The organism is Geminocystis sp. (assembly GCF_041753295.1).
Taxonomy (GTDB): domain Bacteria; phylum Cyanobacteriota; class Cyanobacteriia; order Cyanobacteriales; family Cyanobacteriaceae; genus Geminocystis.
Window position 1 is genome coordinate 1 of the sequence record NZ_JBGSUU010000125.1, and the last position, 52,202, is coordinate 52,202.

47 protein-coding genes and 1 pseudogene are annotated in these 52,202 nt (G+C 32.3%); 29 read left to right on the plus strand and 19 right to left on the minus strand.

From position 1 onward, the window contains the following. Positions 1-145 precede the first annotated feature (145 nt). A pseudogene (locus ACEW8E_RS15550) lies at positions 146-445 on the minus strand (Uma2 family endonuclease); the annotation flags it as partial. Positions 446-519: 74 nt separating this feature from the next. Here ACEW8E_RS15550 and ACEW8E_RS15555 point away from each other — a divergent pair. Then, entirely contained in the window at positions 520-1,080 is a 561-nt protein-coding gene (locus tag ACEW8E_RS15555) for a DUF697 domain-containing protein (RefSeq protein WP_373481269.1), read from the plus strand. Between the two features lie 195 nt (positions 1,081-1,275). On the opposite strand, the gene gnd is transcribed toward ACEW8E_RS15555, so the two are convergent. Continuing rightward, positions 1,276-2,694 (minus strand): decarboxylating NADP(+)-dependent phosphogluconate dehydrogenase, encoded by a 1,419-nt coding sequence (gene gnd / locus ACEW8E_RS15560; RefSeq protein ID WP_373481270.1) that lies wholly within the window; start codon positions 2,692-2,694, stop codon positions 1,276-1,278. Positions 2,695-2,988: 294 nt separating this feature from the next. Here gnd and proS point away from each other — a divergent pair, with 294 nt between their 5' ends. The 7 genes from proS to ACEW8E_RS15595 all read left to right on the plus strand — a co-directional run bounded on the left by proS (position 2,989) and on the right by ACEW8E_RS15595 (position 8,510). Continuing rightward, positions 2,989-4,791, plus strand: a complete 1,803-nt coding sequence (gene proS, locus ACEW8E_RS15565) for a proline--tRNA ligase (RefSeq protein WP_373481271.1) — start codon at positions 2,989-2,991, stop codon at positions 4,789-4,791. 87 nt (positions 4,792-4,878) lie between these two features. Further along, entirely contained in the window at positions 4,879-5,415 is a 537-nt protein-coding gene (locus ACEW8E_RS15570) for a late competence development ComFB family protein (protein ID WP_373481272.1), read from the plus strand. Between the two features lie 121 nt (positions 5,416-5,536). Then, positions 5,537-6,178, plus strand: a complete 642-nt coding sequence (locus ACEW8E_RS15575; RefSeq protein ID WP_373481273.1) for a MotA/TolQ/ExbB proton channel family protein — start codon at positions 5,537-5,539, stop codon at positions 6,176-6,178. A 116-nt stretch (positions 6,179-6,294) separates the two neighbouring features. Further along, positions 6,295-6,945, plus strand: a complete 651-nt coding sequence (locus ACEW8E_RS15580; RefSeq protein WP_373481274.1) for an ExbD/TolR family protein — start codon at positions 6,295-6,297, stop codon at positions 6,943-6,945. A gap of 167 nt (positions 6,946-7,112) precedes the next feature. Beyond that, positions 7,113-7,259 (plus strand): hypothetical protein, encoded by a 147-nt coding sequence (locus ACEW8E_RS15585; RefSeq protein WP_373481275.1) that lies wholly within the window; start codon positions 7,113-7,115, stop codon positions 7,257-7,259. A 67-nt stretch (positions 7,260-7,326) separates the two neighbouring features. Then, positions 7,327-7,452 (plus strand): hypothetical protein, encoded by a 126-nt coding sequence (locus ACEW8E_RS15590; protein WP_373481276.1) that lies wholly within the window; start codon positions 7,327-7,329, stop codon positions 7,450-7,452. 89 nt (positions 7,453-7,541) lie between these two features. Further along, on the plus strand, positions 7,542-8,510 hold the full coding sequence (locus tag ACEW8E_RS15595) for a hypothetical protein (RefSeq protein ID WP_373481277.1): 969 nt from the start codon (positions 7,542-7,544) through the stop codon (positions 8,508-8,510). Positions 8,511-8,590: 80 nt separating this feature from the next. Here the strand turns inward: ACEW8E_RS15595 and gltB are convergent, their stop codons facing one another. The 3 genes from gltB to ACEW8E_RS15610 all read right to left on the minus strand — a co-directional run bounded on the left by gltB (position 8,591) and on the right by ACEW8E_RS15610 (position 15,194). After that, positions 8,591-13,285, minus strand: a complete 4,695-nt coding sequence (gltB, locus tag ACEW8E_RS15600) for a glutamate synthase large subunit (RefSeq protein ID WP_373481278.1) — start codon at positions 13,283-13,285, stop codon at positions 8,591-8,593. 141 nt (positions 13,286-13,426) lie between these two features. Continuing rightward, entirely contained in the window at positions 13,427-14,098 is a 672-nt protein-coding gene (locus tag ACEW8E_RS15605; RefSeq protein WP_373481279.1) for a HEAT repeat domain-containing protein, read from the minus strand. Positions 14,099-14,285: 187 nt separating this feature from the next. After that, positions 14,286-15,194 carry a histone deacetylase gene (locus ACEW8E_RS15610; RefSeq protein WP_373481280.1) on the minus strand — a complete coding sequence of 303 codons (909 nt, stop codon included), beginning with the start codon at positions 15,192-15,194 and terminating at the stop codon, positions 14,286-14,288. A gap of 60 nt (positions 15,195-15,254) precedes the next feature. Between ACEW8E_RS15610 and larB the strand changes: the two genes are divergently transcribed. Beyond that, positions 15,255-16,025 carry a nickel pincer cofactor biosynthesis protein LarB gene (larB, locus tag ACEW8E_RS15615; protein ID WP_373481281.1) on the plus strand — a complete coding sequence of 257 codons (771 nt, stop codon included), beginning with the start codon at positions 15,255-15,257 and terminating at the stop codon, positions 16,023-16,025. Position 16,026: 1 nt separating this feature from the next. Here larB and ACEW8E_RS15620 read toward each other — a convergent pair whose 3' ends face one another. The 5 genes from ACEW8E_RS15620 to ACEW8E_RS15640 form a co-directional block, all read right to left on the minus strand. Continuing rightward, complete coding sequence (locus ACEW8E_RS15620; protein WP_373481282.1) at positions 16,027-16,314, minus strand: hypothetical protein; 288 nt, start codon at positions 16,312-16,314, stop codon at positions 16,027-16,029. A gap of 261 nt (positions 16,315-16,575) precedes the next feature. Next, the gene (locus tag ACEW8E_RS15625) at positions 16,576-16,983 is read right to left on the minus strand and encodes an ArsR/SmtB family transcription factor (protein ID WP_373481283.1); all 408 of its coding nucleotides are present in this window, start codon (positions 16,981-16,983) and stop codon (positions 16,576-16,578) included. A gap of 188 nt (positions 16,984-17,171) precedes the next feature. After that, complete coding sequence (locus ACEW8E_RS15630; RefSeq protein ID WP_373481284.1) at positions 17,172-17,834, minus strand: Mo-dependent nitrogenase C-terminal domain-containing protein; 663 nt, start codon at positions 17,832-17,834, stop codon at positions 17,172-17,174. A 300-nt stretch (positions 17,835-18,134) separates the two neighbouring features. Continuing rightward, on the minus strand, positions 18,135-18,509 hold the full coding sequence (locus tag ACEW8E_RS15635) for a group 1 truncated hemoglobin (protein WP_373481285.1): 375 nt from the start codon (positions 18,507-18,509) through the stop codon (positions 18,135-18,137). A gap of 114 nt (positions 18,510-18,623) precedes the next feature. Beyond that, entirely contained in the window at positions 18,624-19,271 is a 648-nt protein-coding gene (locus ACEW8E_RS15640; RefSeq protein ID WP_373481286.1) for a lysophospholipid acyltransferase family protein, read from the minus strand. Positions 19,272-19,343: 72 nt separating this feature from the next. Between ACEW8E_RS15640 and dacB the strand changes: the two genes are divergently transcribed. The 11 genes from dacB to ACEW8E_RS15695 all read left to right on the plus strand — a co-directional run bounded on the left by dacB (position 19,344) and on the right by ACEW8E_RS15695 (position 34,526). Beyond that, positions 19,344-20,243, plus strand: coding sequence for a D-alanyl-D-alanine carboxypeptidase/D-alanyl-D-alanine-endopeptidase (dacB, locus tag ACEW8E_RS15645; RefSeq protein ID WP_373481287.1), 900 nt, complete (start codon positions 19,344-19,346; stop codon positions 20,241-20,243). Positions 20,244-20,304: 61 nt separating this feature from the next. Next, positions 20,305-20,688 (plus strand): DUF3110 domain-containing protein, encoded by a 384-nt coding sequence (locus tag ACEW8E_RS15650; protein WP_373481288.1) that lies wholly within the window; start codon positions 20,305-20,307, stop codon positions 20,686-20,688. 54 nt (positions 20,689-20,742) lie between these two features. After that, complete coding sequence (gene murQ, locus ACEW8E_RS15655; RefSeq protein ID WP_373481289.1) at positions 20,743-21,636, plus strand: N-acetylmuramic acid 6-phosphate etherase; 894 nt, start codon at positions 20,743-20,745, stop codon at positions 21,634-21,636. Between the two features lie 34 nt (positions 21,637-21,670). Beyond that, the gene (locus ACEW8E_RS15660; protein ID WP_373481290.1) at positions 21,671-23,233 is read left to right on the plus strand and encodes a site-2 protease family protein; all 1,563 of its coding nucleotides are present in this window, start codon (positions 21,671-21,673) and stop codon (positions 23,231-23,233) included. A 62-nt stretch (positions 23,234-23,295) separates the two neighbouring features. Continuing rightward, a complete protein-coding gene (locus ACEW8E_RS15665) occupies positions 23,296-23,979 on the plus strand; it encodes a DUF2834 domain-containing protein (RefSeq protein ID WP_373481291.1) in 684 nt (227 codons plus the stop codon). A 30-nt stretch (positions 23,980-24,009) separates the two neighbouring features. Continuing rightward, positions 24,010-25,602, plus strand: coding sequence for a radical SAM protein (locus ACEW8E_RS15670; protein WP_373481292.1), 1,593 nt, complete (start codon positions 24,010-24,012; stop codon positions 25,600-25,602). A 264-nt stretch (positions 25,603-25,866) separates the two neighbouring features. After that, on the plus strand, positions 25,867-27,129 hold the full coding sequence (locus tag ACEW8E_RS15675; protein ID WP_373481293.1) for a glycosyltransferase family 4 protein: 1,263 nt from the start codon (positions 25,867-25,869) through the stop codon (positions 27,127-27,129). A 19-nt stretch (positions 27,130-27,148) separates the two neighbouring features. Further along, a complete protein-coding gene (locus ACEW8E_RS15680) occupies positions 27,149-28,684 on the plus strand; it encodes a polysaccharide biosynthesis/export family protein (RefSeq protein WP_373481294.1) in 1,536 nt (511 codons plus the stop codon). Positions 28,685-28,776: 92 nt separating this feature from the next. Next, on the plus strand, positions 28,777-30,897 hold the full coding sequence (locus tag ACEW8E_RS15685; RefSeq protein WP_373481295.1) for a GumC family protein: 2,121 nt from the start codon (positions 28,777-28,779) through the stop codon (positions 30,895-30,897). 324 nt (positions 30,898-31,221) lie between these two features. Further along, complete coding sequence (locus ACEW8E_RS15690; RefSeq protein WP_373481296.1) at positions 31,222-31,971, plus strand: type II secretion system protein J; 750 nt, start codon at positions 31,222-31,224, stop codon at positions 31,969-31,971. A gap of 41 nt (positions 31,972-32,012) precedes the next feature. Continuing rightward, the gene (locus ACEW8E_RS15695; protein ID WP_373481297.1) at positions 32,013-34,526 is read left to right on the plus strand and encodes a sigma 54-interacting transcriptional regulator; all 2,514 of its coding nucleotides are present in this window, start codon (positions 32,013-32,015) and stop codon (positions 34,524-34,526) included. 26 nt (positions 34,527-34,552) lie between these two features. Here the strand turns inward: ACEW8E_RS15695 and ACEW8E_RS15700 are convergent, their stop codons facing one another. Together ACEW8E_RS15700 and ACEW8E_RS15705 are read right to left on the minus strand one after the other, a co-directional pair. Beyond that, positions 34,553-36,547 (minus strand): DUF262 domain-containing protein, encoded by a 1,995-nt coding sequence (locus ACEW8E_RS15700; protein WP_373481298.1) that lies wholly within the window; start codon positions 36,545-36,547, stop codon positions 34,553-34,555. 186 nt (positions 36,548-36,733) lie between these two features. Then, positions 36,734-36,913, minus strand: coding sequence for an NblA/ycf18 family protein (locus ACEW8E_RS15705; RefSeq protein WP_373481299.1), 180 nt, complete (start codon positions 36,911-36,913; stop codon positions 36,734-36,736). A 503-nt stretch (positions 36,914-37,416) separates the two neighbouring features. Between ACEW8E_RS15705 and ACEW8E_RS15710 the strand changes: the two genes are divergently transcribed. Then, positions 37,417-37,989, plus strand: coding sequence for an RNA-binding protein (locus tag ACEW8E_RS15710; protein WP_373481300.1), 573 nt, complete (start codon positions 37,417-37,419; stop codon positions 37,987-37,989). 241 nt (positions 37,990-38,230) lie between these two features. Beyond that, positions 38,231-39,145 (plus strand): histone deacetylase, encoded by a 915-nt coding sequence (locus ACEW8E_RS15715; protein ID WP_373481301.1) that lies wholly within the window; start codon positions 38,231-38,233, stop codon positions 39,143-39,145. Positions 39,146-39,231: 86 nt separating this feature from the next. On the opposite strand, the gene ACEW8E_RS15720 is transcribed toward ACEW8E_RS15715, so the two are convergent. After that, positions 39,232-40,596: an LCP family protein gene (locus ACEW8E_RS15720; RefSeq protein WP_373481302.1), complete on the minus strand. Its 1,365-nt coding sequence runs from the start codon at positions 40,594-40,596 to the stop codon at positions 39,232-39,234. 87 nt (positions 40,597-40,683) lie between these two features. Here ACEW8E_RS15720 and ACEW8E_RS15725 point away from each other — a divergent pair, with 87 nt between their 5' ends. Together ACEW8E_RS15725 and ACEW8E_RS15730 are read left to right on the plus strand one after the other, a co-directional pair. Next, positions 40,684-41,745: a mannose-1-phosphate guanylyltransferase gene (locus ACEW8E_RS15725; RefSeq protein WP_373481303.1), complete on the plus strand. Its 1,062-nt coding sequence runs from the start codon at positions 40,684-40,686 to the stop codon at positions 41,743-41,745. A 250-nt stretch (positions 41,746-41,995) separates the two neighbouring features. After that, complete coding sequence (locus ACEW8E_RS15730) at positions 41,996-43,795, plus strand: SLC13 family permease (protein ID WP_373481304.1); 1,800 nt, start codon at positions 41,996-41,998, stop codon at positions 43,793-43,795. Between the two features lie 81 nt (positions 43,796-43,876). Here ACEW8E_RS15730 and ACEW8E_RS15735 read toward each other — a convergent pair whose 3' ends face one another. The 3 genes from ACEW8E_RS15735 to psb28 all read right to left on the minus strand — a co-directional run bounded on the left by ACEW8E_RS15735 (position 43,877) and on the right by psb28 (position 45,491). After that, positions 43,877-44,413 (minus strand): hypothetical protein, encoded by a 537-nt coding sequence (locus ACEW8E_RS15735; RefSeq protein WP_373481305.1) that lies wholly within the window; start codon positions 44,411-44,413, stop codon positions 43,877-43,879. A gap of 90 nt (positions 44,414-44,503) precedes the next feature. Then, the gene (locus tag ACEW8E_RS15740; protein ID WP_373481306.1) at positions 44,504-45,007 is read right to left on the minus strand and encodes a molybdenum cofactor biosynthesis protein B; all 504 of its coding nucleotides are present in this window, start codon (positions 45,005-45,007) and stop codon (positions 44,504-44,506) included. A 145-nt stretch (positions 45,008-45,152) separates the two neighbouring features. Next, positions 45,153-45,491, minus strand: a complete 339-nt coding sequence (gene psb28, locus ACEW8E_RS15745; protein WP_373481307.1) for a photosystem II reaction center protein Psb28 — start codon at positions 45,489-45,491, stop codon at positions 45,153-45,155. Positions 45,492-45,621: 130 nt separating this feature from the next. Here psb28 and ACEW8E_RS15750 point away from each other — a divergent pair, with 130 nt between their 5' ends. The 5 genes from ACEW8E_RS15750 to ACEW8E_RS15770 all read left to right on the plus strand — a co-directional run bounded on the left by ACEW8E_RS15750 (position 45,622) and on the right by ACEW8E_RS15770 (position 50,450). Further along, positions 45,622-47,136, plus strand: a complete 1,515-nt coding sequence (locus ACEW8E_RS15750) for a helicase C-terminal domain-containing protein (RefSeq protein WP_373481308.1) — start codon at positions 45,622-45,624, stop codon at positions 47,134-47,136. Between the two features lie 44 nt (positions 47,137-47,180). Beyond that, on the plus strand, positions 47,181-48,437 hold the full coding sequence (gene cbiE, locus ACEW8E_RS15755) for a precorrin-6y C5,15-methyltransferase (decarboxylating) subunit CbiE (protein ID WP_373481309.1): 1,257 nt from the start codon (positions 47,181-47,183) through the stop codon (positions 48,435-48,437). 71 nt (positions 48,438-48,508) lie between these two features. Continuing rightward, on the plus strand, positions 48,509-49,057 hold the full coding sequence (locus tag ACEW8E_RS15760) for an NUDIX hydrolase (RefSeq protein ID WP_373481310.1): 549 nt from the start codon (positions 48,509-48,511) through the stop codon (positions 49,055-49,057). A 95-nt stretch (positions 49,058-49,152) separates the two neighbouring features. Further along, positions 49,153-49,818, plus strand: a complete 666-nt coding sequence (locus ACEW8E_RS15765; protein WP_373481311.1) for an HAD-IA family hydrolase — start codon at positions 49,153-49,155, stop codon at positions 49,816-49,818. A 356-nt stretch (positions 49,819-50,174) separates the two neighbouring features. Then, the gene (locus tag ACEW8E_RS15770) at positions 50,175-50,450 is read left to right on the plus strand and encodes a YggT family protein (protein ID WP_373481312.1); all 276 of its coding nucleotides are present in this window, start codon (positions 50,175-50,177) and stop codon (positions 50,448-50,450) included. On the opposite strand, the gene ACEW8E_RS15775 is transcribed toward ACEW8E_RS15770, so the two are convergent. The 3 genes from ACEW8E_RS15775 to ACEW8E_RS15785 all read right to left on the minus strand — a co-directional run bounded on the left by ACEW8E_RS15775 (position 50,447) and on the right by ACEW8E_RS15785 (position 51,921). After that, positions 50,447-50,887 (minus strand): hypothetical protein, encoded by a 441-nt coding sequence (locus tag ACEW8E_RS15775; protein ID WP_373481313.1) that lies wholly within the window; start codon positions 50,885-50,887, stop codon positions 50,447-50,449. The genes ACEW8E_RS15770 and ACEW8E_RS15775 overlap by 4 nt on opposite strands. A 70-nt stretch (positions 50,888-50,957) precedes the next feature. Beyond that, the gene (locus ACEW8E_RS15780; protein WP_373481314.1) at positions 50,958-51,497 is read right to left on the minus strand and encodes a GIY-YIG nuclease family protein; all 540 of its coding nucleotides are present in this window, start codon (positions 51,495-51,497) and stop codon (positions 50,958-50,960) included. 67 nt (positions 51,498-51,564) lie between these two features. Continuing rightward, positions 51,565-51,921 carry a hypothetical protein gene (locus ACEW8E_RS15785; RefSeq protein ID WP_373481315.1) on the minus strand — a complete coding sequence of 119 codons (357 nt, stop codon included), beginning with the start codon at positions 51,919-51,921 and terminating at the stop codon, positions 51,565-51,567. Positions 51,922-52,202 lie beyond the last annotated feature (281 nt).

Consider the following 52,202-nt stretch of genomic DNA (forward strand, 5'->3'; position numbering starts at 1 on the left):
AAAGATGATTTTGCTTTCCTTTTTTAATTCCATTTTTGTGAATATGTTTAGACCCGCACTCTGGACATTGTATCATTTTTTTATTTTTGATAATTTGACCCCTTTATCTAAAAATCATACCTTAATTCAGCAACGCCGAAACTACATTAGCAATATCTCCATTATCATCACGAGGAATGCGATCATAAGTTAATACCACTATATCAGGCACAATAGATTTACCGCCGAAAGTACATCTCAATTCAGGAAAAGCTAAACCAATTTTAGACTCTTCCAATATATCGTTAATTACTTTCGTTAATTTTCCTTGTATTCGACTATGTTTTCCTTGAGGCATGGGTTTTTGACTAATTTGATTATCAATATATTCTTGTGCGGGTTTAGTTTCAGGCAGTTGTAAAAAATCCTCTAAAGTTATCTGTTTTTGAGAGATTAACGTCACCATAGTGTTTTTTTCTTATTTGGAGGAACATTCTTTAATTTTATCAATATATAATGAAAAGAAATTTGGTAAAAAAAATGAGTAAACAAATTGAAGCCGAGAAAATTATTAGATCTCATGTACTTTGGGCTGTTGGTGGAGGATTGATACCAATACCATTAGTTGATTTTGCCGCCGTTACCGCTATTCAACTAGAAATGTTGCAACAATTAGCTAACCTTTATGAAGTTGATTACTCTCAAAATGTTGGTAAAAGTTTTGTATCAGCACTTACAGGCACAACTATTGCTAGTATTGGGGCAAGTATGCTTAAAGCTATTCCGGGTATAGGCAGTATTGTAGGAGGAGTTTCTATGTCTGCCATGTCTGGAGCATCAACATACGCTGTAGGACAAGTTGCCGTTAATATCTTTTCTAATTCAGGCTCACTAATCGATTTTAATATAGAAAGTGCAAAACAAGCCTATGAGTCGGCCTATGAAAAAGGAAAATCTTATGTTTCTGACTTAGAAGACAATAAAGCCAAAGCCGCTAATATTTATGAATCTTTGGAAAAATTAGGCAAATTGAAACAACAAGGAATTTTATCCCAAGAGGAATTTGAAGCTAAGAAAAAAGAATTATTAGCTCGAATATAATAACTTATCACCTGAGTGAACCATAAAATTTTAGTGGAATAGATAGATAGGAGATAGGGAATAGTAAAATAAAAACTTGAGAGTTGTCTCTTCATTGATAAACAAGAAGTTTAAACAGGTTTTTACTTACTAATTCCTCATTTTTCATTCCTCATTACTTGGGTGAATGCCATTCACCCCTACTTCCTCATTACCCTACCCTATCCATTCGGTGTGGAAAAATTCACCTCGTGGTTTATCTGTACGCTCATAAGTGTGGGCTCCAAAATAATCTCTTTGCGCTTGGGTGAGATTCTGAGGCAAACGTTCTTGTCTATAACTATCAAAGTAATTAAGAGAAGCGCTAAAAGCAGGAACAGGAATCCCCATTTTATTGGCTAAAACTAAGACATCTCGCCACGCTTGTTGACGATCAAGAATACTTTGTTTAAACTCAGAAGCTAGGAGTAAATTAGGCAAGTTAGGATTATCGGTAAAAGCTGTTTGAATTTTACCCAGAAAAGCCGCTTTGATGATACAACCACCTTTCCAAATTCGGGCAATTTCAGGTAAATTAACGTTATAGTTATACTCCGATGAAGCCTTAGCAATTAAAGCCATACCTTGAGCATAAGAACACATTTTCGAGCAATATAAAGCATCCCTAATTTTAGAAATATAGGTATCAACATCCCCATCAAATTTTGATGTTACTCCCGTTAACTCCTTAGCTGCTAAAACTCGTTCTTCTTTGTAACTAGAAATAACTCTTGCATATACTGCCGCATAAATAGTAGGAATTGGCACTCCTAGTTGTAAAGAACTTACTACAGTCCAGCTTCCCGTACCTTTTTGCCCAGCAGCATCTACAATTAAATCAATTAAGTGTTTACCTGTTTCAGGATCTTTTTTCGGGAAAATATTAGCGGTAATATCGATTAAGAAAGAATTTAATTCATCGGTAGTATTCCAATCCGCAAATACTTCTCCTAGCTTCTCATTACTCAATCCTAAGCCATTTTTCAATAAATCATAAGCCTCTGCAATTAACTGCATATCGCCGTATTCAATGCCATTATGCACCATTTTGACGTAGTGACCTGCACCACGAGTACCAATATAGGTAACACAAGCACCATCATCTACTTGGGCGGCAATTTTGGTTAAAATCGGCTCTAATTCATGATAAGCCGCTTCTGTACCTCCGGGCATTAATGAAGGACCATTTAAAGCACCTTCTTCGCCACCACTTACTCCCATACCCATAAACCCTAAACCAGTGGCTTCAAGCTCATTAGTACGTCTTTCTGTGTCTTCATAGAGGGAGTTACCACCATCGATAATCATATCTCCTTCATCAAGTAACGGTTTAAGTTGTTGAATCACTGCATCTACGGGCGCTCCAGCTTTTACCATTACTAATATTTTACGAGGGCGTTCGAGAGTTTGCACAAATTCTTCTAAAGAGTAAGCAGCTTTTACATCTTTACCTTGCGCTCGTGTTGCCATAAACTCTTCTGTTTTATTTGGGCTACGATTATATACGGCGATGGGAAATCCTCTACTTTCGACGTTGAGGGCGAGATTTTCACCCATCACTGCTAATCCGATTACTCCAAAGGTTCTTTTTGTCATAAATAATTCCGATCAAAATTGATTTATCTTTAGGTTAACTCGATCTTCTAATAATGGTTCACTAAAAAATTTTTAAGATTTATAAAATCAATATTTATTAATCAAGCAAGTTGCAAGTTTCTTTCTATGATGAACTTTTGTGAATGATGAACTTTCGTGAACTATAAAAAACCTCAACAAATAAGGCTTTAAAAATAGTTACCTTCCTTTCTAATTCCTTCAGGGAAAATTTTATAGTTTACTTGGCTGATAACAGTATAATCAAAGGTTGTGCTTTTATCTAAAATTTATATTATGCGTTTATCTCAAATGTTATTGGTAACTTTGCGTGATGATCCTGCTGAGGCAGAAATTAAAAGTCATAAATTATTATTACGCGCAGGTTATATTCGTCGTATCGGTAGCGGTGTTTATGCTTATCTTCCTTTGATGTGGCGTGTTTTGCAAAAAATATCCCAAATTGTTCGAGAAGAAATGAATGCAACGGGGGCGCAAGAATGTTTATTACCTCAAATTCAACCAGCAGAATTATGGCAAGAATCAGGGCGATGGGAGACTTATACTAAAGCTGAAGGCATTATGTTTTCTTTGGTAGATAGGCAACAACGAGAATTAGGTTTAGGTCCTACCCATGAAGAAGTTATCACGGCGATCGCCAAAGATATGGTAAAATCTTATCGTCAGTTACCGACACATTTATATCAAATTCAAACTAAATTCAGAGATGAAATTCGCCCTCGTTTCGGGTTGATGCGCGGTAGAGAATTTATCATGAAAGATGGTTATTCTTTCCATAGTAGCGTTGAGAGTTTAAAAGAAACTTATCAAGATATGGATAAAGCCTATCGTAATATTTTTAGTCGTTGTGGTTTAAGTTTTCGGGCTGTGGAAGCAGACTCTGGAGCGATTGGTGGATCTGGATCTCAGGAGTTTATGGTGTTAGCTGAAGCAGGAGAAGATGATATTGTTTATACTGCTGATGGTAAATATGCAGCCAACGTTGAAAAAGCCGTTTCTTTACCTGCACAGGTGGTTAAATCTCCTTTTAATAGTTATGAAAAAAAAGCAACTCCGAATAGTGAAACTATTATTAAGGTAACAGAATTTTTAGGATGTTCTGCCACTAATATTGTTAAAAATGTTTTATATCAAGCCGTCTATGATTCAGGAAAAACAGTCTTAATTTTAGTAAATATTAGAGGAGATCAAGATGTTAATGAAGTTAAATTAAATAATGAATTAGTCAAATTAGCTCCTAATTATCAAGCCAAAACTATCCTTAGTTTAACTGTTCCAGATCAAAATGCACAACAAAAATGGGCAACAAATCCTTTACCTTTAGGTTATATTTCTCCTAATTTAAGTGATGATTATATTGCGAAATCAGAGCAAGTAGAAAGCACTTTTTTACGATTAGCCGACAAAACTGTTATTGACTTAGAAAATTTTGTCACGGGTGCTGATGAATCTGGTTATCATGTTATGGGTGCAAATTGGGGTAAAGAGTTTACCTTACCTTCTTTAATTGTAGATATTCGTAAAGCTAAAGTTGGCGATCGCGGGGTCCATGATTCTAGTCAAATATTAGAAACTGCCAGAGGCATAGAAGTTGGGCATATTTTCCAATTAGGTACAAAATACTCCGAAGCCATGAATGCAACTTATACCGCCGAAGATGGCACAGAAAAGCCTTTTGTGATGGGATGTTATGGTATTGGAGTATCTCGTTTAGCACAATCAGCCGTAGAACAATGTCATGATCAAGATGGTATAATCTGGCCTATTGCCATCGCACCTTATCATGTTACTATAGTTGTGCCAAATATTACCGATGAAGGACAGATGAAAGTCGCTGAAAAACTATATCAAGAATTGAATCAAGCAGGAATTGAAGCCTTATTCGATGACAGAGACGAACGTGCTGGGGTAAAATTTAAAGACGCTGATTTAATTGGTATTCCTTATCGTATCGTGACGGGAAGATCTTTAAAAGAAGGAAAAGTAGAATTAGTAACAAGAGCCACAAAAGAATCTCAAAATATAGCTATCGAAGAAGTAGTGAAAATTTTGTTAGATAAACTCAAAAATAACTCATAATTAAAAATAAATAAACTATAGATAATGAACAGTTACTTATAATAGCTCATAGTTCATTATTTCATTATTTGTTGTCAAGATAAAAATATGACATTAGAAAAAAAACCTTATAGAAATGTAATGGAAATTTTCGTAGATGAAGAAATCCAATATCAATTAGCCAATAATAAAACTTTAACTCAGTCTGGAATGACTTTAAATTTAGTGGAAGTGGCAACTTTTGCGCTTAATCGTCTCCCTAGTTTATATGCTTCCTCAAAAGAAGGTATTGAAAAACAGAAAGCGAAAGGAATAGTTCAATTAAAACCAAAGATAAGACAAGCTGTAGCTCAAGGATTTGCAGCAGTAGTGAGAGATCCTTTAAGAAGATCAACTCCCCTCCCAAAAGAAAAAGGTGATACAATTCTTGATGCTAAAAAAACTCTGTCTAATTTGAATGATTCTTTTCCGAAAGAAGAGTTAGCCGCTATCGTCAATTTTATGGAGTCATTTTTGAAAAAAGTTAAAAATGAACAAATGACTGAACAAGAAGCAATAAAATTATATTACTTGCTAGATTTTTACTGGGAAGAAGACGGAGAAGGCTTACTCTCAGCAAATAATAATGTTGTTTGGGTTGATTAAGAATCATAATTTTTCTGTATGGTTAAAATTAAAATATTTTGTGTCATGATTGATAATCGATCAGTGATCAATGATAATTGGTTAATGAAAACTAACTATTGAGACAGGGGAATTAAAATCAGTGACTTTAGCAGAATTAATTGAGAAAGGTGGTGTGTCAATCTGGCCTCTTTTATTCTTATCAATCCTAGCTTTGGGTACTATTATTGAACGTATTTTCTTTTGGTCAAAAGTACTAATAAAAGAAGATCAAATCTTGAATAATATTCTCGATGCGGCTAGTACAAACTGGGAAAAAGCAGGGGAAATTTCTTCTCGATACCGTAATCATCCTTTAGGTAAATTTCTGAATACTCCCTTACAATTAGAAAATGCAGATCCTGAAATCTTCCATTTAGCTTTAGAAACCAGTGCTGATGATGAATTGATTTTAATGCGAAAAGGTGACAAAATTTTAGAAGGTGTTATTGCACTATCTCCATTATTAGGTTTATTGGGTACTGTTTTAGGGCTAATTCGTTCTTTAGGTTCAATTTCTTTGAGTGATTTAGGTACGGGAGCGACTTCAGGGGTAACTCAAGGTATTGGTGAATCTCTAATTTCTACCGCAGCAGGGTTGATTGTAGCGATTATTAGTGTGGTTTTTTATCGCTTATTTCAGGCTTTTTGGTTTAATCAAGTGCGGGTTTTTCGTAAAGCTGGAAGTGATTTAGAAGTAATTTATCGTCAAAAATGGAATCAAGAACAAAATTTGACGGTATAAGTTAACCTAGAAATCAATCATTATCTTTTACTGTTGATTTCAAAAAAAGTGCTGATGATTATTTAATTTTTTTCACTGTTTTAAACACATATCTGTATTATCTCTTTTTATATCCTATGACTCAATTATCTGCAAAAACGAAGGTATCAGAAAAAGAAGTTAAAACTCCTTCCCATCATAAATATAGTGCTAAACCCTTTAAGCTATGGCAAGATATGAATGAACAGGAAGTCAGAATCGAAATTGTACCCATGATTGACGTTATTTTTTGTATTTTGACGTTTTTCATTTTGGCGGCTGTAGGTTTTTCTCGACAACAAGCCATGACGTTGAATCTACCTAAAGCTAGTACTGGGGAAGCACAAATGCGAGAAATGTTAGTGGTTAGCCTCGATAATAGGGGTCAATTATATCTTGAAAAACAACCCATTACTCAAGTACAACTTTATAGTGCTATCAAAAATTATCATAGTCTTAACCCTAGTGGGTTAATGGTACTTCACGCTTCCCAAGAAGTTCGTTACAGTCAGGTAATTGAAGTATTAGATATGCTTAAAGAAGTAGGTGGAGAAAGGGTAGCTTTAGCGACTTTACCGGGTAAATCTCAAGCCCCTTCTCAGACTACAAGTCCTTACCCCGGATTTAATCCTTATTATCCAAGTTATCCTGATTCTTCGGTGAATCAATCTCCGTCTCCTATTCCCACTCAACCTCCTAGCCCATCATTAACACCTCCTGCACCTCCTGCACTTCCTCCTTCTCCTTAAATAACGGTATTTTATGGATTAAAAAATCACTTAATCAAGAGGAAAAATATAACCAATTTCAGAAAGTTGTTAAAGGTTCAATTCCGAGTATAGTTTGATCGTTTAAAGGAGCGGTGACGAAGAAAATTAATCAAATTTGCCAACAAACAAAAAGGCACATCTTTAATATGGCAAAGAAATATCATGAAAAGGTTATTAAAGATGAAGAAATGCTTAATAATGTCCGAGAATATATTTTAAATAATCTTCGTAATTGGGAGAAAGATTCGGAATATTCATCATCAAAAAATATTATTTTAGATTTGCCTTTTTAATAAGTTGAAATTAATTAAGATTTGGTTATAAATGAGTAATATTTGAGGAGAGAATAGGGCAGAAATTGTGGTGAAAGTGGGTGAGAAAATTCGGGGGAGGTGGGCAGAATATTATTCTGCCCCTACAGTTTGTATTATCGTAGGAGTTGAAGATTGTTCAACTGATCCCCACCATAATCTTCAACGCATTTAGCCTAAATCAAATTAACTTAAACTTAATTTAAAAATCTTAGTTATAAGTTACAATGTATACTGTGTTAATGAATAAATAACAGATGAAATATGGCAAACTGTCCAGAGTGTGGTTCTGATCATATTCAGTTTGTTACTGAAACAGTCGGATTAAACACACAGAATAAAACCACTTCAAATGTCAATGTTGATAAAAAAATTAACTGGGGTCGTGCTGTAGTAGGCGGTCTTTTATTTGGAGGTGTTGGTGCTATTATTGGAGCAACTACGGGTAAAAATCAAGAAATACATACTGGTTCTGAATCTGAATACTCCAAATCTGTTATTGATACGAAAAAATATACTATTTGTTTAGATTGCGGTTCTGAATGGAATCCTCAAGATATTTATAATTTATTTAAGTTGTTACAAGAGTTAAATGTCATAGAAGAAAGATTAGATTTGAGCAAAAAAGAAAATAGACTTTTCTTAAAAAATTTTACAATGTTTTTAGAGAATGAAATAGAGCCAATTTCTAATCAAATCTTAACAGAAAAACAATATTTAGCTCATTCGTTAAAAAGTTATTTATATAATAAATATTATGAAGAAGCTAAAGAAAAATATAAAGTTCAATATGAAAAATATGTCACTTATAACAAAACTCAAAAGACAAGAAATCAGAATACTAAATATTTAACTCCTGTTGATCATTTCTTTGGTGAAACATTTATATTTGGCTTTATTTTATGTATTGTCATTGTTGGTATTGGACTATTAATACGATTCTTCGTCTATACAATAGCGACATTAATTATTTTATTTTTAATTTATATTATAATTTGTGAACCATGGTTGAAAAAAATAGAACAGAAAAAACAAGAAAAAATATTACACAAAAAAAATCAATTAAAAAGAATAAAAGCAAAAATAAATTCAGAAGCTCGTATTAAGTCCTCAGAAATGTATGAGTTAGAAAAAATAGAATCAGAGAAGTTAATGCTGGAATACGAAGAAACTATAAATCTTAAAATGACCGAATTTATTGAAATGAATAAAGATAATTTAATTTTAATATAAACATAAAAACTATTCTAAATTTTCAGAGAGCAGTTAATCATAAAAGTAGGGTGGGCAAAGCCCACCAAAATCAAATTAAATTACACAGTCGTTAACTCTTTTTGAGCCTTAACTTCAGGATTTTCTGCTTCCGAAGGAGGAACAACTTGCCAGAATTTCGGTACATAATTCGCCCAATTATCTAAGATTAATTGAGCTTTTTTACTACCTGTTTTATGGACATGATTAGTGATTAATTCTTTTAATTGTGCCTCACCTTCAGGGGTGCAAATACGCTGAATTTTGACGATTTCAGGGTTAACTTTTACTTCAAAATTGCCCTCTTCATCAAGAAAATAACCTAAGCCCCCTGTCATCCCTGCACCCACGTTACGCCCTACGCTTCCTAAGACAGCGATTAAGCCTCCTGTCATGTATTCGCAACAGTGATCTCCTGCACCTTCGATGACAGCCGTAGCATTAGAGTTACGCACCCCAAAACGCTCTCCAGCTCTTCCATTGGCGTATAATTCACCACCAGTTGCACCGTATAAGCAAGTATTGCCTAAAATTACGTTTTCCGATGCCTCAAAAATGGACTCTTTAGGGGGTACAATAACGATAGAACCGCCATTGATACCTTTACCAACATAGTCATTGGCTTCCCCTTCAAGGTGAAGATTCATGCCTTGAATATTAAAAGCACCAAAACTCTGTCCAGCACTGCCTTTGAAGTTAAGATTAAGTTGCCCATTAAAGCCGTAATCTCCGTATTTTTTAGCAATAACCCCTGCAATTCTTGCACCAACGGATCGATCAGTGTTAATTATGGTAATCTCTTTAGTAACAATACCTTGATTGGCGATCGCCTCTCTAATAACACTATCGGCAAGGATTTCATCATCTAAAACGTTACCGTTAGTGTGAGTATCACCATGATTCAACCAGTCACGATTAGTTTTTACATCAGGAAGGTTAGTTAAACAGTCTAATATAAGGGCTTTAGTTTTAGTAAGTTTTACCTCTTGACGATAGGTTAACAAGTCACCGCGCCCGATAACTTCATCTAAGCTACGATAACCTAGTTTAGCAAGAATAGATCGCACTTCTTCAGCGACAAAATAGAAGAAATTAACGACATCGGCGGGTACACCCGAAAAACGTTGACGTAAACGCTCTTGTTGACTGGTAACTCCCACAGGGCATTGATTAGTATGACAAACACGAGCCATAATACAGCCTTCTGCAATCATGGCAACTGTACCAAAACCATATTCTTGCGCACCCATTAAAGCAGCCATGACGACATCCCAACCTGTTTTAAAACCACCATCAGCACGGAGTAATACTCTATCACGCAGTTGATTTTCTAGTAAAGTTCTATGTACTTCAGTTATACCTAGTTCCCAAGGACAACCAGCGTGTTTAATGGAGCTTAAGGGTGATGCACCAGTACCACCATCATGACCAGAAATTTGGATTACATCGGCATTGGCTTTAGCTACTCCTGCGGCAATCGTACCGATACCCACTTCTGACACTAACTTAACAGATACTTTAGCACTGGGATTTATTTGGTGTAAGTCGTGGATTAATTGGGCTAAATCCTCAATAGAATAAATGTCATGATGAGGAGGAGGAGAAATTAGGGTAACACCCGGTTTAGAACGGCGTAACATAGCGATATATTCACTAACTTTTTTACCCGGTAACTGTCCACCTTCACCCGGTTTTGCTCCTTGAGCCATCTTGATTTCCAATTGTTGACCACTCATTAAATACTCAGGAGTTACTCCAAAACGTCCTGAAGCAATTTGTTTAATGGCAGATGTAGCGCGATCGCCTTTTTGTAAACCTTTAAGGTTAGGAAAGCGAGGACTTTTACCATTATCATCGACATCATCGATAGTATCATAGCGATTAGGATCTTCTCCTCCCTCCCCAGAGTTAGATTTCCCGCCGATGCGATTCATCGCTATAGCGAGGGTTTCGTGGGCTTCTTGGCTTAACGCACCTAAAGACATTCCCCCCGTACAAAAACGTTTGACAATGTCTTCTACGGATTCTACATCATCGATAGAGATGGAATTTTTATCAGATTTAAACTCTAGTAAATCTCTTAAAGCGGTAACAGGGCGATTTTCCAAATAATTACGATACCACTCATAATGATCATAACCTTCCTCTGTACCGTAGGTGGCAACGGCTTTGTGTAAGGCTTTTGCCATTTCGGGAGAATTCATGTGATATTCCCCACCTTTTTTATAGTTTACATAGCCGTAATTTTCAAGTTTTTTGGCTTGTAACTCAGGGAAGGCTTTATGATGAAAAGAGATAACCTCGTTAGCCACTTCTTGAAGATTTAAACCACCGACTCGACTGGTTGTGCCTTTAAAGGCTAATTCGATGACATCTGCACCCAATCCAATGGCTTCAAAAATCTGCGCACCATGATAAGAAGCTAAGAGAGAAATGCCCATTTTTGATAATATTTTGAGTAATCCTGCTTCCACGGATTGACGATAATTATTTAAGGCTTGTACTTCAGTAATAGGTTGAATTCTCTCATTTTCCATCAATTTCTGAGTTTTATCATCGCGCCACCAAGCGGAAACTGTTTGTAAGGTTAAGTAAGGGCAAACAGCAGAAGCTCCAAAACCGATTAAACAAGCGTAGTGATGAGTACTCCAACATTGAGCGGTATCGGCAATCAAAGAAGTTTTTAACCGTAATCCTTCTTTAATTAGATGTTGATGTACTGCACCCATAGCAAGGAGAGGTGGAATATAGGAATATTCAGTGGAAATTGAACCACCTAAATTCCCCTTAGCAAGGGTGCGATCGCTTAAAATAATAATTTGATGCCCTTTATTGACGGCTTGGGTAGCTTCATTACATAATCTTTCTAAGGCTAATTTTAACCCATTAGGTCCATCACTGATCGGGAAAAGAGTAGATAATTCTATGGTAGAGAAGTCAGTTTTTTTGATGAAGTCTAACTCTGATTCTGACAACACAGGGGAATCAAGTAAGAGAGTATGAGCATTTTTTGGCTCTATATGTAATACGTTTCCTCTTGCTCCTAAGTGCATCCGTAATGACATTACCAGACTTTCTCGTAAAGGATCAATAGGGGGGTTAGTAACTTGAGCAAAACGTTGCTTAAAGTAATCGTATAATAAACGAGGCTTATGGGATAACACAGCGAGGGGAATATCATCACCCATACAAAAAGTAGCTTCCTTCCCATCTCTTGCCATAGCAGTGATAACCATTTCTACATCTTCGAGGTTATAGCCGAATGCTGTCTGTTGTTGCACTAAGTCGGAATTACTTAACCCCCCGACTACGTCTCCCCCCTGAGCAAGGGGGTTTGGGGGGGTAGATTCTCCCTTAGCAAGAGGAGTTATAGCTTGTCTGTCTAAATGTACTCGATATTCTTTTAACCATTGCCCATAGGGTTTTTGAATGGCGATTGCCTGTTTAACTTCCCAGTTTTTGAGAATTTTATTATGTTCTAAATCAACGACAATCATCTGACCGGGGCCAAGTTTACCTTTTTCGATGATTTCTGACTCGTCTAAGTCAACGACTCCTGCTTCAGAACCTACCACCACATAGCCATCTTTTGTGATAGCATAACGAGCAGGACGTAAACCATTACGATCAAGACAAGCACCAACGGTTTTACCTTCACTAAAAGCCAGTAAAGCTGGACCATCCCAAGGTTCTTTTAATCCGCTATAGTAATTATAAAAGTCAGTAATTTCGGGATATTTGTCTAATTCGGGCTGATTTTTATAGGCTTCAGGCACAAGAATCATCAAGGCTTCAGGAATACTGCGACCTGTACGGACTAATAATTCTAAAGAACTATCAAGGTTGTAAGAATCACTATTATTCATGTTAACAATAGGTGTAACTCCTTCAAACTCTTCTTGACTCCAACCGGGCAACTCTAAATTTGCTTCCCGTACACTCATCCAATTAATATTACCAATGAGAGTATTAATTTCGCCATTATGCCCTAAAATTCGCATGGGTTGAGCAAAAGGCCATTTTGGCATGGTATTCGTACTAAAACGACGATGATATACCGCAAAACGACTTTGATATTCAGGGTTTTGTAAATCTAAGTAAAATTGTTCTAAAATTTCCCCCCGTACTAAACCTTTATAAACTATAGTACGACAAGAAAAAGAACAGATATAAAAATCATCAGATAATTGTTTTCCTACCCTTGATCGTGCTACATACAGACGGCGATCAAGTTCATCACCTTGATAATGAGTTTCCCCTGAAGTAACAATAATTTGCTCAATACGAGGTTGATTTTCTTTAGCTTGTTTGCCCAAAACATCAGAATTAATAGGTACTTTACGCCAACCGAGGGTTTTAAGACTTTCTACCGCTACCATCTCCTCCACAAATAAGCGCCCTTTTTCCGCTTCTTTTTCATCTTGGGGTAAAAATACCATTCCGACACCCCATTCTCCTTCTGGGGGCATTTCAAAATTATTGTCGCTAAACCAAGGCTTAAATACTTGTTTCGGAATTCCTGTTAAAATTCCCGAACCGTCACCACTGTCTTGATCTGCACTACATCCTCCCCGATGTTCCATACAGTGTAAAGCCTTAAGGGCTTGTTTTACCAATTTATGGGATTGACGGTTATCTTGATAGGCGATAAAACCAACACCACAAGCATCTCTGTCTTCTACTAACCAAGGTTGTCCTTGAAAGGGAGTTAAACTATTATCAATGGGGTAATTCGTCATTATATCTTGACCTTTCATACTTAGATTCGTTATATTAATTCACACTAGACACTCAAACTTAGTAACAATGGATACATCAGCTTTATTGTGTTGATAAGGGTTAATCGTGATTCTTCTTATTATAAAGAATCGTTAAGTATTTTTTAATATTGTTAATAATTATTTTTTCTCTTTAACTTTTTCCAGAGAATGCACTGCCGCTTCAGATACTTGTGGGTTAGAATCTTTGAGGAGAAATTTTAAGGCTGAGATGCTTTTTTCTGTGTTAAAATTACCTAAAGATTCTGCTAATCGTTGTCTAATTAACGAATCTTGAGATTGAGCAAAAACTAATATTTCCTCGATACAATCTTCTGCTTTTACTTCTCCTAATGCTGAAATTGCGGCTTGTTGCAAAACTGGTTCTGAGCTGTGTAATGCTTGTAATAAAACTTGTTTAGCTCGAACGTCTCCTAAATTGCCTAAAGACACCGCCGCACTAAATCTTACTAACCATTCTGTATCTTCATAAAAAGCTCTTACCAAAGCCTCAAAAGCGTTAATATCTTTTAGATAACCTAATGCACCAGCAGCATCGGCACGAATGCCATAATCTGGATCTGTTTCTAATAATTTAACTAAAATAGGCATACATTCATCAGTTTTTTTGATGCCTAAAGCAAATACTGCCATAGAGCGCACAGGTAACATCTCATCATTGAGAACTTTCTTAATCAAAGGTACAGCGTCTTGTGCTTCTACTTCCCTTAAGGATGCTAAAGCTAATAATCTATCTTTAGAGTTAGTACTATCTAATTTACTAGATATTTCTGCTAAGTTAACCTTACTCATATTTTTCTCAATATTCTCAACATTTCTTTACAATTCTTATTATAGTTGATCAATTTATTTTATTTGTTCTAATTTTGAAGGGCAAGGGGCAAGGGAAAATTATTAGTTATTTTTATTAATTTTAAAAGATATAGTCTATTTTGCTTTAATCCTTCTCCTGAATTTATCTTTATAAAAGATTTTTTCCTTACAGTTTCAGACAATCAAAGGCGGCACGATGTAATAATGAATGACGATAAACTAATTCTTGTAAGTTACTGCTATAACCACCGCCAATAACTGCTGCAACGGGATAACCATAGGCTAAACAAGTACTTAAAACCTGCATTTCTCGGCGATATATTCCTGTATCGGTAAGGCATAATTTACCTAGGCGATCGCCTACATGAGTATCCACTCCAGCGTCATATAATACAATATCGGGTTTAACTTGGGTAAGTAAATCAGAAAGATAACTAGCCAAAATTTGTAAATAACCATCATCGTCTAAACCGATAGGTAAAGAAACATCTAAATCGCTTTTTTGTTTACGATAAGGAAAATTTGCTTCGCAGTGCATGGAAAAAGTAAAAACCTGATCATCGTCTGCGAAAATAAAGGCATTACCATCTCCTTGATGTACGTCTAAATCTACTATCAAAATTTTGTTGACTAATCCTTGAGTTAATAAATAACGAGATGCGATGGCCAAATCATTAAAAATACAAAAACCTGAACCATAATCAGGGAAAGCGTGATGAGTACCTCCTGCGGTGTTGCAACATATCCCGTACTCTAAAGCCAATTTTACCGTTAATAAAGTGCCTCCAACGGCGGTACAAGTACGTTTTATTAACCCTTCACTCCAAGGTAAACCGATTCTTCTTTGAACTTTAGGATTTAATGTACCATTACAAAAGTTCTCTACATAGTCAGCACTATGTACTAATTGTAAAATATTCGAGGGAGCAATTTCTGGTTGATGAATTGACTCTGGGGTTATAATACCATCTTTAAGTAACAATTCCTGTAATAACTTAAATTTTGCCATGGGAAAACGATGTTGATCGGGCAACGGGGTGACATAATTAGGGTGATAGACAACAGGTAAATTCACAATGAAGAATAATTAGAAATTAAAAGACTTATTAAATATTATTTATTACTTAATTAATCAATGCGCGATCGCCAATCCTTAGAAAAATTATTATCTGCCATAGCCGAAGGTAAAATATCCCCCGAAGAAGGTATAGAAAAGCTAAAATACCTTGATTTTGAGCCTATAGGAGATTTTGCCAAAATTGATCATCATCGACAACTGCGCACGGGTTTTCCTGAAGTTATTTGGAGTCAAGGAAAAACCCCCGAACAAATGATCCAAATTTTTACCGTTATGAGGGAAAAAGCCCCAGTTGTCATGGCTACCAGATTAGAGGCGGAAGTAGTGGAAATATTACAAGAACAAGTACCTGATTTAAGATATTATCCTATGGCAAAAATCGCCGCTATCGGTCAAAATACCTTTAAATATAAGGGTAAAATATCCATTTTGACAGCAGGTACTGCTGACTTACCAGTAGCGGAAGAATCAGCAATTACCGCAGAATTATGTGGTTTTGAAGTACAAAGATTATGGGATGTAGGAGTAGCAGGAATTCACCGCTTATTGAGTCATCGTCATATAATAGCTGAAGCAGATGTGTTAATTGTCGTAGCTGGTATGGAAGGTGCGTTACCGAGTGTAGTTGCAGGTTTAGGGAGTTGTCCCGTAATTGCTGTACCTACGAGTATCGGTTATGGTGCTAGTTTTGGTGGTTTATCAGCGTTATTAACTATGCTTAATTCCTGTGCAACGGGTATCGGCGTTGTTAATATTGATAACGGTTTTGGTGCGGCTATGTTAGCGGGGCAAATTTTAAGGTTAGCAAATCGTTTTATTGATAATTAAGTTAGCTGTTTAATTTTTCTACTCTTTCTAATTGCCAGAGAATTTGATTACCTTCTCGCCTTACTCTCGAAATAATCCAGTTACGCCATGACCATTCTTCACCCCTACTTGTTACGGCACTAGCATTAATGTCCATTAAATCTGCCAATTCAGAGCTTGTAATTAAATAACCATTTTTAGAAATATTTTCCGCAATGTGTAGAGTCTCAATCATATTTTTTAATTGTTTTACTCTTTCATCTCTATTTAAAGATTGTTCTTCAATATTATTTGTATAAGATTCATTCATTATTTTTGATTAGTAAAATTTGTTACTGTTTAATTTTTTTGTCCATATCTTATCACTCATAATAATAGATTATATTAAATAAATAATAATTTTATCTCTACATATTCTCTATATTTTGTCATTTTTGATAATTGATATTTTCTAACTTTCTCGTCTTCCTAAATATTTAACTATTTATTTAGTAATGTTTAATCTTTCTAATAATAAGGTTAGTAATTATGGATAAGTTATTGTTAATTGTCATCAAAATTTGATTTATTTTTAAAGGTGATTTTTTTTGATTAAGTTTAATTGTGATAATTGTTGATGTTGTTGTTGAATCTGCATAGAGATAGAATTACAAACTACATCACATAATTGAAAGACAAAAGGATTAGTAATTTCATAATAGACATTAATTCCTCTTTGAGTACGAGTTACTACCCCTACTTGAGCCAACATTTTTAGGTGTTTGGAGACATTAGCTTGTCCTAATCCTGTAACTTCAATTATTTCGGTAACGTTTTTAGCTCCTCCTCGTAAGCAACAAACAATATTTAAACGACTAACTTCTGATAAAACTTTAAAAAAATCAGCTACCATAGATAATGCGGAAGGAGACATACTGGCCATTAAACATTCTTGAGAATTATTTACTTTTTCTTCGATGGTTAAAGATGAATTTTTCATGATGAATATCTTTACTAACTTATATAGGAATTTTACAATAAACTTCTCATATAACAATGTTAATGTCTTTAGTTGTTGTTAATGGGAGAGAAAAAATAGACACTACTAACTTTTTACAATAAGATGTTAATTAAATAATCAACTATGATGCTTAAGTATAAGGTAGCAGATAAGGTTTTGTATAATAATTATATATAGGGTGTAATATCTTCTTTACAGTCATCGGCAAGATAAGAAAGAGAGCGAAATCTTAAACCTACCATTTGATCATATAAAGGGTTTAGTTTACACATGGGAGGAATATGAACAATTTTTTTGCCAAATAATGTAATATCCCGTTCAAAAGGACATTGTGGAGGAATCATTTTACATAAAAAACGGGCAACCCTAGGATCATTTATGTCCATTTTATCTAACCATTTTTTGACTGGTTGTAATAAGTCGGGATGATGTGCTTCTCCTGTTTTTTCGGTTTCGGGATGCCAAAGAGTTGACTCTAAGGATTTTAACGCTTCTAAATCTAATCCTAAAGCTGACTGAAATTCTTGGACTGTATCTGATTCTGATTTACTATAAACGCCATTGGCAATGGCCATCATTACCGCAGTGCGTAGGAAATTTTCTTTAATATGAAGATCATCCCCTAAAGCCATAGCTAACTCTTGAGGAGAAATGATGTCTAAATTACCTAAATCTGTACAAGGTATTAGTTCATCTTGAGTTAAACTAGCAATTAATTCTTGTTCTTCAGGGTCAAAATGACCATCAGCATAGGCTACGGTGAGTAAACCTCTTAACCATGCCGAAATTTGTTCATTAGTATATTTATCAGTATTACAGTTAGTTTTCATAAATTGATGATCAAAAATTCAAGTCTATAAAATCATTGTAACTTAGGATTTATAGCTTGAATCATCCTGTTTTTCCTAATTAACATCTAAGTTCGATCTAAAATTTTCGGTGATGTAGTGAAAAGGGTGTTAGGTATTAGGTTAAAGAATTGATAAAAAATATATCTTCATTGATTTTTTGTTTTCAATTCTTGGATTAAATAACATAATATAAGTGAAAATTAAACCTGCTACCTGCTACCTGATACCTGATACCTAAAACCTGTTTCAGTCGGATATTCTTACATCGAACTGAGGTAATTAACGGTTAAGTACATCATTACGATGTTGCATAGATCCCACAACTTGCACTACTTCTTCAATGATTTCTGGTGCAACTTTTAATTCTTGTAAAGTAACCACAAGGTTTTCGGCGATCGCATCAAAATGAAGATCCGTTAAACCATGATTAGCAACCAATTCTTGATGTGCTTTTCTCATATCATTACCGTCAAAGCTATCACTACCACCAAAAGCATAAGTCATAAAGGCTTTTTGATGAGCTTTTTGTTTTACCATATCAGTGTTAACAAAAAAATCTTTAATTCGATCATCATTCAAAACTTTGTCATAGAATATTTCTACAGCGACATTAACAGCTTCTTTCCCGCCTAATTTTTCGTAAATAGTAGTCATGATTATCTTTCATTCTATTTTGTGTATATAACTACATAATAATTAGTCTATGAAAAAAAATCAGTGATTTTGAGAACTGTTATGCAGTTTTTACATTAAATATATGTAATAATTTTAGTTATCGTCATGAAGAGAGTTAAGACTTTCAGTGCATTGACGAGTGACTAATTCTAATTCTTCTTTTTTTACCGATGAAGGGGGAGGAATTAAATCTCCAATTTTGATCTGAATTTTCACAAACTGAGGAATTTTTTTCCCTGAAATAGTAATTTTTTCTGTACCACAAAGACACACAGGAAGTAATGGAGCTTGAGCTTTTGCGGCAATCAAAGCTGCACCTAATTTTGGATCATAAATTCTACCATCAGAAGTGCGCGTTCCTTCAATAAATATACCCGTAGCCCATCCTTCTTCAATTCTTGACATTGCTTGACGAATGGCATTACGATCAATACCTTGACGATTTACAGGATAAGCACCTAAAGCGGTAATTAATTGTTTTAAACCTTGAATATTAAATAATTCTTCTTTTGCCATATAAGAAACAGGGCGACGGATGGCAGCAGAAACGAGGGGAGGATCAAAAACACTAGCATGATTACTAACTATAATTAGTTTATCTTTAAGGGGTACTTTTTCTCTACCTGTAACCGTACCTCTAAAATAAAGATGAAAAACAGGGTTAACGATAAAAGATCTAACGAGATGATAAACTGTTGTCTTAGTTTTTACTAATTTCGGTAATGGTTGATTTTGATTCATCCGTTTTTAATAAAAATAAATATATTGTTACAATACTGAAAATTATTTAAAGTTCATTCAAAATTTAATCTTATGCTTAAAAGGAAACAATTTATTCACTGTTTATCGATTCTTGCTTTTACCTATGGAGGTACGGTTAGCGCACAAACTGTTTTACCAGAAGTTAATAGTTACAATAATCCATCGGAGGTTTTCTCTATTCCCATTGAAGTTTTACCTCCTGAGAATAATAATATTCCTCCATCGGTTTGTAATCCTTCTATTTCCCCTAATATCGAAGGAATTATGAAGCGTTATGGTGGCAGTTGGGGAATTTTAGTCGAGAAATTATCTGATGGGGAAACTATTTATCAATATAATGCAGATCGAGGATTTATCCCAGCCTCTAATATGAAAATTTTGACAACAGCTGCCGCATTACAAAGACTTTCTCCTCAAACAACTATTAGTGCTAATAAATCTCTACAAGAATGGGTAACTGTGACTAATTTAAGAAGCGATAATTATTATGCTGATACTCTTTTGAAAAAAATTGGTGGTGGTGTTGTAGCAAAACAAACTTTAACAAACTTAGGCATTAATCCTCAAGGTTTTCATTTCGCTGATGGTTCGGGTTTATCTCGCCGAAATCTAGCTACTCCAAGGGTTTTAGTTGATACTCTTAAGGTTATGTATTCTAATCCTCAAAGAGATATATTTTTTACTTCCTTACCTACTGCTGGAATGAGTGGAACTTTGCGTAATCGGATGAAACAAACTCCAGTACAAGGTATTGTTCACGCTAAAACTGGCACTTTAACGGGTGTTAGGGCATTATCTGGTTACTTAGATCATCGGGAATATGGTACTTTAGTCTTTAGTATTTTGGCCAATAGTCCTAATCAATCTGGTGCGGCATTAGTTAAAGGTATTGATGAAATTGTGATTAATCTTAATAATACCTACGGTTGTCAATCACCCATAAATAATTAATGAAGTAATACAACTATTTTATTTCTTATCTATCAACTATAACTATTAATAATGACGATAAATGCGAATATACGTTCTTTTATATAATTCTGGTACGGCTAATGAAGGAATTCATACTCTGAACATAGGAGATCAAGATTTTATCTTAATGTTTGAATCAGAAGATGATGCAATTCGTTACGGTATATTACTAGAAGCCCAAGATTTTTTGACTCCTTCGGTGGAATCTCTTGAGAGGGAAGAGATAGAAGATTTTTGCCTTGCGTCTGGTTATCAATGGAAATTTATCAGTGATGGGATGTTAGAAATTCCTCCTGAAAATAATGTTACTCAAACTGACTGGAATGAGGATAGTGTTTATTCTCCTTTACCTGAAAAAACTGAAGCGGAAATGTCAGCTTTTGAATTAGAGCGCATCCGCCGTCAACTAGAAGGTTTATTGTAGTTATCCATTAACAATTAACAATTATTCATTATCAATTATCTATTCTTAATTATCATGAATCGTGGTCATTTATTAACGGAACAGATTAACATAGCTAGTGCTAATTTAGATCAACTTTCGCCCTTAGAAATTGTTGATTTATTCAATCAAGAAGATCAAAATACCATTAAAGCCATCGCCAATGCTAGGGAAGAATTAGCAAAAACTATCGAAATAACCGCAAAATCTTTGTCTAAGGGAGGACGTTTATTTTACCTTGGAGCGGGTACTAGCGGACGTTTAGGAGTACTTGATGCCGCTGAATGTCCCCCCACCTTCTGCACTCCTCCTGATATGGTACAGGGCATTTTAGCTGGGGGTGTGTCGGCTTTGGTGAAAAGTTCCGAAGCCTTAGAAGATCGTCCCGAAGATGGCGCTCAGGCTATGATAGATAATCATATCAATTCTTTGGATGTGGTTATCGGAATTACCGCAGGTGGTACTACTCCTTATGTTCATGGTGCATTGCAAGAAGCAAAGAAACGGGGTGCAGTGGCGATCGCCATGAGTTGTGTACCTTCAAAACAAGTACCCATAGAAGCAGATATAGACATTAGATTGTTGACGGGGGCGGAAATTTTGGCAGGTTCAACCAGACTAAAAGCTGGTACAGTAACGAAAATGGCTCTTAATATCATTTCCACTGGGGTGATGGTAAAACTAGGGAAAGTTTACGGAAACCGCATGATAGATGTGTCTGTAACTAATAGTAAATTAGAAGATCGAGCATTGCGTATTATTAGTGATTTAACAGATTTAGATAGAGAAAACGCTATGAAACTTTTAAGTGCTAGTGGATATAAGGTAAAATTAGCATTATTGATGCACTGGAGGAATAAAACCTCATCGGAAGCAGAAATTTTATTGAGAGAAAATGAAGGCAATTTGCGTCAATCATTAAATAACTAGAAATAATCAATTATCAATTATCAATTAATAACTTATGGTTAATTTATCAAATAATTTTACATTAATTGCCATTATATTATTGGCTTTGAGTCTCATAATTTGGGGCTATAATCGAGCTAAACCTTTTGGAGAAATAGGAATATTAGCTTGGTTACAATCTTTAACTTTAATGACTCCTTGGATCGTCTTTTTTTCATTATTAGCTACTGGTATATATATTAATTTTATCACGGTTATTTTACTTTTAGTTTTATCATCAGGGTTTTATATCTATTTAGGTAACTTGATTAGAAAAAAAGCAGAAAGTACTATTAATAATAATGATTTAAGCAAAATAAAGAAAGAGTTAATAGAAAATTTTAATAAAAATCAAGAAATAGCTGAAAATAAAGAAAATTTATCACCTAATAATAATATCGGTAGTTTGAAAGGGAATCAATTTCCAGTTAAAATAGAGCAAATTAAGCCTGATTTTTCTCCTATTGATGATGAAGATTTAAAAGTGATTAAAAGTATTTTTGGTATCGACACTTTTTTTATAACTGAAACAATCCCTTATCAAGAAGGCGTTATCCTAAAAGGTAATTTACGAGGAGAAGCAGACATAACTCATCAACATTTAACAGAGAAATTAACAAAAAAATTAGAAGATAAATACCGTTTATTTTTAGTAGAAACTCCCGAAGGAAAACCTGTGGTTATCATTTTACCTAGTACTAACGATCCTAAACCCTTAACCTTGGCACAAAAAAATCTTGCTTTAGTATTACTTTTAGCTACAGTTTTTACCAGTATGGAAGCTACTTCTTTACTTCTAGGCTTTGATTTGATAGATAATTGGAGTCGCTATTCTGAAGTTTTGCCTTTATGTATCGGTTTATGGATAATTTTATTAGCACATGAAATCGCACATCAAGTCATCGGTAGTAAAAATAACGTTAAAATAAGTTTACCCTTTTTCTTGCCTAGTCTTCAAATTGGCAGTTTTGGCGCTATTACTCGGTTTGAATCTTTAATACCTAATCGTTCAGTATTATTTGATATTTCATTTGCGGGGCCTGCTGCTAGTTTTGTGGTATCTTTATTTATCCTTTTACTTGGTTTTTCCTTATCAAATAACGTCAGTACATTTGAAATACCTACTAACTTCTTTCAAGGTTCAATTTTAGTTGGTATTTTAGCGAAATTATTTTTCAATTCTGCTTTACAAGGAGAAACCGTTGGAGTAAATCCCTTAACAATTTTAGGTTGGTTAGGCTTAGTCATCACTGCTTTAAATCTGGTACCTGCTGGACAACTAGATGGTGGTAGAATCATTCAAGCAATCTACGGTAGAAAAACCTGTCGCCGAGCAACTATTGGTACTTTAGTTCTTCTTGGTATTGTTAGCATTCTCAATCCGATAAATTCTTTACCTTTTTATTGGGCTATTGTAATTTTATTCTTACAAAGAGATTTAGAGCGTCCTAGCTTAAACGAATTAACTGAACCTAATGATACACGAGCCGCTTGGGGATTAATATTAATTTTCTTATCATTAACAACTTTAATTCCTATTACCCCCACTTTAGCCAGTCGTTTAGGTATTGGGTTTTAATAATGAGGAATTAGAAAGGAAAGGAAAGGGGGAATTAAAAATAAATTAATTTTGATAATAATATGATTAAAACTATCAGTTTTTTGTGTCTTTGGTTAGGATTTATTTTATATGCAATTTTCTTTTCACCTCCAGATAATCCTGAAACATTAGACTTAATAATTAATCTTTCTAGCGGTAAATGGGAAGGGATAAATCCTCTGATTGTTAGTCTATTTAATATTATGGGAATTTTGCCCTTTATTTATGCTTTTTTGTTAATTATTGATGGTAGAAATCAGAAAATTAAAGCCTTTCCTTTTGTTATAGGTAGTTTCTTTTTAGGCGCATTTGCTTTATTACCATATTTTGCTTTTCGTCAATCTAATATCACATTTTCAGGAGAAAAAAACTGGCTTATTAAAATTTTAGATTCTCGTCTTTTTGCTTTTATTATTAGCCTTAGTTGTTTGAGTTTAATTTATATTGCTATAACTAAAGGAGATTGGCAAGATTTTATTTCTCAATGGCAAAAGTGCAAATTTATTCATATTATGAGTTTAGATTTTTGCTTTTTATGCTTACTCTTTCCTGCTATTGTCGGTGATGATTTAATTAGAAGAGAAATTGACAATAAAAATATATTTTGGTTAATAACTTTTATACCTTTAATCGGTACTTTATTTTATCTCTGTTTTCGCCCTTCTTTACCTACTATTCAAAATAATTTTACCTCATCAGTTGATAATGTTAGTTCTATTAATTAGTTTTTTATTATTTAATATCGTCGAATTTATATGACTGTTTTTACCCAAGAAAAGTTACTGTTTTATCCCTCACAAAAAAATATCAATCCTATTCCTTTAATTTTTGCTTTTCCTAATGAATATAGTGTCGGAATTACTAGCTTAGGTTATCAATTAGTTTGGGCGAATTTTTCTACTAGAAATGACGTAGAAGTTAGTCGCTTATTTACAGACATTCATGAAAACTTACCTCGTAACCCCGAATTAGTTGGGTTTTCTTTTTCTTGGGAATTAGACTATGTTAATATCCTTAATTTATTAGAGTTTTTAAACATTCCTATTTATGCTAAAGATAGAAATGAAAATCATCCTTTAATTTTTGGTGGAGGTCCTGTTTTTACTGCTAATCCAGAACCTTTTGCTGACTTTTTTGATATAATTTTATTAGGTGATGGTGAAAATTTACTAGGTAACTTTATCAACAGTTATCAACAAGTTAGACAAGAAAATAGAATAAATAAATTAACACATTTAGCTAAAACAGAAGGAATTTATATCCCTAGTTTATACGAAATTAACTATCAACAAAGAGATGGTAAAATTGAAAGTATTAAACCCATAAATAAAGATACTCCTAATACTGTCGAAAAACAAACTTATCGGGGAAATGTTTTATCAGCTTCAACGGTAGTAACGGAAAAAGCCGCATGGGAAAATATTTATATGGTGGAAGTCGTGAGAAGTTGCCCTGAAATGTGTCGTTTTTGCTTGGCTAGTTACCTTACTTTACCATTTCGTACCGCTAGTTTAGAGGCTTCTTTAATTCCAGCTATCGAAAAAGGGTTAAAAGTCACCAATCGTCTAGGCTTACTTGGCGCATCCGTCACTCAACATCCTGAATTTGATACTTTAATTGACTATTTATCCCAATCACAATTTGATGATATTCGAGTAAGTATTTCTTCTGTAAGAACAAATACTATTACAGAAAAATTAGCGAATTTTCTCAAAAAACGAGATACCAAGTCAATAACTATCGCTATTGAAAGTGGATCTGCTAAAATTAGACAATTAATCAATAAAAAGCTCGAAAATCACGAAATAATCGAGGCGGCTATCAATGCCCAAGCTGGAGGATTAAAAGCCATCAAATTTTATGGTATGGTAGGCTTACCCGAGGAAGACTTATCGGATATTGATGCGACTATTGACATGATGGCGCAGGTGAAAAAAGTTGCACCAAAATTGAAAGTTACTTTCGGATGCAGTACTTTTGTACCTAAATCTCATACCCCTTTTCAATGGTTTGGTGTTGATTCTAATAGTAAAAAAAGATTGCAATATTTAGAGAAAAATTTACGCAAAATTGGAGTTGATTTTCGCCCTGAAAGCTATAGTTGGTCTGTAATTCAGGCTCTTATTTCTCGTGGCGATCGCAGACTAAGTAAATTATTAGTATTAACTCGTAATTATGGCGATACTTTAGGCAGTTATAAACGAGCATTTAAGGAGTTAAAAGGAGAAATACCTAGTTTAGATTACTATGTCCATGATAATTGGCAAATAGGGGAAGTTTTGCCTTGGCAACACCTAAAAACGGCGTTAACGGAGGAAACTTTGATTAAACATTTACAGCAAAAGTAGTTTACTAGAAATCTAACGATTTAGATAGATAATTATATTTCTCATAACTGAAATAATATTTTATCTTCTTCTATTTTTGTAATTAATTTTATGTTTAACCTAACTTTCGGAAACATTAATGAATATACTTTCGTCTATGGATACCAATCTTCTTTTGTTCAAAATTTATACATAGTTGTGGAAATTTGAATATATACTAGGTGAACTATCATAAGTTAGAATAATTATTTATTTTCTGAAAAATAACATACAATAAATTACTCCATGTCAAAAAAAGAATATAAAATTTTAATTGTTAATCAATTTTTTCCTCCAGATTATGCCGCCACAGGACAATTAATCGAAGAATTAGCCACCGCCATTAGTAAAGAAAATATTAAAGTTAGAGTTTTTAGCGGACAACCGGGCTATGCTTTTGATACGAATCAAGCACCAAGAGATGAAAAAATGGGCAAAGTTCATGTCAGACGAACAAGAACGGCTCAAATGTGGCCTCAACGTATTAGAGGTAAAGCGGTTAACAGTTTTTTATTTTTTTTACGCGCTTTTATTCATACTGCTCGTTATCAAAAAGGTGATGATTTACTCATAATAACTACTGCACCAGCTTTTATGACTTGGTTAGGTTATTTTGTTTATGTAATTTGGAAGAAAAAATATGTTTGTTTAATTTATGATTTATATCCTAATGTTATAACCGCATTAAAAGTTTTACCTGAAACGAATGTAATTGTTAAGTTATGGAATAAATTAAATCATCAAACATGGACTAATGCTCAAGAAATTATTGTCTTATCAAGCACCATGAAAGAGCTTATATTAGAAGCCTGTCCACAAGTAAGTGATAAGATTTCTATTATTCATAATTGGGCTGATGGAAATACCATTAAACCCATTAAAAAAGAAGATAATTGGTTTGCTCAACAATATAGTTTAGATAAAAAATTTACGATTCTTTATTCTGGTAATATGGGACGTTGCCATGATATGGAAACTATTATTGAAGCGGCTTATATTCTCAAAGATTATCATGATTCTATTCAATTTGTCTTTATCGGTAGTGGCCCTCAACAAGAAGCAATTAAAGAGAAAATTAATGGTTTAGAATTAGATAATATTTTATTTCTTCCCTATCAAAAAAAAGAAGATTTACCTTATTCTCTAACGGCTTGTGATGTTTCCTTAATTTCAATGGCTCAAGGAATGGAAGGAATTGTAGCTCCGAGCAAACTTTATTCTACTTTAGCAGCAGGAAACGCCGTGGGGGTAATTTGCCCTGAAAGATCTTTTTTGAAACAATTAGTTGTGGATGCTCAATGTGGTGAAAGTTTTAGAAATAAAGATGCTCAAGGATTGGCTAATTTCTTTTTAAAATTAAAGGAAGATAGTTCACTTTGCGAAAAAATGGGATACAATGCTAGACAATATTTTTGTAATCACTTTACTAAAGACATCGCTATTAATAAATATCTTGACGTTATTGATAATATTCGTAGAGAATCATCTTTAGAATTGATTACTAGATAATTATTATTAACAATTTATTATGTTTAAATCAGCTTTTTATAAAACACTATGGACTCTTTTTTTTGTAAGTTTTTTTCCCCCAGTATTTGCTCAAGAATCTAATGCAAGAAAGCCTTTAATTCCTTTATCTCCTCCTAAAAATACCCCTGTAAATATTACGTCACCACCATCTACTATTAATACCCGTCAAGAATTTCCTTATACTCTTGATGCTGGGGATATTATTTCTCTTGATATTTTTAATGTTCCTGAATATAGTCGAGAATACCCTGTTTTAGTGGATGGTACTATTAATTTACCTTTGATTAATCGTATTTCTGTGGTGGGATTAACTTTAGCTGAAGTTGAGTCTATCATAAGTCGAGAGTATTTAGATCAAGGATTATTACGAGATCCCATTGTTAGTATTAATTTAACCGCTCCTCGTCCCATTATGGTGGCTATTGTGGGAGAAATTAGAACTCCCGGCTCTTATTTTGTTCCTTTTGAGGGTGCTCCTACAGATAAGGGTAGAAAATTTCCCAGTCTCATTAGTGCTTTAAAATTAGCTAACGGAATTAATGCCTCCGCCGATACTCGTCAAGTAAAAGTTATTCGTAATTATAAAGGTCAAGAATATACTATTGCTATTAATTTCTGGGATTTTCTTGAACAAGGGGATTTAAAACAAAATATTCTTTTACGGGATGGCGATCGCATAATTATTCCTAGTGCTGCAGAATTAAATCCTACAGAAGTATTAAGAGTCGCTACTGCCAATTTTTCCGCTAATTTAAGTATTCCCATTACCGTTAGCTTAGTAGGTGAAGTTAATCGTCCTGGTCCTTATACTTTAACAGGAGATGACGTGAGATCTAATAACTTAAATGATCAATTAAATTTTCAGAGTAATACAGTTATTCGAGATCAACAAGTTTTAGCAGGAATTCCCACCGCCACAAGGGCAATTAAAACCGCAGGAGGTTTAACGGCAAAAGCTGATATTAGAAATATTGAAGTTAGACGTACTTTACCATCAGGACAAGAACAAGTCATCAAAGTCAATTTATGGGAATTTTTACAAACAGGAAAATTTACTGATGATTCTTTACTACAAAACGGCGATCGCATTTTCGTACCTACAGCAGAATCTATAGAAGATAACGAAGCACGTCAAATAGCCGTAGCCAGTTTTTCTCCTAATCGTATTAATGTTAGTGTAGTAGGAGAAGTAAAAAGTCCGGGTTTAAAAGAACTACCGCCTAATGTTAGTTTACAACAAGCCTTATTACAAGCAGGAGGATTTGATAATCGTCGAGCCCAAGAAGCCACCGCTCAATTAATCCGACTCAATCCCAATGGTACAGTAACAAAACGTACTATCAAAGTTGACTTTAATTCACCATTAAATCAGGAAAATAATCCTCCTTTACTAAATAATGATGTAATATTTATAGAACGTTCTGGATTAGCGGTAGCTGGTGATGCTACTTTTGCTGTACTTAATCCCTTTACTCAGATTATTAATTTAATTGGAAATGCTGTATTAATCTTCGATAGACTCAATAATAATTAAGTTTATAAATAGATATTTATCGAATTTTTTAAAAAGTTTTAAAATAAATTTAATCTTAACTATTATTAATAAAATAAACTTGAATTTTTAAGATGGAAGAACTATTAATATATATCAAAATTGTTAAAAGAAGATGGCCTTTTGCTCTGGGTATATTTATAGTGGTATTTTACGTTTTAGGTTATCAAAGATCTAAAGAAACAGTACCTCTTTACCGTGCTACAGGGACAATTATTTTTGATCAACAAACCGCTACTATTACCGATCCATTTTCTTTAGGGGGACAAAATAAATTAACTAATGACTTAGTGTTAATAAAATCAGAATCTTTAGCCGAAAAAGTCAAAAAAGATTTAGAATTTCCCCTAGAAATGGATAATAAAAAACTTCTTCAAAATTTAGTAGCAATTAATCCAGAAAAAAGTGACGTAATTCAGTTATCTTTTACCGATAAAGATCCAAAAAAAGCCTCTGAAATTGTTAACGCTTGGATTAATAATTATGTGCAATTAGACAAAGATCAAAAAGTTTCTCAAACTAAAGAATTAGCAAAATTTTTAGAAAAACAAATTCCCGAAAGTCAAAAATCTTTAGAATCAACAGCAGAAAAACTGAAAAATTTTAAACAAGATAATCGTATTTTAGATATTACCGCAGAAGCCACTTCTACCATTACTATTATTAGTCAATTAGATAGTCAAATCGCCACTATTCAAGCTGATTTAGCGGCTCAAAAATCTCGCCGAGATTCTCTGAAACAAATTTTTTCAGTAGATGCTCAAAGTGCTATTACTTCTAGTTTTGTGAGTGAATCTCCTATTGTTGCTTCTTTAGTTAAACAAATTGAAGAAATTAAAACTAAAATTGAACAAGAAAAAGTACGTTTTGGCGATCGCCATCCCCAAGTAATTACGTTACAAAAACAAGAAGCAGTTTTACAAGAACAATTAGCAAAATATGCACAAAATACTAATATTCAAGGAAAATTACCACAAAATTTAGAAGGTATTTATCAACCGGGTACAACTCAAAGTACATTATTAGCAGAATACGCTACGACAGAAAGACAAATACAAAGTTTAGAAGCACAATTAAGTTCATTAAAAGATCTCATTAATGTGTATCGACAAAGAGTTGATGTACTTCCTAATTTAGAATTTCAACAACAACAATTACAACGAGAATTAACCGCTAGAAGTGACGTATTGCAGAACTTAATTAAAAATTATCAAGATGCTCAAATTGCCATCAATAATACCCAAGGAAATATTCGTTCGGCAGAATTAGCAACCATACCCAAAGAAGCCGCTATTAACCGTCGATTAAGTTATTTATTTCAAGGTTTTTTAGGGGGTATTCTTGGAGGTTCTATAGTAGCTTATTTAGTCGAAAAACTAGATCAAAAAGTTAATAGTATTGAACAAATCAGAGAATATTTTGAGCAACCTGTAATGGGTAAAATACCTGATTTTAATCGACGCAAAAAAGATGAAATTAAAAGTAATTTACCGACAAGAGATAACCCTTCTTCTCCTATTAGTGAGAATTTTCGGGCGCTTTGTACCAGTATCAACTTTATGACAAATAATGATAAACCCTTAAAAGTCATTACTATTTCTAGCTCGGTAGCAGGGGAAGGAAAATCGACTATTGCCGCAAATATCGCCGTGGCTGCTGCAGGATTAGGTAGTAAAGTACTCTTAGTCGAAGCAGATTTACGCAAACCAGGGCAAAGAAAAATATGGGAAAATCTTGATAAACAATCAGGTTTAAGCGATTTATTACATAGTGATGGACAATCGCAATTATCTGAGTCTGTTGTGACGGTAATGCCCAATTTAGATATTTTACCCGCAGGAAATACTAAGTCTAATCCCGTAGCCTTAATTGGTTCTGCTCAAATGGTACATTTATTAGAAAAAATCAGAGATGAATATGATTTAGTGATTATTGACGCACCTCCTGTTAGTGTAGCGGCTGATGCTCAAATTTTGTCAAGAATGAGCGATGGAATGTTGATGGTTATAAGACAAGGAAAAGCTACCAATTCGATTTTAGCTAATTCCGCTGAATCCTTATTACAAGCTGAGGTTAATGTTTTGGGTATATTATTAAACTGCTTCACCTCTGACAGTGATAGTTACTATTATTACTATAATTATTCATACTATTACGATAAAAAAGACAAGAAAAAAAGTAAATTATTTGGTTAAAAATATATAAATATAAAAGTTTCATTGATTAACACTGCATAAAATTAGTTTTCAAGACTGATAAATGGATATATAGACATTTTGATCATCCGACTTAAATAAATATATTAGTCGTAAAAGACCAAACATGGTATAAACATAAACGCATAATTATGTAGGCATTAGGTAAGCAATAACCATGATATTTATTCTCTAAGTCGGATTTTTTTATCTCTTTTTCAGAAATAAATTTTCAAAAAATGTAGTTAACCTAACATCATATTTACTATTATTACAATATAATTGAAATTAATGTAAATGAAATAAGTTTAATTATAATATTTTATGCTGAAACATAGAGTTATGACGAAAATAAAAATAGTCGTGGCAAATATGGAAGAAAGTAAATCTTTCTCTAGGGGCATAACACTTATAGAGTTATTAATAGCCATAGTAATTGGGAGTATTGTCTTAACGGCGGCAGCTAGTGGAATGATTAATTTATTAACAGTAAATAACAGTATAGAATCAAAAACTATTCGTAATGCTGGGTTAGTAAAAGCATTAGCTTATATTCAAGATGACATCAAAAGAGCAAAATATATCACCGCAGAAAAAGCTACATCTGGTGGTAATTGTAATTTGTTAGATGTTGATTCTGGTGATTGTTTAGTTTTAACTTATCCTGATAATACTCCTTTAAGAGTCGGATGTGATGGCGTTACTCCCACAATTTATTATGGATTTCAAGATATTAGTGAGAAGAAGAATCAAACTTGGCTTAAACCGGGTATTTTGAAAAGAAAAATTATTTGTACAAATGGTAGTGTGGGTAATTGGATTGTTATTGCTGATGGGTTATTAGGCAAAAAAGAAGTTAATCTCATCACAACATTGATTAATAATCCGGATTTTTGTAGTCAAGATAGCATTAAATGGACAGGAAATTTAACAATTTATGGTGAAGGAGGATTTAGATTTTGTTTACAGGAAAATCATAATCAAAATAGATTGGGAAGAATTTTTTTATATGCCCATATTATTGACGATAAACCCATTAGTTTAAGTACTATTATTTTTACAAGAAGCCAATAGATTTTAAGATAAAATAAGGAAAACCGTTAAAAAGTGAACTAATGAAAAACCTTGCCCAGTTGTTGACTTGGTTAAAAGAATCTACCGCTATCGGTATTTTACCAGATGAAATTCTCAGGGCGATCGCATCTTTATTAGAAAAAATTTCTTTTGGGGAAAATGAAATCATCACTACAGAAAATCAACCCATTGAAAGAGTATATATTGTAGAAGAAGGTCAACTTCAAACTCAAGAAAATAACGAGAATTATTGTTTAATTTCAGGTTCAATAATTAATCTCAAAGAATTATTATTACAACAACCAGCAAAAAATACCATTAAAAGTTTAACTCAAGTAAAATTATGGTATCTTTCCAGTGTCAATATTCAAAAATTAGTGGCACAATATCCGCAAATTAGTCAAATATTTACCCAAAAATTAGCCCAAGAAGTTGCTGAATTATCTTCTCAATTGAGCTTTGAGCAAGAAAGACAAACCATATTACGACCATATTTAATTACCAAAGCCAAACGAGGAATTGTTGGCAAAAGTCGCTATGCCGTCAGAATCAGACAACAGATAAAAAATGCCACAGAAGATCGTAAACCAGTTGTAATTTTTGGTGAACAAGGATTAGAAAAAGATAACCTAGCCGCCTTAATTCATTATAGTTCGCCTGATCGCCGAGAGCCTATTATAAAAGTTAATTGCGCAAAATTACAAGCTAGTGGTGCAGAATTATTTGGACGAGAAGGAGGAAAATTAGGTTTAATTGAAGCATTAGGAAACGGTACTTTAATTTTTAATAATATTCAAGATTTACCGCCAGAATTAAATGATGACATTTTACAACTTTTAAAACATAAAACTTATACCCCTGTTAATCGCTCTGATAATAGTAATAACTCAGTAAAAATCTGTCAAGCTCGTCTAATATTTATTAATGAAAAAGCCATTGCTAAAATTAATAATACCGTCACTCATTTAATTAAAGTGCCTCCTTTACGAGTCAGAAAAGCTGATTTAGAAGATCAAGTAAACTACTATATCAGTTTAATTTCCCGTAACCGCAGAGTTAATAAGCCCAAAATAACTCCCGAAGCCTTACGCCGACTTCAAGGTTACGATTTTCCTAACAATTTACGAGAATTAGAAAACCTCATTGAAAGGGCGATGGTACAACTTTCTGGTTGTAATGAATTAACAGAAGAAATTATCTGGCAATCTCGCAATAAAAAGCAACAATTTCGGTTTAATTTACTTAATGCCTATCCCAAATTGCGTAGTTTTCTCCGAAGTCCTTGGTATCCAGATCGCATCAATTATGCCTTTACTTTAATCATTTTTGCTTTTATTGTCGGAATTTTATTTTTAGCCCCACAAAATCGTCAGGAAAACTTCGCTCTTAACCTTTTTTGGACATGGTGGTGGCCTTTAATTTTAGTATCTTTTCCTTTTGTCGGTCGATTGTGGTGTTCTTTTTGTCCTTTTATGATTTATGGAGAAGTTACACAAAAAATCTCTTTGTGGTTATTTCCTAGACAATTAAAATCATGGCCCAGACAAGAAGCTGAAAAATGGGGGGGATGGTTTTTATTTGGATTATTCACCTTGATTATATTATGGGAAGAGCTTTGGGATTTACCAAACACCGCCTATCTTTCCGCTTGGTTATTACTCTTGATTACCGCAGGAGCTATGATTTGTTCAGCTATCTTTGAAAGACGTTTCTGGTGTCGTTATTTATGTCCCATCGGAGGTATGAATGGTATGTTTGCTAAACTTTCTATGACAGAATTACGAGCGCAACAAGGCACTTGTTCGGCAGAATGTACTACTTATCAATGTTATAAAGGAGGAGTGGAAAAAGGAGAAGGATTAGAAACCCTTGGTTGCCCTTTATACTCCCATCCAGCGCAATTGCAGGATAATAGAGATTGTGTATTATGTATGACTTGCTTAAAAGCCTGTCCCCATCGCTCAGTCACTTTTAATCTTCGCCCTCCTGCTATTGAATTATGGACAACTCATCAACCTCGTAATTATGAAGTAGCATTATTATTTCTCCTATTAAATGCCGTTTTTCTGCATAAATTGCCTGAAATTAATCTCTTTTTCCGTTTATCCTTAGATTTAACTCAATTTTGGCTACATTCAGCAATGGCTATCGCCGTTTTAATTTTACCGATGATTTTGCCCTTGATGGGATATAGCATTATTCGTTTAATTTGTCAAGTAAAAAAAACTCAATGTCGTAGTTTTATAGAATTAGCCTATGGTTATTTACCCTTAGTGTTGTGTGCAAATTTAGCCTACTATCTACATTTAGGTTTAGGAGAAGCTGGGAGAATTTTACCTGTAGCTTGGGCAACTTTCGGTTTAAATGGTGATAGTTTACCGATTTTTGTGGCTCATCCTGCCGTTATTACATTTTTACAAGAAATTACCATTATTTTCGGTGTTATCCTCGCAGTTATTCTCAGTCAAAAAATTTCTCGTCAATCCATTAAAACATTATTTCCGCAACATTTTTCAACAATTATTTTTGGTATTCTTTTTTGGGTAATTATTTAATTTTTTTTCAGTAATTAAAAAGAATTTTACGATAAATCAATAGTTTCTACTATCCAATCTTCCGAAGATAAATCAGCAGTTTCCATAGCTTTTTGACAGAAAGAATAAATGTCTTTTGAAGATAATTGAACTTCAACAAAAGCACCATTTTTAAGTTGACGATTACAGCGTAAATCTTTCTCATCCCATGCCAAAAAACGAGGAAATTGCTCCATTATTTCTTTAAATTTTTCTGGTTCAGAATCTGCTAAAATGTTTAGTGTCGTTTCTAAAACATCTCGCCAACTTTTGACAGAATATTCTTCCCCAAAAATTCGTAAAATTTTAGGAATAGTACCCGTAACGTTACTTTTTATTAAAACAGGTTGAGATTTATCACCAAAATATGACCATATTTTAAGACATTTTTCAACTAACAATCTTGCCCTTTTTTCTATGTCTTCTCTTTGCCAATAATTAACTGTAGTGAAATATTTATTTAACTCTAAATGACTCTCTTTTAAGGCTTTTTGTTTATTAATAAAAGTATCATTAGAAAGTTCAGAATTATAAGCAGTTAAAGTTAAATTGCCTAAAGAATGTATCAATAAATTATAAGTAATATCTGAATCTTCACCTAAATAATTTTTCCACCAATCACTTAAAGTTTGAGGCATAATATGTTCAATAGTTAGATTATCAAAAGATACTTTTTCTTTATGCTCGAAAGATTCTTCTAAAGACTCTAAAATAAGTTTAGCTTTTTCTGAACGATTGCCACCATAAAGTTTTACTTCCATTAATCTAGTTTTAAAATCATCATCTTGAGGGTAATTTTGATTTTGTAAACTTAACTTTAATTGTTGTAAAAAAGTACGAGAAGATAAATTAATTTCTTTCCTTATTTGAGAATATAATGTTGCAAAAATACGATTTAATCCTCTAGTTTGAACATTACAAATAAATCTTCGTAAAAGATAATTTTCAATAATTTTAAAAATATTAATTAACTCTTCTTCATTAATAAAATTAGTTTTCCATCCATGATAGCAATTCAAAATAAAAGGATAAACAGTTTTAATATCTAAACGTTTAAGACGATATAAATATTTTCTAATTAAAAGATTTTCTTCTAGGTTAGGGTTAAGGATTATGGCATAGTATTTACTAAACCTAAATAAGTCTTTTAAATAAGAAAGTGTTTGAGCTCTATTAACCTTATTTTTAAGATAAAAATAAATCTCATTTTGATTAATAATAACTCCATTTTTTGTTAAATAATGACGAATAAAATCCGTTAAATTTTCCCCTAAAAGACGTTGCATAGGTAGCCAATATTGACGATAAATTAAATCTTGTTCATCCCCATTTATTTGCATAAAGAAATAATTACGAATCAAATCAGCTTGAGTTAGTGGCTTTCCTTTAGCATTAAGACTTTCAAATACTAGATAAGGATTATCGTCTTTACCTAATAAAATTCTTACCACAATTAAGCTATTACAAATAATATTTTTTATTTTCTGTATTTCTAAATCTTTTCTTTGCTTAATTTTCTTTTCAAAGAATAAATAACAATCATTAATATTATTAATATTTTTGTCAATATTTGACTCTCTTTTAACTATATTATAAAAAGATTTTCTATCAACTTGAGTCGGATTTAATTTAAAATAATCTGATTCTTTACTATAAGCATTTACCAAAAAACGATCATTAATTTCTGCCGCTAATTGAAGACTATCTAAAGAAGTAGCTTTATCTCTTAAAACAGCTAACAAAATAAAGATAGTAGTTAATCTTTGTTGCCCATCAATTAATAAAAATTTAGTGACACCTTCGGGTAAAGATTCCGTTTGCATTGTCACAATTGAACCCATAAAATGAGGGTATAAATTATCACTATAATAAAGTTCTATAATATCTTCCCACAACAATTCCCAATGAGATTTTTCCCAACTATAAGAGCGCTGAAATAAAGGAATAACATATTGTTTTGTACCTTCAATAATTTCTTGTAATTTAGTCTCAGAGGCTTGCATTTAATCTTGATGTTAATCTACTTTTAGATTATTGTATAACATTATGAAGTTACTCAAGAAAAAATACTATAATTAACATTAACTGACAAAGGAAATATTTTTTAAAATAAACCCCGACATCCCCAGCTTTTTTCCCTCAGAACTAAGCAAGAGAAGGAGGCCAAACTCAGATATAATCATGGAAGATTATTCTAAACCCCATTGATGTTTAAGCACATCTTTATACATATTTTCTCTAACTAACATTTCCTCATACAATTTAACTAAAAAATCCGTTGCTTGTTCTCTGGTCATTTGTGCTACCTGAGATTGAAAAGAACGTAAATTAAATTGTTGTTCAAGAGATAATTCCATTGAATTAGACATAATCTTAGATTCTCCTTTACTTTAGGACTAAAACTTGTTATTCTTATTTATTGGTAAGCTATGAGACTTTCCTTATCTAAAATAACTACTTTAATGAATATCACAGCAGAATTTGATAAACTGCTCATTTTGAACAATGAGTATAAATACCTATTATTGTTTGGCAAATTTAGGTGTTAAAAAAATTTATCAATATTGATCATAACAAAAGTTAACAAAAAGTTAGAGTTATGATAATATTTAGGCAATAGATATAACCAATAAAATTCTCCATTAAAGAAAAATCAAATTAAATTCTTATAATAAAATTGATAGCACAGCAGTCAATGATCTTAAAGTCTTCCTCTAATGGTGAGACAAATTACAAAATCAAAGATATAGAGTTAGTTACTCCATTAAAAGGTTTGACTAGCTAGTTTGTGGTGAAAAATAAGAGTTAATCTGTGATAACTTTATAAATCTTAAGAAAAATAATCAAATATAAAAAACGGGAGGAAAACTCGATGTCAGTACGTTTATATGTCAAATTACCTAAAGCAGAATTAGAAAAAGAAGGCTTTGAAAAAATGTTCAGTGAATTTGAACCCTCTTTTACCACTAAACTAATTAAAGAACGTAAAAAAAATGAATGTCGTGGTTTTGGATTTGTTACCGTGCCCACCGATGAAAATGCTGACGAATTTATTAGTAAATATAACGAGCAAGTTTTTTATTACAATGGAGAACCTTTTAAAGACGAAAACGGTGCTGATTTTATCTTATTGATTGAAAAAGCATTACCACGGACTAAAGGAGAATCTGGGGAAACAGAGCAAGGAAATCAAGGGGAAAAAACCGATAATGTTGAAGCTAGTGACACTGAATCCACTGGGGAAAATATTGTTGCGGTGGAAGTAGAAACGGCTAAACCAACTCGCCGAGAAGCCCCTAAAAAAGCTAAAAAAGCTAAGAAAACTCCTAATAAAACTAAAACAGATAGAACTATCTCTGTATCTGATTCAGTACAACCAGATCCTCGTTGGGCAAATGAGTTAAGTAAACTTAAAGAAATGTTTGCTAGTCAAACAGCTAATTAATTTAAAAAATCTTTATCTTTAGATGCCTTGCTCTGTTTTTCGGAGTAGGGTTTTTTTGTGATAATTTATCTGTTTTGTTCAAAAAGAGAATCGACGACTTTCCTTGTTTCGTCTCGACTCTCTTTTTGGTTCACTCCCCACTGGTAATGAATATAAACCATGTTTTAATTTTTGTCAATACTTTAGTCAAAATTACTCTCAAAATGTTAGAATTAATACCATTCAAACCTTATCACTGCTTATGTTTAACCTTATTTTTTCCGAGCAGTTTTTAGAGCATAAAACTGGTAGGTATCATCCCGAATCACCTCAAAGGTTAGCAACTATTCAAGAAAAGCTATTAAATTCTTCTTTGAAGGATAAATTACAATGGCAAGAACCTACGGCTGTAAATGAAAGTAGTGCATTTTCATGGGTAGAAAAAATCCACCATGGCAATTATATTGAAAGAGTTAAAACCATAGCAAAAAGAGGGGGAGGGAAGTTAGATGAAGACACCCCTGTTTCTGCAAGAAGCTATGATGTGGCTTTACTAGCGGTTAGTGCGTGGCTAGATGGAGTTAATTTAGTTTTAAGGGAAAATCAACCTTGCTTCATTTTAGCACGTCCTCCCGGTCATCATGCCACCAGTAATACAGGTATGGGTTTTTGTTTATTTTCTAATGCTGCCATTGCGGCTAACTACGCTTTAACTCAAAAAGGTGTTAAAAAAGTTGCAATTTTAGATTGGGATGTACATCATGGGAATGGTACAGAAGAAATTATAGCTGATAATCCAAATATAATTTATTGTTCATTACATCAATATCCTTATTATCCGGGTACAGGAAAAGAAACAGATAAAGGTTATTATAATAATGTGTTAAATATTCCTTTATTAGCAGGAAGTACTATTAAAGAATATGAGTTATATTTTCAAGAAAAAGTGATTCCTTTTCTAAGCAAATTTGAACCTGATTTGTTAATAATTAGTGCTGGATATGATGCTAATCATGATGATTTTTTAGCAGGAGTTTCCTTATTTCCACAAGATTATTATACCTTAACTAAATATTGTTTAAAAGTAACAAAAAAAATTGTTTTTGGTTTAGAAGGAGGATACCATTTACAAGCCTTATCAGAATCTATTGAGCAAACTATTCTCGCTTGTTTATAATATAGGTAAGCATCAGGTTTTAAGTTTTATAGTAAAGATTAGCTTTTTTACTAATAAAGGTTTCATTTTTTATAAGCATACTCTTATTATTTAACAAAACTATCATCAAAGAGTAATTTTTCCGCATCATCACCTACACGGATGGTAATTTCAGAGTCAATATCTCCTGTAGAAGAAGATTCTAATTCACCAAAATTAAGAAGATTTTTTAAAGTTTTTGCAGACTCATAATCCCCTTTTTGGACAATTATTTTTGTCACGGAAGTGGGATAAGGAGAATTATTAGAAATATAAACATTTTGGTATTGATTTTCTTCTAAAAATAAGGCTAATTTTTTCGCTAATTCAGGATTAGATGTTGAGTTTTGAATGGCTATTTTAATATTTTGAGAAGATTCGTTATTTTCAGGTAAAGAAGATTCAGAAGTGAGGAATTTTTCAATTATTTGAGATTTATTTTCCTCAGAAATTAGCCAATAACTAAGGCTATATTCTGTAGGATAACTAGCTCTACCGGGTAACATTACCATCCGAATATCCTGTTTATCTAAACTTAAACTGTAAGCCACAAGACTAAAGATTTCTTCTTGGGTTAAATCTGAATCAACTTCTTGTTGTAATAATTTTAATCCTTGAGGAATTTTAAACATTGCTTGAGGAGATTGTAATTTTTCTCGCAATGCTTTTAAGAGTATTTGTTGTCTTTGAACTCTACCAATATCTCCTAGGTTATCATGACGGAAACGAGCAAATTGTTCAGCTTGATTACCATTTAAAGTTTGTTTTCCTTCCTTTAAATCAATATATAATCCCTGAGTTTTATCAGTATATCGCATATCCATAGGTACATAAACTTCAACACCGCCAATTAAATCTACCAAATCTTTAAAGGCGTTGGTGGTAACTCGAATATATTTATCAATGGTGATACCGTCTAAATTTCCTTCAATAACTTCTTTGGTAAAAGGAATACCACCTATGGCATTAGCACTATTAATTTTATCATAACTACCGTTAGGTAATCCTACACGACTATCTCTGGGGATGGAAAGAATTTTCAAGGAATGATCTTGAGGCTCGAAACGTACTAATAACATTGTATCACTACGTCCAGAAAAACGAGTTTCAGGATTTTGTTTACTATCAGCCACTTGATCAATACCCATCACTAAAATATTAACAGGTTCTTTTAATTGTTGCGCAAAAAGAGAACTTAAACCAAAATTTTTGAAGCCTTGGAGTTTTTCTAAAACTGGGTTAATTTCGATAGAAATTGGACTTTTTAAAGCAACAGTCATACCAATAAAACCAGAAATAGCGGCGGTGACAGTGAAACATCCACCCCAAATAAACCCTTGAAATAACGGTGATGATGGTTTTTTCGAGGTAGATTTTCTTTTGCCTTTAGAGTTATGAGATTGACTAGCGGATTTATTTTTCAATTTCACCATTAATTTATTCGGTTTTGATCTCTAATATTGATAGCATAATCTTTGATTAATTGTTTACTTATTATCTCTTTTATTGGAAAAAAAATTATGACAACAACATTTGTACCAGTTATTTTAGCTGGAGGAAAAGGTGAAAGATTTTGGCCTCTTAGCCGACTACACAATCCAAAACAGTTTCTTTGTCTCGATGGTAGCGGAAAAAGTTTATTGCAAAACACGGCTAATCGTTTATTATCTTTGGCTAATGGTTGGGAAAATTTGTTAGTTATTACTTCGGAGTTGTTAACTGAAGGAGTTAAACAACAATTACCTTTTTTACCCGTAGATAACATTTTAGTTGAGCCTATAGGTAAGGATACCGCACCTGCGGTTACATGGGCAAGTTTAGAGGTTAAATCTCGTTATGGTGAAGATGCTATTATCGGCTTTTTTCCTGCCGATCATTATATTGGTAATCAAAATGAATTTGAAAAAATAATTAACGCCTCCATCAATTTTGCCATGGCCAATGATGCTATTGTGACATTAGGCATTAAACCAGATTATCCTAGCACGGGTTATGGTTATATTGAGCAAGGAGAAGAAAAAGCACAAATTAATGATTTGCCAATATATAAAGTAAGTCGCTTTGCGGAAAAACCTAACGAAAAAACAGCCAAAGAATTTATCGCTACGGGTAGGTATAGTTGGAATAGTGGAATGTTTATTTTTAAGACAGAAATTGTTTTAAAGGAATTAGCTAATTATGCACCACAAATTTTAATTCCGTTACAGGAGAAAGGAAAATTAGCCTATGAAGATTTAGCCAAAATTAGCATCGATTATGCCTTAATGGAAAAAACTACCCTTGCTTATGTAATTCCTGCGGATTTTGGTTGGGATGATTTAGGGGATTGGAATGCCTTAGAAAGAATGTTAAAAACTGAAAATAGTAATGTGGTAATAGGAAATCATATCAGTCAAGACACAAAAAACTCCATTATTTATAATAACCAAAAAGAAGAAGTGATTATGACCATCGGTTTAGAAGATGTAGTGATAGTCAGAGAAGGGAATGCAACGTTAGTAGTTAATAAAAATAAAACTCAAGACATCAAAAAAGCCTTACAAATTTTACAACAAAAAAAAGATAGTCAAAATTTTCTGTAAATTAATCAAGAATAGGATAAGATTGTATCTCAAGTTAAAATCATATTAACTTAAAAACAAAGAGACTTCGATAATTGTGATAGAAACCTATAAGTATTAAAGCATTTAGGGATTATATACTTTAATAAAAATAACTAATAATCTTCGTTGTTTTTTGTCTGAATGCCTTTAAGAAACTAAACATACAATTAATTTTGCCTACTTACTCATTAAGTCTCTTATCTCTTTACAAACTCCTAACTTTTAACCAATGGATATATCCCCTATCTTTTTGACTATCACTGTTTTGATTGTTGCCTTAATTGCCTTTATCGCCGAATGGTTACCAGTGGATTTAACATCCTTATCCGTAGCGGTGGTATTGATGCTTTTAGGGTTAGTTTCTCCTAGTGAGGGAATTTCTGGCTTCGGTAATTCTGCCACTATCACCGTTATGGCGATGTTTATTCTTAGCGCTGGATTGACTAAAACTGGAATTTTAAATACTGTTAGGGATTGGTTAATAAAATTTGGAGGGAAAAATCCTAGTCAACAAATTTTTACTTTAGGAATGATTATTGGACCTATTAGTGCCTTTATTAATAATACCGCAGTGGTAGCGATTTTTTTACCCATTGTTGAGCAGTGGAGTAAACAAACAAAAATTTCTGTTTCTAAGTTATTAATTCCCATGTCTTTTTTAACCATATTAGGGGGATTAATTACTCTTTTAGGTACTTCTACAAACATTTTAGCTAGTGGTATTGCGGTACAATTAGGTTATAAAGAGTTTAGTATTTTTCAATTTACCGCTTTAGGAATCCCCGTATTTCTAATTGGTTTAACCTATATTTCTTTAGCCGCACCTAAAATCTTACCATCAAGAAAACCTGCAGGAGGAGAGTCTTTAAGTGAGGATTATGAATTAAAAGAATATGTTAGTGAGATGATTATTCCTCCTAAATCTAGCCTAATTGGGCAAACTTTACGCAGTAGTGAGATTCAACGAAAATTTGACTTAGATATTTTAGAAATTATCCGTAATGATGAGCATTTTCCACCCCCTTTAGCTGATAAAGTTTTAGCATTAGGGGATATTTTATTAGTAAGAGGAAGTCGTAATAATTTACTTAATATTAAGGATGAAAGAGGAGTAGAAATATTAGCTGATTTTAAATTTAATTCTACTAATTTAGAAAAAGAAAATAATAATGAGGAAGAAAAAATTGCAGAAGTTTTAATATTATCTAATTCTCGTTTAATTGGTGCAACTTTAAAAGATTTACGCTTCCGTCAACGCTATAACTGTACAGTTTTAGCCATTAGAAGAGGGCAAGAGTTAATTAGGGAAAGATTAGGAAAAGTTACTTTAAAATTCGGTGATTTATTATTAATTCAAGCACCAAAAGAGAGTTTTATTGGTTTACAAACTACCAGAGAATTATTAGTTTTAGAAGAAAAAAATAGAGAAGGTTTAAGACAAGATAAAGCTTTAATTTCTTTAACTATTATTATGGGGGTAATTTTAATTTCTGCTTTGGATATTATTCCCATTTTAAGCGCTAGTTTAACAGGAGTTATCTTAATGGTAATTACTGGTTGTCTCAAACCCGGAGAAATTTATGGCACAGTGAGATGGGATATTATCTTTTTATTAGCAGGATTAATCCCCCTAGGAGTAGCTATGGATAATTCAGGCACAAATCAATGGTTAGTTGATAAATTATTAGTAGTCGGTGGTAATTTGTCAGGGTATTGGATTTTAGTATTACTTTATTTTGCTACTTCTATGTTGACGGAAGTTTTATCTAACAATGCAGCAGTGGTTTTAATGATTCCTATTGCTGTTAAAATAGCAGAAAGTATGGGTTATGATGCTTTATCTTTTATGTATGTAGTAACTTTTGCCGCTTCTAATAGTTATTTAGCACCAATCGGCTATCAAACAAATACAATGGTATATGCCCCTGGTGGTTATAAATTTTTAGACTATACTCGTCTTGGCTTACCTTTGACTATAACTTTAACTCTAATAGTGCCTTTATTAATTATGAAAATTTATGGAATTTAAAATAATTAGGTATCAGGCTTCAGGTGTTAGGAATTAGAAAGGAAACGGGAATTAGAAAGAAATAAGGAATGCAAATAATAACTAATTGTCAATAATATAAAAGCGTTTTTTATCTTCATCAAAAAAGATACCATATTCTATAAGTTGATCACCTTTTGCTTTTAAAAAACTATCATAACCAGAGTATTTTATATAATCAGTTTTTTTTAGTCTTTGCCATACTTCTTGACGAGGTAAATAAACCTTTTTACTAATTTCTTCTTGTGATATATTTACAGATATTTGTGGGGATAAAGTATTAAGATTATGTTGAGAAGAAAAAGAATGATTTGTTGGTGTTAATTGGCACTCTAATTTTTCGATTCTATCTAGGATTGGTTGTAGAGATTTATTAATGAGAATACTTATCTTATCTTCAAAATTAACTACCTCTTTTTCATGAATTAGATTATCAAGAATAACTTGATTATTTTCTAGGCAAGAATCAATTAATTTTTCAATAACAACTAAATAATTAACTTCATTTTTTACACACCATTCTTGAAATTTAACCAGTTTTTTTGAATTAATTTTGAGAGATTCTAAATCAGATTCTAAATCGTTATTATTGTTAGACATAAGCCGAAATCTATCTAAATATAGCAATCCTATTTGCTTACCTGAAACCTGAAACCTGAAACCTGAAACCTGAAACCTGAAACCTAATAGCTAACCTTTATTTATTTGCTCAACTAAATGAGTTAATTCTGGTATAATTAGTTTCTCTAAACCTAGTTTAACTGCATTTTGAGAGCCGGGTAAAGAAAAGACTATTTTACCATTATACAACCCGGCTGTTGCTCTTGATGCTATGGCTCTTGAGGATATTTCTTGATAGCTTAAATAACGGAAAATTTCCCCGAAACCATATAAGGTTTTTTCTAACATTTCACTAATTATATCATAGGTATTATCCCTTAAAGAAATACCAGTACCCCCTGAAAAAATAATGACGTTTAATGCTTTATTAGAAGCTAAATTTACCAATAAAGATTTTATCTGAAATGACTCATCTTTGATAATTTCATAATGAATAATTTTATGATTAGCATTAATCAACATTTTTTGGGCAATTTTACCACTCATATCTGTTTCAAAAGTGCGAGTATCGCTGACGGTAATAACAGCACAATTAACACTATTTATCTGAGAATATTGATGAGGAATAGGCATGACACTAGACAATAAAAAATTCGAGAAAATTTAGTCACTTTTATAATTTTATAAATAATTTATGACAGTTATATGTTAAAAATGAGAACAGGGTAAAATGATGAAAAATGTTAATTGTTAATTGTCAATTATGAATTATTAATTACTATTCAGATTTAGTAAAATCTAAGTCTTTTTCTTCAGCGTAGCGCTCCATAAAACGCATAAATCTATCCCATTCTTGAGGAGATTTCATTAAATAAATTGCTTCTATAGCTTTAGGTTCACCATTGATAAATTTACATTTTACCTCACGAGTGATCAATTCTCCTTCTTCATCGGTCAAATACATTCCTGTAACTTCTTGAGTGTTACCGCCGTCTAGTATTTTTGAACTTTCAAAACGAAATGTTGCAGTACCATTGCTACCGTCACGAGAACGAGTTAACTTAACATCAGGGATAGATTCTTCTACTATGCCTTTGGCAAATTCAATTTTAGCCATTAATGATATTTCCTATGATTTTGATTAAACTATAACTTTACTTATTTTCTCATAACAGTGAGTAATCAAAGTTAAAATTTGAGAATTAAAACAATAGTTACTTGTTAACTAATTATATAACCAATTAGTAATGCTAGAAGTAGAAGTACATTTAGAATTTAAAAAATTTTTGCGTCAGAAACCAAATTGGGATTGGATACATAATTTAACCATGGCGAGAATAGTTGCTCGTGGGATAAGATTAAGAAAATCAACAATTATTCAAACTGGGGTAAATTATCTACAGTATTATCCTAGTTATTTAACTCCTGTTTTATTGTCTTCTGTTTCGGTTGTTATCGTTGTAAAAAAAGAAATTCAATCAATATTAGTTAAAGAAAAAATACCTATCTTACAACAATGGCTAAATACAACAAAAATTGTTACTACTGAGTATCAACAAAATCTCGCTAAAAAATCTATTTTATATGTTATTAGTTATGATGATTGGTTAAATTTAGTTACTAATAATTTATTCGATAATGACATCATTACTATTATTGATGAAGCAGAAAATTTACCTGATATAATTACTCAATATTTGACTCAAGAAATAACTTTTCAAGACTGGTATAGTTTACAGTTATTGTTTCCCCAATATCAAAATATTATTCGAGAAAATTTAGCAAAATTAACTAAATCAATTTATAGCCATCCTAACAATCCTTATAATAGTTATTTGCTAGAGGAGGAGGAAATTATTATTATTGATAATTTATATAATGTCTTTCATCAACAAATAGAAAATAGCGAAATCTGCCAAAAATTTATAAATCTCAAACTATTTTTAGCTCAAAATGATAAGTATATTAATTATTTTACTACCAATAGAGAAAAAGGTTCTTTTAGTCTCAAATCCTCCCCTTTAGAGTTAAAATCTTTAATTAGTAATATTTGGGAGAATAAACCTTTAATTTTATTATCTAATTATTTAGAACAAAAAAAATATCCTATAGATTATTGTGAATATTTAGGATTAAAATTAGATACTTTTACTTGTTTAAAATTTTCTTTTGATATACAAAGTCAACATCTTAAACTTTATATTCCTCATAACTTTCCTTTCCCTAATAATCCAGAGTTTCAAAGTAGAGTTACTCAAGAAATTTTAGCTTTAGTTAGCAGCATAAAAATTAATCATCATCCCATTATTGTTATTATTGATGATGTACCTTTACAAGGGCAAATTACTTCTAATTTAGCCGCTTATTTCGGCTCAAGAGTGCAGTTAAATTCTTTAAATATCGGAAAAAATAGTATTCTTGTTTGTGATATAAAATTTTGGTTAAATTATCAATCTAAATTACTAACACCAATATTATTAATCTTTGCGACTTTACCAATTCCACCCTTAGAAAATCCTCTAATTTCCGCACAAGTTACTCATTATAAAAATCAGAAGAAAGATTGGTTTCGTTTTTATTTATTACCATCTGCTATTAAACTTTTACAACAAGCAACTATTTCTATTCGAAAAAATCAAGGAGTTATAGCATTATTAGATAATCGAGTTAATTATCGTAGTTATGGTGTTAATATTTTACAATCTTTAGAGCCTTATGCTAAAATTAATTATCTTGATTTAGACTGGGTGAATCATTCTTAGAAATTAGTAATTTAAAATAAATTATCAATTATCAATTATTCTTAATGATTATTAAAATTGTCGGTATTGGCTTAGATGGTAAAAAAAGTTTAACTGATTCTGTCTTAGAAATTATTAATCAAGCTACGGTTTTAATCGGTGGCGATCGCCATTTAAAATACTTTAGTAATCATAGAGCAAAAAAGAAAGTAATTAATAACTTAGACACAGTAATTAATGAGATAAAAAAATATCAAAAAAAAGGAGAAAATATAGTAATATTAGCTACAGGAGATCCTTTATTTTTTGGAATTGGTAGAATATTATTAAATAACTTTTTATGGGAAGAATTAGAATTTTATCCCCATAGTAGTTGTGTGCAATTAGCTTTTAATAAATTAAAAATACCTTGGCAAGATGCAAAATTTATTAGTCTTCATGGAAGAGAAATTGACTTATTAATCAAGGAATTAAAAAAAAGTTATGAAAAACTAGCTATATTAACAGATAAAGAAAATAATCCTTTAGTTATTTGGCAAATATATCAACAACTAAAGTCATCAATTAATTATGATTTTTGGTTATGTGAAAATTTAGGAAGTCAAGAAGAAAAAATAACAAAAATAGAAAAAGAAGACACTATTAAGTTAAACCTTATCTCCCCTTTAAATATGGTGGTTTTAGTGAGAAAAGAAATTAATAATTTTACTCTAGATTTAGAAAAATTACCGTTAATAGGATTATGTGATAAACTCTTTAAAACTTTTCCAGATCAAGAGGGATTAATAACCAAAAAAGAGGTAAGATTAATGATATTAGGAGCATTAGCTTTACAAGAAAAACAAATAATTTGGGATATTGGAGCTGGTACTGGTAGTGTATCAATAGAAATAGCTAGATTGATAAATAGTAGTAAAATTTATGCTATAGAAAAAACAACTATGGGAGTGACTTTAATTAAAGAAAATTGTCAAAGATTCCAAGTAAATAATATACAAGTGATTCATGATTATGCTGAAAAAATAATTAATAATTTACCTAATCCTCATCGTATTTTTATTGGTGGTAATGGAGGTAATTTAACAAATTTATTAGAGATAATTAAAACTAAAATAAATGATGAAGGAAAAATAGTGATTGCTTTAGCTACCATAGAAAACTTAAACGAAGCCTTGCAATGGTTTAAAAAAAATAACTGGCATTATGAGATTATTAATTTACAAATATCGAAGTCTTTAGCTATCGGTAAAAATACTCGTTTAAATCCTCTTAATCCCGTTAATATTATCACAGCAAATCCATTAATAAGTCGAGAAAAATAACTAACTATTCTCTGTACTGAATTAAGATATACTAATCATAATAAATAAGGAAAAAAATTATTATAAATGATATGTTAGAAAACCAAGAATTACCAGAAATTTTAGCATCCCGTTTATTTTTTCAAGGGAAAAAGTTTCAATTTGAAGTCAATAAATTAAGATTACCTAATGGAGTGGAAGGTGAATGGGAATGTATTCCTCACCCCGGAGGTGCTTTAGCAGTACCTGTTACCAATGATGGACAATTAGTGTTAGTGCGTCAATACCGTTTTGCGGTAAAAAATCGATTATTAGAATTTCCAGCTGGTACGATTGAACTAGGAGAAGAGCCAGAAATAACAATAAAAAGAGAAATTGAGGAAGAAACAGGTTATTGTGCCAATAAATGGCGTAATTTAGGAAAATTTGCCCTTGCACCAGGATATTCTGATGAGTATATTTATGTCTTCCTTGCCCAAGAGTTAGAAAAGTTACCTAATCCACGGAAACAAGATGATGATGAGGATATTGAAGTGGTGTTGATGAGTCCTTCAGAGTTTGAAAAATTAGCGATGACTGGTAATGAAATTGATGCTAAAACTATCAGTAGTTATTTTTTAGCCCGTCCTTTTCTGTTATAATTTTTCTAAAATCGGGTTATTATGTCCAAAATTACTCAAATAAAGATAAATCATCTTAAAATTATTGAAAAAAATTAAGTCATAAAAAATAAAAAATGAGCATTAATTATCAACCTAAAGTTATCTTTTTAGATGCGGTAGGTACAATTTTTGGAGTAAAAAATAGTGTTGGTGATATTTATACTAAACTAGCAAAAAAGTATGGAGTAAATCGGGAAGCAGAAATAATTAATCATTATTTTTATCAAGCCTTTAAAAATTCTTCTCCCCTTGCTTTTGAGGAAGAAAATGAGGAAAAAATTAAAGATTTAGAATTTCAATGGTGGCAAAATGTGACTTATAACACTTTCCATCAAAATGAGACTATTAATGATTTTACTGATTTTAATACCTTTTTCATCGAACTTTATAACTACTTTAAAACCAGTCAACCTTGGGTTATTTATGATGATGTTATACCTAGTTTAAATCAATGGCAAAAACAAGGAATTGAGTTAGGAATTATCTCTAATTTTGATACTCGAATTTATGATGTTTTAGATAACTTAAATTTAAGACAATATTTTCAAACAATCACTATTTCTTCTTTAACAGGAGTTGCTAAACCAGAGGATAAAATTTTTTTGACAGCCTTAGCACAACATAACTGTCAACCTGAAAATGCTTGGTATATTGGCGATAGTGTGAAAGAAGATTATTGGGGGGGAAAATCTGTGGGAATGCAATGTTTTTGGCTAAATCGAAAAAAAGTAACGAATTAGAAGAAATAGAGAGGAAAAAAAATAGAAAGAAGAAATAGAGAGGAAAAAAAGAGAAGAAAAAAATAAGTGTTAACCTAAGTAGGTAAACAAGATTAATTATATATTTACTTGATGAAAGGCAAAAGGCAAGGAAAATTATGAGTTATTTTCATTAATTTTAAATATATAATTCCTAAATTCTTTAATACTTAAGACGCATTTTACTTAAATTAAACATTAAAAATATCCATTAAAGTCGATAAAACTTACCTTGATGATGGATAACAAATAATTCCTCACTCTTTATCTTTAAGGTAAAATGTAAGTTAAGATAAAAAGGATAAAATTACCATGCAAGATGGAGTAATATTGATTCGATGGATAGTATCACTTATTTAGTTATTAATACTATAACTAATTTTATTCAATTATATTTAATACTAATATTTGCCAGAATTCTTTTAAGTTGGTTTCAAACTACTGAATGGGCAGGTAACATAATTTCATTTTTAGCACCGATTACAGATCCTTATCTTAATATATTTCGTTCTTTTATACCACCATTAGGGGGTATTGATTTTTCCGCAATTTTAGCTATTTTTGTTTTACAGTTAATTCCTCAATTATTAAATTCCATTGTGGGAGTAATTTAGAAAGTGGGATAAACTTTGCTAGAAAAACCTGTTGCTTTAAATTGTTTTAATTGTAAAGGAGTGGGTTGATTTGATGGTACACTAATTCTCAACTCAAACTCACTCATTCCTATAGGTACTTGTTCTAATGCACCTAGTCTGCTACGATTTTGTAAAACTGGTTCATTATTAGCATCGTAAATTCTACCAAAAACATCAGCATCGTAGAGAATTTTTCCTGATGTATTGTTAGTCTTTCCTGTAATTAAATAACAAGTTGCCGGTAAGGCGCTTCCTCCACTGGTAACACTTCCTTCTCCTACTCCTATAGGACATTCTTTGTAGTTTATATCTGTAACTTTTATTTGCACAAGTGCTTCAGCAGGAGGAGAAAAAATCCCAGTAGTGAGAAAAAAGAAGATTGAGATAATAATAATAGCAAAAAGGCGACGAAACATAATTTTTATCTAATTAATTAAATATACAAGTTGTTGATGTTTATTTTACTCGTCAATTGTCTTTTTTTCTCTATTTTAAATCTAATAAACCATCTTCTTTCAATTTTGGATTGAAGCGAATTTCCATGGTTACTTTTCGATTTTCTAATTTTTGTTTGACTTTTTCTTCTAACCTTCTGGCTATTTTTTTGAGAAATTTAATTTTGCCTAATTCATCATTTTTTTGATATTCAATTTTATCTTCTTCTGTCATTGTCAATTTAGCATCAATGGGTTGTATCCATAAATTTTCTTCTTCATTATTTCCTTTTGGTAAATTAATATTTTCTGTTAACCAGTTACTCCGAATTTCCTCTAAAATAGTCCGACTGGGGTGCGGGGTGAGATAAAATTTTAACCAATAGCATTTATCGGGTTGTCTCACTAAATGTTGTTTTAAACTCATGAATAAGTTACGAGAATAACCAACATATTCTAATATTTTATCTTCATTGAAAATAGCATAAATTCCAATTTTACCTTCTAATTCAGGATTTATAACTCCTTTTTCTTCTATATAAGAAACAAAGTTTAAATCTTTAAGTAAAATTTTGAGAGAAGAATCAGACATTTTTTAATAATTGATAATGGAGAAAATCTTTATAATTCTTAATCCTTAATTCCTAATTCTTTATTCTTTATTTACCAATTTTTGATGCCATACTTTTAAAACCGTCTAAACTAGGGCCAGGACGACGATGAGATTGTGGTACGCTATTACTAACATATTTACCCGCAAAATTTTCTGCTTCAGAAGTGGAAGTATTATTACTTTGATGGGAATAATTTTTGATAGCTTTTACCCACTCTGGTGTATCGTCACTGATATTAACTTGAGGTTTAATCGTTGTTGTGACTATGGCTTCTTTTTCTTCGGTAGTTGCTATTTCTGAAGTAGAATTTACTACTGTTGAGGAAGATTCACTGTCAGTTTTTGTTTCAATTTCTAAAAAATAAGTTTCTTTTTTCTTGCCAAAAAATTTATTTAATACCATGTTTCTCCTTTGAGTTGATTTTAAAATTTATGTTTAGTTTTTAGCAGTATATCATTTTTAATATGACTTTCTCTCAAGAATATATCAGAATTTGTGTCATTATTTTTGATTTTTTTTCTCATTTCCCTAAGAATAAATACTTAGCGGTACTTAAACAAAAATTATGCCCAAACAAAGCCCAAACTTGCTTTATAATTAGTAAATACCTCAATATTATCTTTTAACCATTGAAAAAAGCGAAAAGATATGGCGGTGCGAAACGCTTCTAAGGCTTCACCAAA

What these genes read in the sequence shown, in the direction of transcription:
- ACEW8E_RS15660 (WP_373481290.1), top strand. Translation starts at nt 21,671, where the DNA reads ATGGTTAATTTATCAAATAATTTTACATTAATTGCCATTATATTATTG.
- ACEW8E_RS15735 (WP_373481305.1), bottom strand. Translation starts at nt 44,413, where the DNA reads ATGTCTAACAATAATAACGATTTAGAATCTGATTTAGAATCTCTCAAA.
- ACEW8E_RS15625 (WP_373481283.1), bottom strand. Translation starts at nt 16,983, where the DNA reads ATGAAAAATTCATCTTTAACCATCGAAGAAAAAGTAAATAATTCTCAA.
- ACEW8E_RS15725 (WP_373481303.1), top strand. Translation starts at nt 40,684, where the DNA reads ATGACAACAACATTTGTACCAGTTATTTTAGCTGGAGGAAAAGGTGAA.
- psb28 (WP_373481307.1), bottom strand. Translation starts at nt 45,491, where the DNA reads ATGGCTAAAATTGAATTTGCCAAAGGCATAGTAGAAGAATCTATCCCT.
- ACEW8E_RS15750 (WP_373481308.1), top strand. Translation starts at nt 45,622, where the DNA reads ATGCTAGAAGTAGAAGTACATTTAGAATTTAAAAAATTTTTGCGTCAG.
- ACEW8E_RS15635 (WP_373481285.1), bottom strand. Translation starts at nt 18,509, where the DNA reads ATGACTACTATTTACGAAAAATTAGGCGGGAAAGAAGCTGTTAATGTC.
- cbiE (WP_373481309.1), top strand. Translation starts at nt 47,181, where the DNA reads ATGATTATTAAAATTGTCGGTATTGGCTTAGATGGTAAAAAAAGTTTA.
- ACEW8E_RS15670 (WP_373481292.1), top strand. Translation starts at nt 24,010, where the DNA reads ATGACTGTTTTTACCCAAGAAAAGTTACTGTTTTATCCCTCACAAAAA.
- ACEW8E_RS15640 (WP_373481286.1), bottom strand. Translation starts at nt 19,271, where the DNA reads ATGAATCAAAATCAACCATTACCGAAATTAGTAAAAACTAAGACAACA.
- ACEW8E_RS15685 (WP_373481295.1), top strand. Translation starts at nt 28,777, where the DNA reads ATGGAAGAACTATTAATATATATCAAAATTGTTAAAAGAAGATGGCCT.
- ACEW8E_RS15720 (WP_373481302.1), bottom strand. Translation starts at nt 40,596, where the DNA reads ATGGTGAAATTGAAAAATAAATCCGCTAGTCAATCTCATAACTCTAAA.
- ACEW8E_RS15595 (WP_373481277.1), top strand. Translation starts at nt 7,542, where the DNA reads ATGGCAAACTGTCCAGAGTGTGGTTCTGATCATATTCAGTTTGTTACT.
- ACEW8E_RS15690 (WP_373481296.1), top strand. Translation starts at nt 31,222, where the DNA reads ATGCTGAAACATAGAGTTATGACGAAAATAAAAATAGTCGTGGCAAAT.
- ACEW8E_RS15780 (WP_373481314.1), bottom strand. Translation starts at nt 51,497, where the DNA reads ATGTCTGATTCTTCTCTCAAAATTTTACTTAAAGATTTAAACTTTGTT.
- ACEW8E_RS15730 (WP_373481304.1), top strand. Translation starts at nt 41,996, where the DNA reads ATGGATATATCCCCTATCTTTTTGACTATCACTGTTTTGATTGTTGCC.
- ACEW8E_RS15605 (WP_373481279.1), bottom strand. Translation starts at nt 14,098, where the DNA reads ATGAGTAAGGTTAACTTAGCAGAAATATCTAGTAAATTAGATAGTACT.
- ACEW8E_RS15695 (WP_373481297.1), top strand. Translation starts at nt 32,013, where the DNA reads ATGAAAAACCTTGCCCAGTTGTTGACTTGGTTAAAAGAATCTACCGCT.
- ACEW8E_RS15580 (WP_373481274.1), top strand. Translation starts at nt 6,295, where the DNA reads ATGACTCAATTATCTGCAAAAACGAAGGTATCAGAAAAAGAAGTTAAA.
- ACEW8E_RS15760 (WP_373481310.1), top strand. Translation starts at nt 48,509, where the DNA reads ATGTTAGAAAACCAAGAATTACCAGAAATTTTAGCATCCCGTTTATTT.
- ACEW8E_RS15765 (WP_373481311.1), top strand. Translation starts at nt 49,153, where the DNA reads ATGAGCATTAATTATCAACCTAAAGTTATCTTTTTAGATGCGGTAGGT.
- ACEW8E_RS15665 (WP_373481291.1), top strand. Translation starts at nt 23,296, where the DNA reads ATGATTAAAACTATCAGTTTTTTGTGTCTTTGGTTAGGATTTATTTTA.
- gltB (WP_373481278.1), bottom strand. Translation starts at nt 13,285, where the DNA reads ATGAAAGGTCAAGATATAATGACGAATTACCCCATTGATAATAGTTTA.
- proS (WP_373481271.1), top strand. Translation starts at nt 2,989, where the DNA reads ATGCGTTTATCTCAAATGTTATTGGTAACTTTGCGTGATGATCCTGCT.
- murQ (WP_373481289.1), top strand. Translation starts at nt 20,743, where the DNA reads ATGAATCGTGGTCATTTATTAACGGAACAGATTAACATAGCTAGTGCT.
- gnd (WP_373481270.1), bottom strand. Translation starts at nt 2,694, where the DNA reads ATGACAAAAAGAACCTTTGGAGTAATCGGATTAGCAGTGATGGGTGAA.
- ACEW8E_RS15675 (WP_373481293.1), top strand. Translation starts at nt 25,867, where the DNA reads ATGTCAAAAAAAGAATATAAAATTTTAATTGTTAATCAATTTTTTCCT.
- ACEW8E_RS15555 (WP_373481269.1), top strand. Translation starts at nt 520, where the DNA reads ATGAGTAAACAAATTGAAGCCGAGAAAATTATTAGATCTCATGTACTT.
- ACEW8E_RS15570 (WP_373481272.1), top strand. Translation starts at nt 4,879, where the DNA reads ATGACATTAGAAAAAAAACCTTATAGAAATGTAATGGAAATTTTCGTA.
- ACEW8E_RS15700 (WP_373481298.1), bottom strand. Translation starts at nt 36,547, where the DNA reads ATGCAAGCCTCTGAGACTAAATTACAAGAAATTATTGAAGGTACAAAA.
- ACEW8E_RS15650 (WP_373481288.1), top strand. Translation starts at nt 20,305, where the DNA reads ATGCGAATATACGTTCTTTTATATAATTCTGGTACGGCTAATGAAGGA.
- larB (WP_373481281.1), top strand. Translation starts at nt 15,255, where the DNA reads ATGCGCGATCGCCAATCCTTAGAAAAATTATTATCTGCCATAGCCGAA.
- ACEW8E_RS15710 (WP_373481300.1), top strand. Translation starts at nt 37,417, where the DNA reads ATGTCAGTACGTTTATATGTCAAATTACCTAAAGCAGAATTAGAAAAA.
- ACEW8E_RS15770 (WP_373481312.1), top strand. Translation starts at nt 50,175, where the DNA reads ATGGATAGTATCACTTATTTAGTTATTAATACTATAACTAATTTTATT.
- ACEW8E_RS15620 (WP_373481282.1), bottom strand. Translation starts at nt 16,314, where the DNA reads ATGAATGAATCTTATACAAATAATATTGAAGAACAATCTTTAAATAGA.
- ACEW8E_RS15680 (WP_373481294.1), top strand. Translation starts at nt 27,149, where the DNA reads ATGTTTAAATCAGCTTTTTATAAAACACTATGGACTCTTTTTTTTGTA.
- ACEW8E_RS15585 (WP_373481275.1), top strand. Translation starts at nt 7,113, where the DNA reads ATGGCAAAGAAATATCATGAAAAGGTTATTAAAGATGAAGAAATGCTT.
- ACEW8E_RS15630 (WP_373481284.1), bottom strand. Translation starts at nt 17,834, where the DNA reads ATGAAAACTAACTGTAATACTGATAAATATACTAATGAACAAATTTCG.
- ACEW8E_RS15775 (WP_373481313.1), bottom strand. Translation starts at nt 50,887, where the DNA reads ATGTTTCGTCGCCTTTTTGCTATTATTATTATCTCAATCTTCTTTTTT.
- dacB (WP_373481287.1), top strand. Translation starts at nt 19,344, where the DNA reads ATGCTTAAAAGGAAACAATTTATTCACTGTTTATCGATTCTTGCTTTT.
- ACEW8E_RS15705 (WP_373481299.1), bottom strand. Translation starts at nt 36,913, where the DNA reads ATGTCTAATTCAATGGAATTATCTCTTGAACAACAATTTAATTTACGT.
- ACEW8E_RS15785 (WP_373481315.1), bottom strand. Translation starts at nt 51,921, where the DNA reads ATGGTATTAAATAAATTTTTTGGCAAGAAAAAAGAAACTTATTTTTTA.
- ACEW8E_RS15740 (WP_373481306.1), bottom strand. Translation starts at nt 45,007, where the DNA reads ATGCCTATTCCTCATCAATATTCTCAGATAAATAGTGTTAATTGTGCT.
- ACEW8E_RS15715 (WP_373481301.1), top strand. Translation starts at nt 38,231, where the DNA reads ATGTTTAACCTTATTTTTTCCGAGCAGTTTTTAGAGCATAAAACTGGT.